Below are 57,671 nucleotides of genomic sequence, written 5' to 3'. Positions count from 1 at the left end.
GCCAGAAAGCAAAAGAAACAAATGAGGCGTGAATCGTCTCATTTGCTTCTTTAATTATGTTCAAAAGTTGATTAAACGGCTAACGTCGCGTCTAATTCGTGTTTTGGAATAGAGATTTCAACAAGCCCGGCCAATTCGATTACTTTGATTTCATCCTCGTGGTAAACAGCATCTTTGATTTTATCCAAGAAATAATTTTTAGCTTCTTCGATTTCTTTCGGCTGGATTTTACGTTTATCATTGATTAACAAAATTTCATTATGTTCAGGGGCTTCAGTGTAGACAATAGTGGTATTTCCGGCTGTGTAGACTTTGACCAGATGGGCATCAGTGTTTTCAAGCTGGTTCAATACAAGACGGGAATGGCTGTTTGTTACATTTACCAATTTCATGGCGCTCACCTCTTTTATGTATTTTTAATTGCTTGTTTCTTTTATTATAATTTCTTTTTTATAAAATGAACAGTATTTTGACTTTTCTGAAAAAAGAGAGCGTGGGACAAAAGTAAAGAACACTTTTGTCCCACGCTCTAAACACGTATAAACAGCGGAAGCAGAAGCAACTCCTTCGGCAATAAGCTGAAATTCACAAAAATTTGTAAAGTAATTTTCGCGAATTCCTTCTTATTTCTTGGAGTTAAACGCTTCTGTCCCAGCCTCTATATACATACTAGGTTTACTCAGCCGTTTCTTCGGTTGATTCTTTTGCTAAACGTTCTGGTTTAGAAGTCACAATGATTTTTCCATCCTTATCCAATTTTGCTTTCAACTCATGAATAGAAGGGTGATCAAGGTAAAATTCAGCGATGCCATCTTCGATTTGTTCTTGGATTGTTCGTCGAAGGGGACGAGCACCCATGGATGGATCATAACCTAAGTCAACTAATTTTTCTTTGACATTCGTAGGAACTTCGATATGAAGTTGCTGTGCTGCCAGCATTTGATTGACATCGTCTAGCATCAGTGTAACGATGGTCATCAAGTTTTCTTTTGACAAAGCACTGAATTCGATGATTCCGTCAAAACGATTTAGAAACTCTGGTGTAAAGTAATTATTCAATTGATTCAATACCGAACGAGTAACACCTTCACGTGCCGCACCAAAGCCAACATTTGCTTCTACTTTACCAGTACCGGCATTACTTGTCATGATGATGATCGTATCTTTAAAGCTGACGGTTCTTCCTTGTGCGTCCGTCAATCGGCCATCATCTAAGATTTGCAAGAACATGTGCAAAACATCTGGATGAGCTTTTTCAACTTCATCTAATAAGACAAGACTGTAAGGATTTCTCCGAACTTTTTCTGTTAATTGACCAGCTTCTTCGTATCCAACATAACCTGGGGGAGAACCAATCAATTTAGAGACACTGTGTTTTTCCATATATTCAGACATATCGAAACGAATCATTGAATCTTGTGAACCGAATAATTCATAGGCAAGCTGTTTGGCAAGTTCTGTTTTACCTACACCGGTTGGTCCGACAAATAAGAAGGAGCCAATTGGACGATTCTGTTTGTTCAATCCAACACGATTTCGGCGAATCGCTTTCGCTACACGGTCTACAGCATTATCTTGACCAATGACATGAGCCTTCAAGTCATCTGCTAAGTTTTTCAATTGTGTCTGTTCTTTTTCTTTTAATTCGCCCACTGGAATACCTGTTCGTTGTTCAACGATTTTTTCCATATCTTTTTCGGTGATGACAGGTGTTTCTTCTTCGGTGAGTTGGCGTTCTTTCATTTTTTGAAGTTTGTTGATCTGGTCACGGTAATAAGCCGCTTTTTCGAAATCTTCTTCTCGAGAAGCTAAAACTTTTTGTTCTTCCGCTTCTTGTAGTTTTTTCTCGATTGTTTTAGGATCAACGATTTGAATTGTTAAGTTTTTCTTAGAACCTGTTTCATCTAGCAAATCGATGGCTTTATCCGGCAAGAAGCGATCTTGGACGTAACGATTGGATAAAGTTGCGGCTGCTTCGATGGCTTCATCAGTATATTTTACATGATGATAGTCTTCGTAACGTTTTTGCAGTCCTTTCAAGATACTGATTGTTTCTTCGACAGTTGGTTCATCTACTCGTACGGGTTGCATGCGACGCTCTAAGGCAGCATCTTTTTCGATGATGCGATACTCGTTTAAGGTAGTAGCACCAACCATCTGCAATTCTCCTCGAGCTAAAGCAGGTTTTAAAATATTACCAGCATCCATGTTTCCATCGCCTGCGGAACCAGCGCCGACGATTTCATGCACTTCATCTATAAATAGAATCACATTTTCTGCTTGACGAATTTCTTCAATCAATTTTTGCATCCGTTCTTCGAATTGACCTCGTATACCAGTACCTTGGACTAAGGATACGACATCTAAACGAATGACTTCTTTGTCCATTAATTTTTGTGGGACATCGCCATCTACGATTTTTTGTGCTAACCCTTCTACAACTGCTGTTTTACCAACACCAGGTTCACCAATCAAGACAGGGTTGTTCTTAGTTCGACGATTTAAAATTTCGATGACACGTTTGATTTCATCATCACGACCGATCACAGGGTCGATATCCCCTTGTCGAGCTTGTTCAGTGATGTTGATTCCGTATTCTCCCAATAAACCTTCTGTATTGCCTTGAGGTGGTTGTCCACCATTGAAGTTGTTGTTTCCACCAAATTGTGTTGGCGGTGTTTGCTCATAGTTTCCTTGCTGTTGCATTTGGCGAGACATGGAACGAAAAAGATCGTCCAAACTGCCAAATCCAAATGGATCATTTTGGGCCATATTAGTTAGACCTCCATTTTGCTGATTTTTGATTTTTTGATAACAGCTCTGACAATAATCAAGTTGTGTCCGCTGACCATTGACAGTGGCATACAAGTGAATCGTTGCCTCATTCTTGCCACAGTTTTGACAAAGCATGAATCATTCACGTCCTTTCACAAAAATGGGTACAACCATATTTTACATCTCGTTTTTCATGAGGTAAAAGAATAACCCCTATTTTTTTAGGGATTTATGAGGTAGAAAAGGTAAAATGCCTATTGACCATTCCTGACCTTTGATTCTTATTATACTAAAAATTGAAAGGGAAGCAAGTAATTCGTTTCATATAAAAACAAACAAGGTCAAAGGAAAGAATGATAAACGTCAGGAGAAAAGATAGCGACAAGAAAAAGAAAATAAACACGTTTGTTATAAAATGTGAAGAAAAGGATGAAAAAGAATCCGGAATAATTTGAATACTTTTATCTGAAATTGAATGAAAACTGTTGTATCTAACGAAAAAAAATGTTAATCTTTACAGATGAAAGGGTGACACTTGTTAGGATTCTCTGAATTACTAAAAAAGAAAACCCTCACATAAAAACAACACTCACTTAAAGGAGACCGATTAATATGGAAAAGAAAGAATTTCACGTAGTAGCAGAAACTGGGATCCACGCACGTCCAGCTACATTATTAGTACAAACAGCAAGCAAATTTAACTCTGATGTAAACTTAGAGTATAAAGGTAAATCAGTAAACTTGAAATCAATCATGGGCGTTATGTCTTTAGGTGTAGGTCAAGGTTCTGATGTTACTATCACTGCAGAAGGTGCTGACGAAGCTGACGCAATGGCAGCAATCGTTGAAACAATGAAGAAAGAAGGCTTATCTGAATAATGGTTGAAATGCTAAAAGGGATTGCCGCTAGTGACGGTGTTGCCGTTGCAAAAGCTTACCTGCTAGTTCAACCGGATTTAACATTCAGTAAGGCAACAGTAGAAGATACTGCGGCTGAAGAAGCTCGTTTGGATGCTGCATTAGCTAAATCTACTGAAGAATTGCAGCAAATTCGTGAAAAAGCAGCGCAAAGCTTAGGTGAAGCAGAAGCGCAAGTATTTGATGCCCATTTGATGGTTCTTTCAGATCCAGAAATGGTAGGTCAAATCAAGCAAAATATTAAAGACAACAGCGTAAATGCTGAATCAGCGCTAAAAGAAGTAACGGATATGTATATCGGTATGTTCGAAGCAATGGAAGATAATGCTTATATGCAAGAGCGTGCTGCAGATATTCGTGACGTTGCTAAACGTATTTTAGCGCACTTATTAGGCGTTACTTTACCAAATCCATCAATGATCAACGAAGAAGTGGTCGTTGTTGCACATGACTTGACTCCAAGTGATACTGCACAATTAGATCGCAATTTTGTAAAAGCGTTTGTAACAGACATTGGTGGACGTACTTCACATTCTGCTATCATGGCACGTTCTTTAGAAATTCCAGCAATCGTTGGGACAAAAGAAATCACTGCTAAAGTCAAAGAAGGCGATATTTTGGCTGTCAACGGGATCGAAGGCGATGTAATCATCGATCCTACAGAGGAACAAAAAGCTGAATTTGAAAAAGCAGGTGCAGATTACGCAGCACAAAAAGCAGAATGGGAAAAACTAAAAAATGCAGAAACTGTCACAGCTGACGGCAAGCATTTTGAATTAGCTGCAAACATCGGAACACCAAAAGATCTAGTTGGTGTTCATAACAATGGTGGAGAAGCAGTTGGTCTGTACCGTACTGAATTCCTATATATGGATTCTCCGGACTTCCCAACAGAAGATGACCAATACGAAGCTTACAAAGCTGTATTAGAAGGTATGGAAGGAAAACCAGTTGTTGTTCGTACAATGGACATCGGCGGGGATAAAGAACTACCATATCTGCAATTACCTCATGAAATGAATCCATTCTTAGGATATCGTGCATTACGTATCAGTCTATCTGAACAAGGCGACGAAATGTTCCGCACACAAATGCGTGCATTACTTCGTGCATCTGTTCATGGTAACTTACGTATCATGTTCCCTATGGTAGCTACGCTCAAAGAATTCCGTGCAGCAAAAGCGATCTTTGAAGAAGAAAAACAAAAATTGATCAGTGAAGGCAAGGAAGTATCAGATACAATCCAAGTCGGCATCATGATTGAGATTCCAGCAGCAGCAGTCTTAGCAGACAAGTTTGCAAAAGAAGTGGATTTCTTCTCAGTAGGTACGAACGATTTAATTCAATACACAATGGCAGCAGACCGTATGAATGAACGTGTTTCTTACTTGTACCAACCATATAACCCATCAATCTTACGTTTAATCAAAAATGTAATTGATGCAGCACACGCTGAAGGAAAATGGGCAGGTATGTGTGGAGAAATGGCTGGAGATCAAACCGCTGTTCCGTTGCTAGTAGGTATGGGTCTAGATGAGTTCTCAATGAGCGCGACATCTATTCTTAAAACACGTAGTTTAATGAAACGCTTGGACACAGGGAAAATGGCTGAACTTGCTGATCGTGCATTGAAAGAATGCGATACGATGGAAGAAGTCGTTGAACTTGTTCATGAATATGTAAAATAAACAACGTATAAAAAACTGGTGTAGCTTGTAAAAGAGCTACGCCAGCTTTTTTGTTTTCTGTTCTTTTTTAAGAAAACGTTTTTGTCAGCAAGATTAGACAAAAATAGGGCTTAAGTTTGAGTGACAGTTTGGAGGCTATGTTATACTATATAAATGAAGGGGGACGTAAGGTGAAGGTATTATTATATTTTGAAAGTGAAAAGATGCTTGCAAAATCTGGAATCGGGCGTGCGCTTGATCATCAAAAACGTGCTCTGACGGAAGTCGGTATCTCTTATACACTAGACGACAAAGATGATTATGACATCCTGCACATCAATACATACGGAATCAATAGTCATAATATGGTCAATAAAGCCAGAAGAGAAGGTAAAAAAGTTGTCTATCATGCGCATTCAACAGAGGAAGACTTCCGAAATTCCTTTATCGGATCGAACAAGCTTTCTCCTATTGTAAAAAAATATCTGGTAGGATTGTACCAAAAAGCGGACTATTTGATCACGCCAACACCTTATTCAAAACAGTTGTTGGAAAGCTATGGTATCCGTGTACCGATTCAAGCTATTTCCAATGGGATCGACCTAGAGAAATATCGCCCTGATCCAATGAAAGAACAAAAGTTCAGAGAGTATTTCAAACTATCTCCGGATCAAAAAGTAATCATTTGTGTCGGTTTGTTTTTCGAACGTAAAGGAATCATTGATTTCGTAGAAATTGCTAAGAAGATGCCCGACTATACATTCATTTGGTTTGGTCATGTTCCGATGTACTCGATTCCTCGAAACATCCGGAAAATTGTAAAAGAAGACCATCCTGAGAATGTTCTGTTTCCTGGATATATACGAGGGGAAATCATCGAAGGAGCATATTCAGGTGCAGATCTATTCTTTTTTCCTTCCTATGAAGAGACGGAAGGAATCGTTGTTTTAGAAGCTTTAGCAAGCAAGCAAAATGTACTTGTTCGAGATATTCCAGTGTATAATGGCTGGTTAGAAGATAGCAAGAACTGCTATATGGGGAAGACAAACGAAGCGTTTATCCAACTGATTCAACAGATTACCAATGAAGAGCTACCGAGTTTGACACAAGCCGGTTATCAAACAGCAAAAGAACGAAGTATCAATAAAATCGGTGAAGAACTTAAAAACGTATATGAAAGTGTGCTGAATGAAAAAGTCTCTAGCAAATTAAAAAAAGTACATCAGACAAAGGACTAGTTTGGAGGCGAAAAACATGAAAATCGGCTTTTTTACCGATACCTACTTTCCGCAAGTCAGCGGAGTGGCTACATCGATCAAAACATTAAAACAAGAATTAGAAAAACATGGGCATGAAGTCTATATCTTTACGACAACCGATCCTAATGCGGACAAGTTGGAAAAAGATGTGATTCGAATGCCAAGTGTACCGTTTATTTCTTTCAAGGATCGAAGAGTTGTTGTTAGAGGCATGTGGTATGCTTATTTGGTTGCCAAAGAACTAGAATTAGATCTGATCCATACCCATACAGAATTCGGAGCAGGAATACTCGGGAAGATGGTAGCTAAGAAGTTGAAAATACCCCTGATCCATACTTACCATACGATGTATGAAGATTACCTTCATTATATCGGTAAAGGAAAAGTGATCAGGCAATCCCATGTAAAATACTTATCCAGATTATTTGCTAATCATACGACAGGTGTAGTCTGTCCAAGTGAACGTGTTATTGATACATTACGTAGCTATGGTGTAGTAGCACCGCTTCGTGTGATTCCTACTGGTATCGACATTGAGAAGTTCAAACGTTCTGATATCACTCAGGAGGATATCAACAAGTTAAGGGAGTCATTAGGACTTCAGGAAAATCATCTGATGATTCTTTCTTTAAGCAGGATTTCTTATGAGAAAAATATCCAAGCATTGGTTAATGGATTTCCTCAGGTTATCTCGGCTTACCCTAATGCCAGATTAGTTATTGTAGGAAAAGGTCCTTATGTAGAAGAGTTAGAGGAATTGATTTCCGAACTGCAGTTAGAAGAATTTGTGCAGTTTACAGGAGAAGTGGATAACAATGATGTAGCCCTTTATTATAAAGCGGCAGATTATTTTGTCAGTGCTTCTACTTCAGAGACACAGGGGCTTACTTATACCGAAGCGATGGCAGCCGGCACGCCTTGTGTCGTAGAAGGAAATGCTTATTTGAACCGATTGTTCGATCATCCTTCATTAGGGAAAACTTTTGAAACCGACGAAGACTTTGCACCCGCACTTATTGATTATATTTCCAGTGAAGTCCCTAGAAATCCAAAGGTTTTAGAAGCCAAACTTTATGACATTTCGTCTACTCATTTCGGCGAAGCAATGATCGAATTTTATCAAGATATGGTTGTTTACCATGAAGAAGAGATGCGAAGAAAAGAAGAAGAAGCTTCGATTGAACGAATCAAAATCAAATTAAATTCATTTAAAAGATAAAATTCAAACATTTTTTATAAAAAAATCCTTGTTTCTAGCGTATACTAGCATAGAAGCAAGGATTTTTGATTTTTAGGAGGTCGAAAGAATGAAACTAGGTTTTATCGGAACAGGCGTTATGGGAAGTGCTGTTGTACGCCATCTACTAGAAGCAGGTCACGAAGTCGCTGTTTATAATCGGACAAAAGCAAAAGCTGATCCTTTAGTAACAGAAGGAGCTGTCTGGGCGGATACACCAAAGGCTGTAGCAGAACAAAGTAATATTCTGTTTACAATGGTAGGTTATCCTAAAGATGTAGAAGAAATCTACTATGGAGAATCGGGGATTTTTTCTGCAGATGTCTCAGGACGCATTTTAGTTGATTTGACTACAAGTACACCAACTCTGGCAGAAAAAATTGCAAAAACAGCAAAAGAAAAAGGTGCAGATGCATTAGATGCACCGGTGTCAGGCGGTGACTTAGGAGCAAAGAATGGCACACTGACGATCATGGTGGGCGGAGAAGAATCGGTCTATGATCAAGTACTTCCTTTATTCAAGGAATTTGGTACGACATTTACATTGCATGGCTCTGCTGGGAAAGGTCAGCATACGAAAATGGCCAATCAAATCATGATTGCAGGCACGATGACAGGAATGACGGAAATGCTTGTCTATGCACAAAAAAACGGTCTCGCTTTAGAGAAAGTGATTGAGACACTTTCAGGCGGAAGTGCAGCTAACTGGTCTTTAAGTAATTATTCCCCACGTATCTTGAAAGAAGATTACACGCCTGGTTTTTTTGTCAAACATTTTATCAAAGATTTAAAGATTGCATTAGAAGAAGCAGAAAAAATGAACCTTGTCTTGCCAGCAACCATCCAAGCGTTGAAACTATACGAAGAGTTGGCAGATAAAGGTTTTGAGAATGACGGAACTCAAGCGTTGATCAAACTTTGGTGGCCTGAAGGGAAAATACCAGAAAAAAAATCATAAAAAACGAGTTTTTTTAGAGAAAATCAATGCAAGTAGGCTATGCTTTTGATACAATATAACAGAAATAAGAAAAGGAGGACCTCCGATGACACATTCACAATTAGTCGCAATCATAAAACGACTGGAGGCTATGGTCGAGTCAGCAGATAATGAACTGCAAGTTCGCCGTTTTGAAAAAGAAGGCGTAGAAAAGTGTACAGTAACTTATGATAAAGCGACCGATACATTTGAATTAACTGAAACAGATACTCATCAGCAATACGAATTCGATAATATCGATATCGTAGCGATGGAAATCTATGATTTAATCCAATAAATTTTAGGATAATTGACATTTGAAGTTGAAGATGCCTAAAAGAAGCCGAGAAGCAGCTAATTTAGTTGCTTTTCAGCTTCTTTTTTATTTAATTGCTCCATTTCAATCTGTTCCTTTTCTAATTTTTTGCGGTAACTAATCAAAATTTGTACAGGATCGATTTCTTCTTTTGATAATTGGCGTTTCAAAGATAAATGAGCTTCTTTTTTTTCATAATAAAAGTCAGGTGGATTGTTCCCAGAAGTAATCATTGTTTCTGCAAGCTGTCCGTAACAAATAAGGTAGTGCTTTTTCTGACTATCGTCCGCTGCCAGTGGCATGCTGAATGTGAGGGATGGTGTTCTTAAAAACTGCTTTTGTTCTTGGATCCGTCTGATGAAATAAGTAACTAATTCGATATCTTTTTGAAGCATGCCAGCTTTTTCGAAATTCAGCTGATAGATGAAATGTTGTTGTCTCTTTTTCAAGTAAGTCAGTAGCTTTTTATTGCGACCCTGAAACAATCCTTGGATCTCCTTCTTTTTCTGTTCAAAAGTCATTTCCTGTAAGTCAGGAAGCTGGACTCGCAAAGCTAATAAGCTGATTTCAGACAACCAAGGCATTTGATACGTTTCTTCCATTATACGCAAAATAGACGGCATTTTTTTATAGAGACGAAAAGGCCCGTATGTTCGAGCCGTAGGAGTATCTGTTAATACAAATCCCTTATTGGAAATATGTACATAATTGTAGTTACTGAAATAATTCATTTGTCGGTTATAAAAAGGACGGTAATGTTGGATCAGTTGACACTCAAGCAACAAAGCATCTAATTCTGTATCTACTACGACAAAATCAAAATCTGTTATATGATGAATCATACGTAATACTTTTTTTGAATGCTGCTTATTCTGATGAAAATAGCTGCTTACTCTATTTTTGAGCCGTTTTGCTTTACCAACATAGATGACCATCCCTTCTTGGTTTTTCATAAGATAGACACCCGGCAGCATGGGGAGATTTTTTATTTTTTCTTTTAACATAGGGTCTCCTTTCACGCTTTGAATAAAAAGACTATAACAAATTTTAAAATAATGGACAAGTTTTAGGTAATTGGAACATTCTATCAACAAGAAATACTTTGATAATCAAAATATGTCAGTGCAATAGTTTTTCTAATAAAATAAATAAAAAATGCTGATTTATCAGTTTTTTCAAATGAGTAAAATCTTAAAATAAACTCATATAACAAAAAAATGAACTTTTACGGTTGCATTTTGAAAAAAGTTAAGATATAGTTTGAACATCAAAAGATTTGATAATCAAACTAATTAGTGGACGGTGGAACATGGAACCAGATTTAAAAACAGTAAATGATTATCTTGTTAGTGTCTTCAATGATATTTTGACAATCGAAGAATCTGAGTTGAAAAAATCTCAATTCAAAGATCTGTCAATCACAGAGATGCACACGATCGAGGCAATCGGGATGTACAAGAAAAAAACAACTTCAGAAGTAGCCAAAGAACTATCAATTACTGTTGGGACCTTGACCACTGCTATTAACAAGTTAGTAAAAAAAGGCTATGTCGAACGTATCCGCAGTGAAGATGACCGTCGTGTTGTAAAGTTGGGACTAACGAAAAAAGGAAAGTTACTGTTTCGGGTCCATCAGCATTTTCATCGTGAAATGGTCAAGAACATCTTAGAAGGAATGGCTACGGAAGAACAGCATGCCTTGCTGGATGCACTGAAAAACTTGCATGACTTCTTGCAAGACTATAAGTGAGGATATTTAATGGAACAATTTGGAATGATTACTGCAACAGCCAGCGTCCTTCCTGAAAAGATCATTACGAATAATGATCTTTCCAAGATGATGGATACCTCGGATGAATGGATTTCATCAAGGACGGGTATTCGTGAACGAAGATGTGTAACAAATCAGGAGACATCTGATTTATGCCTCTTAGTGGCGGAAAAAATGATGCAACAAAAAAATCTGAACCCTAAAGATTTGGATTTTATCTTAGTAGCAACAATGTCGCCCGATTACTCGACACCATCTGTAGCAGCACAAGTGCAAGGAAAATTGGGAGCAGCTAATGCTATTGCTTTCGATATCAGCGCGGCATGCTCAGGATTTGTTTATGCGTTAAGCATGGCTGAAAAAATGATCCGCTGCGGCTCAACTAAAGGATTGGTAATTGGTGGTGAAACACTGTCTAAGCTAATCGATTGGTCTGATCGCACGACTGCTGTATTATTTGGTGATGGAGCAGGCGGGGTTCTCTTAGAAGCAAACCCACAAAAAAAATTGCTGAAAGAAAAATTAGCAACTGATGGTACCAGAAGTACCTCACTGACTGCTGGCTACCAGCAAAATAAAAACCCGTTCTATTCAGAAGATTCAGAAGGTTCGTATTATTTGCGAATGACCGGCAGAGATATTTTTGATTTCGCTGTTCGAGATGTTGCAAACAATATCCAAGAAGTCATGAAAGACACGCCAGTTGATTATCTGCTTTTGCATCAGGCAAATCTCAGGATCATTGAGAAAATCGCCCGAAAAGTAAAGATGCCGCAAGAAAAATTCCTGACCAATATGGATAAGTACGGGAATACCTCTGCTGCAAGTATCCCTATTTTATTGGATGAAGCAGTTTCTAGCGGAAAGATCACCTTGGGAAAACAACAGAAAGTAATATTTACAGGCTATGGCGGAGGTTTAACGTGGGGAAGTATTCTCATGGAGCTGTAAACTGTTAAATTATAAAAATAAAAAAGCAAACAATATCGGAGGAATATATTATTATGGTATTCGAAAAAATTCAAGAAATCATTGCAGAAGAATTAGGAAAAGAAACTGAAGAAATCAAATTGACTACTGACATCCAAGAAGACTTAGAAGCTGACAGCTTGGATTTATTCCAAATAATCAATGAAATTGAAGATGAGTTTGATGTAAAAATCGAAACAGAAGACGGAATCAAAACGGTTCAAGATTTAGTGACTTACGTAGAAAAACAAACTGCATAATCATTAAAATTAGGTTGGGGGCTGGGACATTTCCTGAAATAGGGATGTCTCGGCCTTTTTGAATAAGAAGAATCAAACATATATTCTGGATATATTGGAGAAAAACATGAAAACAGCATTCTTATTTAGTGGCCAAGGTGCACAATATCAAGGTATGGGAAAAGATTTATATGAAGAAGCCGTTGTAAAGCAGACATTTGATGAAGCAAGTGAGATTCTCGGCTACGATATGGCCGAACTCTGCTTTTCAGAAAATGAACGTTTGGATCAGACACAATATACACAGCCAGCTATTCTAACAGTCAACATTGCGTATTATCGCTTATTGAAGGAGCATGGAATCATCCCAGATGCAGCTTTAGGACTGAGTTTAGGAGAATATTCGGCATTAGTAGCCAGTGATGCGTTATCCTTCACTGAAGCCGTTGCACTAGTAGCGAAGAGAGGCGTTTATATGACGGAAGCTGCCCCAGCTGGAAGCGGAAAAATGGTCGCAGTAATGAATGCGCCGATTGAGACGATTGAGGAAAGCTGTCATGAAGCAAGCAAGTACGGCATCGTGTCTCCTGCTAATTACAATACACCTCAGCAGATCGTGATTGGTGGCGAAGAAAAAGCCGTAGATGAAGCTGTTTTGCTCTTAAAAGAAAAAGGAATCAAAAGGATGATTCCACTAAATGTCAGTGGACCTTTCCATACAGCTATTTTAGCACCAGCATCAAAAAAACTGGCGAAGGATCTAAGTCATATTCAATTTTCTGACCCTTCTTTTCCAGTCATCAGCAACACAACAACGGAAATAATGAAGAAAGAGACGATAGCGGGACTACTTGAACAGCAAGTCATGCAACCTGTTCGTTTCTACGAGAGTATCCATAAATTAAAAACAATCGGTATCGAGCAAGTCATTGAAGTCGGTCCCGGAAAAGTATTAAGCGGATTTATGAAAAAAATTGATAAAACGATACCAGTTCTGCGTGTTGAGAATAAGCAGACATTTGATGAAACAATAGCAAAATTATAAGGAGGAAGGTTATGGATGTAAAAGGGAAAAATGTATTTATCACAGGTAGCACAAGAGGAATTGGCAAAGCGATGGCCTTAGCTTTTGCAAAAGCTGGAGCAAATATTATTTTGAATGGGCGCGGAGAGATTCCAAAAGAAAAGATAGAAGAAATTGAAGCATTCGGTGTAAAATGCGTAGGAGTTTCCGGCGATATCTCTGATTATGAGAAAGCAGGACAAATGATCAAAGAAGCAGAAGAAAAGCTTGGATCGATCCATATCTTAGTAAACAATGCCGGAATCACAAATGACAAACTTGTGATGCGGATGGATGCAGAAGATTTCAAAAAATGTCTGGATATCAATTTGATCGGTACCTTCAATATGACACAGCACGTTTTGAAAAAAATGATGAAGCAGCGAGAAGGGGCCATCATCAATCTCTCTAGCGTATCTGGATTGATTGGAAATATCGGACAAGCAAATTATGCAGCTAGCAAAGCTGGTGTCGTAGGATTGACAAAATCGGTTGCACGAGAAGCTGCGACTAGAGGTATCACATGCAACGCCATTGCACCAGGATTCATCACAACTGATATGACGGAAGTTTTAGCAGATAAAGTCAAAGAGCAAGCGGAAAAGCAAATTCCAATGCAACGTTTCGGACAAGTAGAAGATGTTGCACAAACAGCAGTTTTCTTAGCACAAAATCCATATATCACCGGCCAAGTCATCAATGTCGATGGCGGATTGGTCATGCACGGATAAGAAAAGGAGAGCAAATAAATGAATCGAGTGGTAATTACTGGCTATGGAGTCACTTCACCTATTGGAAATGACGCAGACAGCTTTTTGAATAGCTTGAAAGAAGGTACGAATGGCATCGCACCGATCACTAAATTTGATGCTTCAGAAACAGGGATCACCTTAGCGGGTGAAGTCAAAGATTTCCCTTACGATAAATATTTTATTAAAAAAGATAGCAAACGAATGGATATGTTTTCGATCTATGGGATCTACGCTGCTTTAGAAGCAATGGAGATAAGCGGTTTAGATAAAGAAAAAATGAATCAAGACCGGTTTGGTGTCATCATCGGATCAGGAATCGGTGGTCTTCCGACAATCGAAAATCAAGTTATCCGTCTGCATGAAAAAGGCGCAAAACGAGTTTCTCCAATGTTCGTGCCAATGGCGATTGCCAACATGGCAGCTGGAAATATTGCTTTACGAGTAGGCGCAAAAGGCATCTGTACAGCTATCGTAACAGCTTGTGCTAGCGGAACGAATTCAATCGGTGAAGCATTCCGTAACATCAAACATGGCTATTCAGATGTCATTCTTGCTGGAGGAACAGAAGCAACGATTTGTGAGATGGGGATTGCTGGATTTGCAGCTTTAACTGCACTTTCGGAATCAACTGATCCTAATCGTGGTTCGATCCCGTTTGATGAAAATCGAAATGGTTTTGTGATGGGTGAAGGAGCAGGTGTTCTAGTTCTTGAATCTTTAGAGCATGCACAGGCTCGCGGTGCCAAAATCTATGGAGAAATCGTTGGATACGGTGCAAATTGTGATGCTTACCATATGACAGCCCCTACTCCAGATGGTTCTGGTGCGTCTAAAGCAATGAAGCTTGCGATGGAAGAAGCTGGTATACAGCCGGAGCAAGTTGGATATATCAATGCGCACGGAACGAGTACGCCAGCTAATGACCAGGCAGAAGCAAAAGCAATCCAACTCGCACTAGGTGAAAATTTCAGAGATACTTATGTCAGCAGTACGAAATCAATGACTGGACATTTATTGGGAGCAGCCGGCGGGATCGAAGCATTAGCCACTCTGATGGCATTGGAACATCAATTTATCCCACCTACAATCAATGTAGAAAAACAAGATCCTGAGATTGATTTGACAGTTGTCAAAAACGAAAGCAAACCTGCAAGCTTTACTTATGCAATGAGCAATTCATTAGGGTTTGGCGGACATAATGCGGTTCTTTGTATGAAACGCTGGGAGGAATAATTTTGGATATCAATGAAATTAGAGAATTAGTTAGTCAATTTGATCAATCTTCGCTAACGGAATTTGACTTGCGTGAAGGTCAATTTGAATTGTACATGAATAAAAATAAAACAAGTCGAGGCATGAATATGGTTCAAACAAACGAAACGTTGCCAGTTTCGGAGCCAGTTAACGCCATGCCTGAAGAAGCAACAACTGTTCCAAAACCAACGAAGGAAAAAGAATCGGTAGTATTTGATGGAATCGAGGTTGTTTCGCCAATCGTGGGAATCGTTTATCTGCAACCGGCACCAGACAAACCAGTTTTCAAAAAAGTAGGTGATCAAGTTGCCAAAGGAGAAGTTATCTGCATTATTGAAGCGATGAAACTGATGAATGAGATAACTAGTGAGACCGACGGAGTAATCACAGAAATCCTTGTAGAGAACGAGTCAGTTGTTGAATATGGGCAGCCACTCTTTAGGATCCAGCCAAAATAAGCAAAGCAGGAAAGAGGGAAATAAATGAACATACAAGAAATCAAAGAAATTATTCCGCATCGTTATCCAATGCTTTTGATTGATCGAGTGGAAGAGATGGTTGAAGGAGAACGGATCATTGCTAAGAAAAATGTAACGATCAACGAGCCCTTTTTTCAAGGACATTTTCCAGAAGAACCTGTTATGCCAGGGGTACTGATTGTTGAAGCAATGGCGCAAGCAGGAGCAGTCGCATTACTTTCTCTTGAACAGTTCAAGGGTAAAACGGCTTACTTCGGCGGATTGGACAAAGCAAAATTCCGTAAGAAAGTTACACCGGGAGATACCTTATATCTTGAAGTTGAGATATTGAAAGTGAAAGCCTCAGCCGGAATAGGCAAAGGAATCGCTAAGGTTGACGGTAAAAAAGTAGCCGAAGCGGAATTAACCTTTATGATTGGATAGGTGAAATATGTTTTCTAAAGTCTTGATAGCTAACCGTGGCGAAATCGCTGTGCGTATCATTCGTGCATGCCGCGAATTAGGGATCCAAACCGTAGCGATATATTCAGAGGCAGATGCCGAAGCACTTCATACACAGCTAGCAGATGAAGCAATCTGTATTGGTCCGGCAAAAGCGGTTGATTCATATCTGAATGTTCAAGAAGTACTGAGCGCTGCAATCGTAACAAAAGCTGAAGCAATTCATCCAGGCTTTGGATTTTTATCTGAAAATAGCCGGTTTGCCTCCATGTGTGAAGAGTGCAATATCACATTTATTGGTCCTAAAAGCGCAACAATTGATGCAATGGGGAATAAAATCAATGCGCGTCAATTGATGCAAGAAGCAAATGTCCCGGTCATCCCAGGAAGTACTGGTGTATTATCTACTGTAGAAGAAGCATTGGAAATAGCAGACAGAATCGGCTATCCAGTGATGCTGAAAGCAGCTGCAGGTGGTGGCGGGAAAGGCATTCGAAAAGTTCAATCAAAAGAAGAACTTCCACAGCATTTTTCTTCAGCTCAGCAAGAAGCAGCAGCGGCATTTGGAAATGATGATATGTATTTGGAAAAAATCATTTATCCTGCTCGCCATATAGAAGTTCAGATTTTAGGTGATCATTTTGGCAATGTTATTCATTTAGGTGAACGAGATTGTTCTTTGCAACGTAATAATCAAAAAGTACTGGAAGAATCTCCTTCTGTAGTGATTTCACAATCAAAAAGAGAAGCACTAGGAGACGCTGCTGTTCGAGCAGCTAAAGCAGTCAATTATGAAAATGCCGGAACGATCGAGTTTCTGATGGATGAAGAAGGCGAATTTTATTTCATGGAGATGAATACTCGAATCCAAGTGGAACATCCCGTAACAGAAATGGTCACAGGAATCGATTTAGTAAAAAAACAGGTGGAGATAGCAGCCGGTGAGCCTTTGAATGTACGTCAAGAAGAAGTAGTATTCCAAGGACACGCCATCGAGTGCCGAATCAATGCAGAAAATCCCGCTTTTCATTTTGCTCCTTCACCAGGGAAAATCCAAAACTTGCTACTTCCAGCAGGTGGGATGGGGTTGCGGGTAGACAGTGCAGTTTATCCAGGCTATACGATCCCGCCATATTATGATTCAATGATTGCAAAAATTATTGTCCATGGAAATACACGTTTTGAAGCCTTGATGAAGATGCAGCGAGCCTTAAGTGAATTTATCACAGAAGGGATCATTACGAACGCAGAATTTCAGATGGATTTGATTAGTCATCCAGCAGTAATAGCAGGTGATTACAGCACAGCATTTTTACAAGAAGAATTTTTACCGAATTGGACACCAGAAACGGAGATAGGAGGCGCATAGATGGCTCTGTTTAAGAAAAAGAAATATATTCGGATCAATCCTAATAGAGAGAGCAAACCTGCTAACTCGCCATCTGTTCCCGATAACATGTGGGCGAAGTGTCCAAATTGTAAACATATCCTTTATACGAAAGACATCGGTGAAGAAAAAGTATGCCCCCATTGCGGATACGCTTTTCGAATCGGTGCATGGCAGCGTCTAGCTTTGATCATTGATGAAAAAAGTTTTGAAGAATGGGATACGGATCTTGTAACCGAAGATCCGCTAGCATTTCCTGAATATACGGAAAAAATAAAAAAAATGCAAGACAAAACGGGGCTTCATGAAGCAGTCCTCACTGGTAAAGCAACCATTCAGGGAATTCCCTTCATTATTGGAGTGATGGACCCCAATTTTATCATGGGAAGCATGGGCACGATTGTTGGAGAAAAAATCACTAGGTTATTCGAACGAGCAACAAAGGAAAAACTTCCAGTCGTTTTGTTCACGGCTTCTGGAGGCGCTCGGATGCAAGAAGGCATCTTTTCTCTGATGCAGATGGCGAAAATCTCTGCTGCTGTCAAACGACACAGTAATGAAGGTCTTTTTTATCTAACTGTTTTGACAGACCCGACGACCGGAGGAGTAACTGCCAGTTTTGCAATGGAAGGTGATATCATTTTAGCAGAACCCCAAAGCTTGATTGGTTTTGCTGGAAGACGTGTCATTGAACAGACGATCAAGCAGGAACTTCCAGAAGATTTCCAAAAGGCCGAATTCTTATTGTCTCATGGTTTCGTCGATCAGATTGTTCCCCGCATGGAATTGAAGCAGAAAATCCATACGCTTCTTGAATTGCATACACAGAAAGGATGGATAGATCGTGGATAAAACAGCACATGATGTCGTTCAGTTAGCAAGAGCTAAAGAACGATGGACTAGCTTGGACTTTTTTGAAGAGATCTTCGATTCTTTCGAGGAATGCCATGGTGACCGTTTATTTGCAGATGACGAAGCGATTGTTGGTGGCATCGCTCGATTAGATGGCAAACCAGTAACAGTGATAGGTATTCAAAAAGGAAGGGATCTGCAGGAAAATATCCGCAGAAATTTTGGTTCTCCTCATCCTGAAGGCTATCGCAAAGCTTTACGACTGATGAAGCAAGCGGAAAAGTTCAATAGACCGGTGATTACATTGATCAATACAGCAGGTGCCTATTGCGGTATAGGAGCAGAAGAGCGTGGCGAGGGAGAAGCAATTGCCAAAAATCTGCTCGAAATGTCTGATTTAAAAGTACCAATCATCGCCGTCATCATTGGTGAAGGTGGAAGTGGCGGTGCCCTTGCTCTAGGTTTAGCGGATGAAGTCTGGATGTTAGAAGAAACGATCTATGCTGTGCTTTCCCCAGAAGGATTTGCTTCGATTTTGTGGAAAGACGGCAGTCGCGCTGCAGAAGCAGCCGAGTTGATGAAAATTACTGCACCAGAACTACGTGAGCTAGGGATCGTGGATCGAGTGATTCCTGAAACGTTCAACGGCGAGCAGTTGCCACGGCAAAAAGTCGCTCACATCATGAAAAAAGCGTTGATTGAAAAATTAACGGAACTTGTTCGATTCGACCACCATGAACTATTGGAAAAACGATACAAGAGGTTCCGACAATATTAGATGTTTAACAACTAAGCAAAGAGTAAAGAATGATTCTTGCTCGCTTAGTTGTTTTTTGTTTCTAAATTTTTCTGTGATCAATCTTTATTTTGGGTCATTTTGTAAAGAAATGCTTTTTCTGAAAGAGGGACGAGTATAGAGGTAGTTTTTTTTGCTGATATGCAGTATAATACGGGGTTGAGGAGTACTTTATGTGCTCCTTCATTTTTTGCAGATGAGGAGACAACATGTTTTCAAATTACAAACCAACATGGATGGTAGAAGCCATCTATCAGATTACACCTGCCCAATTAAAGAATCTAGGCATCAAAGCAGTATTGACAGATTTAGACAATACGTTGATTGCATGGAATAATCCAGATGGAACAGAAGAGTTGCTTACTTGGATTTTAGAAATGAAAAATGCAGGAATTCCTGTTGTTGTTGTTTCAAACAATAATTCAAAACGTGTCGCGCGAGCGATTGAAAAATTTGATCTTTTGTATGTTGCACGAGCAATGAAACCTTTAGCAAGAGGGATCAACATAGCAAAGAAACAATTGGATTTAGCAGATGATGAGATAGTAATGGTAGGCGATCAGATCATGACTGATATACGTGGAGCCAATCGTGCAGGGATACGTAGCATCCTTGTAAAACCCATTATCGCAACAGATAGTTGGAAGACACAATTTAATCGTTTTTGGGAAAAAAGAATTATGGCCTATCTATTAGCAAAATACCCTGATATGGGCTGGCGAGGTGGAATCGAATGACAGAAGAATTACAATGTATCGGCTGTGGTGCCGTTATACAAACAAGCAAACCCGGTGAATTAGGATACACGCCGCAAACGGCTTTGGAAAAAGGGTTAGCTTCCGGCGAAGTCTATTGTCAGCGTTGTTTCAGATTACGCCATTATAATGAGATCCAAGATGTCTCATTGACGGATGACGACTTTTTACGCTTACTGAATGAATTAGGGCAAAAAGATGCATTGATTGTCAATGTGGTGGATATTTTTGACTTCAATGGTTCGCTGATTCCAGGACTACACCGCTTTGTCGGCGATAATCCAGTACTTTTAGTGGGAAACAAAGTGGATATATTACCGAAATCATTGAAAAAACCTAAATTAACACAATGGATGAAGGAACGTGCTCACGAAGCAGGGATTCGTCCAGTAGATGTATTACTAACTAGTGCTAAGAAATCACATGAGATGACGGAACTATTAGAAAAAATTGAAGAATACCGCGATGGACGGGATGTTTATATCGTCGGAGTAACAAATGTAGGGAAATCAACGCTTATCAATCAAATCATCAAAAATACAGCGGGAGTACAAGATGTGATCACAACCTCACAGTTTCCCGGAACGACCTTGGATAAAATCGAGATTCCTTTAGATGATGGACATTTTTTGATTGATACACCGGGGATCATCCATCGTCATCAAATGGCGCATTACTTAGGTAAAAAAGATTTGCGGATCATTGCCCCGTTAAAAGAAATCAAACCTAAAGTTTATCAGCTGAATGAAGGGCAAACACTTTTTTTGGGTGGACTTGCAAGATTTGATTTTATCAGCGGCAATCGTGCTTCATTTATTGCTTATGTGTCAAATGATGTAAATATTCATCGAACGAAACTGGAAAAAGCAGACGAATTTTATCAAAAACATGTAGGTGGATTATTACAGCCTCCTCGTCCTGATGAAGTCGAGGCATTTCCGGAGCTTGTTCGTTTTGAGTTTTCTGTGAAAGAAAAAACAGACATCGTTTTTGCCGGTCTAGGCTGGATCACTGTAACAGCGCCAGCAGTAATTGCGGGCTGGGCGCCAAAGGGTGTAGATGTATTGAAACGCAAAGCATTGATTTAAGGAAGAAGGAAAATTATGAGTTTAAGAGGAAAACAAAAGCGTTTTTTACGTAGCAAAGCGCATCATCTTCAGCCGATTTTTCAAATCGGTAAAGGTGGAATTAATTCAGCAATGATCGTCCAAATTGAAGAAGCTTTAGAAAAAAGAGAACTGATCAAAGTATCTCTACTTCAAAATACAGATGAGGTTGCAGAAGAAGCAGCTCAAGTATTAGAAAAAGAAATCGACTGTGAAATCGTCCAAATCATTGGACGAGTCATTGTATTATACAAACCTTCTACAAAAGAAAAGTATCAAAGGTTATCAAATGAAGTAAAAGCAATATAAGGAGTGACCATGATGAATACGCAAGCTAAGACATTTGTTCATTCACAACTATTTCCTAAAGAAATGCCTCAATTCTTAGAGAAGAAAAAGCAAGTAGGGATCCTAGGCGGAACGTTCAATCCCGTTCACCTTGCTCATTTAGTGATGGCTGAACAAGCTGGCCGGAATTTAGGTCTTGACCGCGTATTTTTAATGCCTTCTTATCAGCCGCCTCATGTTGATGAGAAACAGACGATTGATGCAAAACATCGACTCAACATGTTGGAATTAGCGGTGGAAGACAACCCTTTTTTGCAGATTGAAACGATCGAATTAGCTCGTGGCGGGAAAAGCTACACCTATGATACGATGAAGGAATTGACACAAAACAATCCGGATACAGATTATTACTTTATTATTGGTGGGGATATGGTAGAATATTTGCCAAAATGGTATAAAATCGATGAGTTGACTTCGATGGTCAATTTTGTGGGCATACGTCGACCAGGTTACACAACAGATACGCCATATCCTGTGATTTGGGTAGATGTACCTGAAATCGACATCAGTTCCACAAAAATACGTCAAAAGATCAAAGAAGGCTGTTCTATCCGCTATCTTGTTCCAGATAAAGTAATTGATTATATCCAAAATGAAGGGTTGTATGAAGATGGACTATAGTAATGAATATACTGCTTATTCTAGAGAAAACCTGATGCAAAAAATACAGATGAGAATGAGCGAACAACGCTTCAAGCATGTGCTTGGAGTAGAAGAAACAGCTGTTGCTCTTGCCAAAAAATACGGTGCTTCTCCTGAAAAAGCTAGTATCGCTGCATTGACACATGATTATGCGAAAGAGCGACCAGATGAGGAGTTCAAAATGGTGATCGTAAGAGACGGTTTTGATCCAGAATTATTGAATTATAATAATGCTATCTGGCATGGGCTTGTTGGAGCTTCGTTTGTAGAGCGGGAATTAGGAATCACTGATTCAGAGATTCTTCACGCGATTCGAGTGCATACGACTGGCGCTGCTAAAATGAGTCTCCTGGACAAAATCATTTATGTAGCAGACTATATTGAGCCAGGTCGGGATTTTCCTGGGGTGCAAGATGCACGGACAATTGCATGGGTTGATCTAGATGAAGCAGTAGCATTTGAAACAAAACATACGCTGTCCCATTTACTTGCACAAGAACAACAGATTTATCCAAAAACAATCGAAACATATAATTACTGGGTAGCAAAAAAATAAGCCACTCAATATTAGGAGGAAATCATCATAGATAGTAAAGAACAATTAAAAATTGCGGTTAAAGCAGCAGATTCAAAACGGGCAGAAGACATTATCGCTTTAGACGTTCGAAATGTTTCCTTGTTAGCAGATTATTTCATGATCTGTTCAGCAAATAGTGAACGTCAAATCAACGCAATTACAGAAGAAATCATTGATAAAGAAGAAGAAAACAAATATGAAGTAAAACGTATTGAAGGAAAAGAAGGCGGAAAATGGGTATTGATCGACCTTGGAGATTTGATCGTACATGTTTTCCATGCGCCAGAACGAAGCTTCTATAATTTGGAAAAACTATGGTCAGATGCGCCGTTAGTTGATCTTAATGAATGGTTGGATTAACATGGCTTATGAAACATTTGCTTTCATTTACGATGAAGTGATGGATGAAACGCTTTACCAGCGGTGGTTAGCTTTTTCGAAACGTCATTTGCAAGAAGACACAAAAAATATTTTGGAACTGGCGTGCGGTACTGGAGCATTAGCGGTTGCCTTTGCAAAAGATGGATATGAAGTGACAGGGTTAGACCTTTCAGAAGAGATGTTGATGATCGCAAGCCAGAGAGCATATGAAGAAGACGTATCGATCCAATTTGTAGAAGGCAATATGCTCGATTTATCAGAAATCGGTCAATATCAAGCAATTACTTGTTTTTCTGATTCGTTGTGCTACATGAAAAATAGACAAGAGGTACAGCAAGTTTTTGATGAAGTCTATCAAGCGTTAGAAGAAAATGGCCGTTTTTTATTTGACGTGCACTCCACCTATCAAGTAGACGAGGTTTTTCCAGAATATAGCTATCATTATCAAGGGGATAATTTTGCTTTTTTGTGGGATAGTTATCCAGGAAGTGAGAAACACAGCATTGAACATTTTCTGACTTTTTTCGTTGAGGAACCAGAAGGATCTGGGCGATTTATCCGTGAAGATGAACTACATGAAGAGCGTACCTATCCATTGGAAAGCTATTTAAGAATGCTGGAAAACAGTGGGTTTTCGAAAGTCGAAGCATTTTCTGATTTTACAGACGAAGCAGCATCAGAGAAATCAAAGCGCTGGTTCTTCGTAGCATACAAAGACTAGCAATTTTGCCTGCTTGAGTTAACAAGAAAAGAATAAATCGTCAACATAAATTATATATCCGAACGATATAGGCATTGCTCTTGCGGTGCAGCTTTTCGTCGCAGAAGTATTGTGTTTGCGAGAATAGTTTATATAGTTCGGGTATTTTTTCTGATTTTTGACTTTTCCTTACTTGTCTCTAGTGTTTTTTTATCGATAAACTATGAAGGAGGGCGGACATGAAAAGCTGCGGGATTATCGTAGAGTACAATCCATTTCACAATGGACATCGCTATCATGCTGAAATGGCACGAAAAACAACAGGAGCAGAGGTCGTCATTGCTGTAATGAGCGGGAATTTTTTGCAACGAGGCGAACCAGCTATCATCGATAAATGGCATCGTGCGAATGAAGCTTTGCAAAATGGTGTGGATTTAGTAGTAGAGCTTCCTGTCGAATGGGCGGTTCAGTCAGCTGATTATTTTGCCAAAGGTGCAGTGAAAATCTTGCAAGCATTGGACTGTGACAGTTTGTGTTTTGGAACAGAAGAAGAGACCTCGTTTGACTATGGTAGTTTCGGCCGATTTGTTCAACAGAATCAAGATAAGATAGAAGAGTCTTTTCACGAACTGTCTGATCAAACGTATAGTTATCCGCAAAAAATGACTGCAGTTTTTCGCAGTCTGTATCCCGATATTGCGCTTGATTTTTCTTCACCCAATCATATTTTAGGATTAAGTTATGCAAAAGAAAATGCTAAGTATATCCACCCTATGGAGTTACATCCGATCCAGCGTAAAAGTGCAGGCTATCATGAAAAAACAATCAAAGATCAAACAATAGCCAGTGCAACAGCCATTCGCCATGCGTTAGAAAAAGGAAAAAGGATCGCTGGACTTGTGCCATTTCAGACAGAAGAAGATCTTTCCACTTGTTCGTTACAGACTTGGGAATCCTATTGGCCGTATTTGCGTTATCGGTTGTTATCTTCTACTTTGATGGAATTGACAGATATCTATCAGATGACCGAAGGAATAGAAACTCGCATGAAGACAGCAGCTGCAACAGCTAACGGTTTTGCGGATTTTGTGTCAAAAGTAAAAACAAAGAGATATACATGGACGCGGATCCAAAGATTATCTTGTTATGTCTTGCTGAATATCAAAAAGCAAGAGATTCCTATCCAACAAAATAAAAACTATCTTCGACTACTTGGATTTACCGATGCTGGAAGAAGATTCTTAAAAGAAAAAAAAGAGATTTCTATTTATTCCCGAATCGGAAAAAAAGAGGCACAAGAAGCGGAACTGTTAGTTAGAAGTGATCAAATCTATCAATTGGGAGGCAATATTCCAGAACAGAATTTCGGACAAATCCCAATCCAAGTATAGACCTTTGACTGAAAATGAGAAGAATGAAGGAAGAAAGAAAAAAAGCTTCACAGAATCGTGATTCACAAGTATAATGGAACAGGACGTTTTTGCGTTATGAAACTATCAAATCAGAAAGCGAAGTGAAAATATGGGACGTAAATGGGCAAATATCGTAGCAAAGAAAACTGCTAAAGATGCTAATAATAGCCGGATTTATGCAAAATTTGGGATTGAAATCTACGCGGCAGCAAAATCAGGTGATCCTGATCCGCATGCAAACCAAAAACTACGTTTCGTCATTGATCGCGCTAAAACTTATAATGTACCAAAACATATTATTGACCGAGCAATCGAAAAAGCAAAAGGTGCAGGAGATGAAACATACTCTGAATTACGTTATGAAGGATTTGGACCAAGTGGCTCAATGGTGATCGTTGATACATTGACAAACAATGTGAATCGAACAGCAGCAGACGTACGAGCAGCATTTGGGAAAAATGGCGGGAACATGGGTGTTTCTGGAGCGGTTTCTTATATGTTTGACAATACAGCGATCTTTGCATTTGCAGGAGAAGACGCTGATGAGATCCTTGAATATCTAATGGAAAAAGACATCGACGTTCGTGATGTGATGGAAGAAGATGGACAAATCATCGTTTACGGTGAAGTAGCGGATTTCCATAGTATCCAAGAAGCATTAAAAGAAAAAGGAATCACTGATTTTTCAATTGCTGAGATCCAAATGATTCCTCAAACCGAAGTTACATTATCTTCAGAAGACCAAGAAACATTTGAAAAAATGATTGATGCGCTAGAAGATCTAGAAGATGTACAGCATGTGTTCCATAATGTGGCATTAGAAGACTAAGCAATCAGTTTTAACGAAAAGCATTCAGTCTTTTTCAAAAAGCAGGACAATCTCACTAACAGATTGTCTTGTTTTTTTGTGTGATTTATTTTCTATTCTAATTCAACCTGTGGTATGATGAGAGCATAAGTATCATATGAAATGATATGAAGTATGTGGAAGATGGACGGGGAAGAATATGGAAGCAAAAATCACTTTAGAACCTTTTGAACGTATCTTAAGCGGTTACCGCAAAGTAGAAGAGTTAGCAGTGAACGTAACTGATTGTTCAAAATTAGCGCAAAAATACGCAAGATTCGGCGTTGAAGGCTATCGATTAGGAAACTATGTCGGTACAGGGTATCTGAACCGTTATTTAGAGTGTATGGTGGACCGCGCACCAATGCTGATTTATAGACAAAAATATTTGATTCCGCTGCTTTTTCGTCGTTCTGATTCAGCCTTTCGGTTATTTGAAGAAGAGTATCGGATGGAGGCTTTCTTTCTACTATTGGAGTGGAGCTTAAAGCATCATCCTGAAAAAATTCTCATCGAAAGAAATGAGAAGATAGATACGAAAAAAAATAAAGTGGTCGATAGTGCATACCTAGCATTTCGTGTATCAGAAATTTTGGATTGTGGGGGTTATCCAATCAGCAATTTCCAATCAATCGATCAGTTCATTGAATGGAACCGAATTTACCGATTGATCGATAATGGCGGTATTGGACGTCATAGCAAGGTATTTGACCCAGAATATCCAGAAAACATGGAAGAACTGAAAATGATTATTTCGCTTGTCAAATTAAAATATCCTGAAACAGATTTGGATTTATATATAGAATAAATGACCTTAAATGATGAAATTACTTTTTCTGCAATTATTGCTGTAACTAAAAAGACAACTGCTAACATTGACGATAGCAGTTGTCTTTTTAGTTACAATACTTTTTTCTCATAAGATGAAATATCTATATTGTTTAACAAAGGACTTTCATTATTGGAGGTAAAAAGTGTCAATTCATGCATCGCACGTGTACACATGGTGTAAAGGATCAATTTGTCTTGTTGAGAAGAAAAATGATCTGCATCTACATCCCACAAGAAAACTCGGTCAAACTCCAGACCTTTTGCTAAAAAGGCTGGAAGTAAAATAATGGAACGCTTCATAAAATCACTCTCATTTAAAATCAGCTGGACTTGTTGTTTCAACTCGTCTGGCAGTTGAGCATAAAGAGTCTCGCATTCTTCTTGGGTTTTAGCAATGATTGCTGTACGCCAATACCGGGCTTTTCCCTGAGTCGTTCGAATGGTATCTGCTAACCAATTCAGTTTGACATCATCAGTTGTTCCTTGGATGAGTAAAGGCAAATCGCCTTTTCTTGCTGTAGTCTCTACTTGATGTTCTTTTGCAATAAAATGATTAGCAAAATCAGTGATTTCTTTTGTGGAACGATAGCTTGTCGTTAATTGGAAACGGGTGACTTCACGGTCCACGAAAAGTTCTTCCAATGATCCCACGATCGTTTCATTTCCAAAGACATTTTGATTTAGATCTCCACAGAAAGTCAAATTTGCTTTTGGGAACAAGGCTTGCAACAATGCGACTTGTGATGGTGCGAAATCCTGCATTTCATCAATAAAGATATAGCGAGCTTTGTGTGTGACCGTCACCGGATACGTTCGGCGCATCAGTAAAAAGAATAGGACAGCATCCTCTTGGGGCAACTCTCTTTGACGCAAATGTGTACGAATAGTTGCTAAATGTTCTTGCCATCTGGTCTCGCTGATTTTATGCCGTGTCAGAAGAGAAAGTGGCACAGTTTGTAAAAAGTGGAGATATTGTTTCGTTATATTGACAAATTGATAATTCATGATTCCTCGATGAATTCGACGGAATCGTTTACGTACGATTTGGTTAGCCAGTTTTTTACGTAAGGAACGCTCCTTTTGTTCTGTATATTCAAGATTAGGATCTGTTGCGTATAGTTCTTGGAGCTGCTCTTCCGCGAGATCTTTGACCCATTGCTGACGTGTTTCATCTTTTTGCAGACCGCCTAATTTTTTCAGTAGTTTTGTTTGTAATAGAGAGAGTCTGTGATGCAAGGGAAGTTGTTCATTTGTTTCTTTATACCATTGGCGAATCGATTCCTTTGATAGGATCGTACGGCCATTTATTTTCATATCACGGAACAAGGGACCGTAGTTTGTGATGCTTTGGATATAGCGATCAATCTGATTCACTAAGGTCAATCCGCTTTTCATCACTTGTATCGGATCTTTTTCGCCTAGCAAAAAACCACTTTCCTGTTGCTGTTCGTCTAATAAAGAAAACTCTTGCAACAGCTGTGAAATATAATTTTTGAATGTTTGTGTAGGCACACCGCTTTCACCTAATGAAGGCAACACAGTCGAGATATAATCAGAAAACAAATGGTTTGGTGAAAATAGAAGCACGTTTTCTGCCTCTAGCCATTTGCGATTATGATACAACAGAAAAGCAATACGTTGAAGCAGAGCAGACGTTTTTCCGCTTCCGGCGATTCCTTCAATCAGCATCACTTTACTTGTTGTGTCCCGAATGATTGCATTTTGTGCTTTTTGTATCGTAGAGACGATATTTTTCATATGGTTGCTTGATGCTTCGTCCAATATCTCTAGCAAAAAGTCATCGTTGATTACTTCCGACGTATCTACCATAGATAAAATACGTCCTTCTTGGATTTTAAATTGTCGTTTCAACTGCAGATCGACATCTATTCTATCTGTTTCAGTTTCATAAAATGCGGGACCAATCTCACCTTCATAATAAAGGTTGGCAATTGGTGCGCGCCAGTCAATAACAATTGTTTCTTCTGCTAGATCTCTTAAAGAAGCGATACCTAGATACAATGTTTCTGTTTCACGGTCTTCTTTAAAATCGATACGGGCAAAGTAAGGACTGTCTTTCATAACAGACAACGTTTGTAGGCGTTTTTGCTGCGCCTCAAGAGTATGATATTTTAAAAGCAATTCTTGCTCATGTTGACGATATTCAACAGCAGATTCATAAAAAGCTTCATTGGAACCAGCTCGAATCTTGTGATTAGCTGTGTCTTTTGTCGAATGATTCATTTCTTGAGTCAATTCTCGTTGTTTTGTATCCAGCATATTTTGTTCGATCTGGATTAGTTCGATCGTTTCATCCACGTGCGTTTGTTCTAGTTGTTTCTCATTCATCACATGTTTGCTCCTTCCGCCGTAAATAACGAATTAAAAGTATAGCACAGTTTTTCGAAAAAAGGTACTTTTTAACGGATGAATCGAAAAAAGTCCTCTTTGCTCGATAGATTCGTTTGTCGGACTGGCGACTATTGGAAACGCTGATAGTGATAGTTGTTTTCAATTAAGGCCTATTGTTTTAAAAAGTGTTAAGCAAGTACTATGCTTAAGAGAAAGAGAGGCAATTGAAGATGACTAACCTCTAAGTCACAAAAAAGAGGAGAAGAAACTATGACACATTTAAAAAAATTTTTACTTACTTTATTTATTGGCGGAGTAGCTTTGTTAAGTGAATTTGTTTTCCATCAGCCGGGACTTGCTTTTATGATTGTTGCATTTACTGGAGGGATTCTCGCCTTCGTGATGTTTTTGGAAATGATCAAAACATTGCGCTCAGGAAGATATGGTGTAGATATATTAGCGATTACCGCAATCCTTGCAACATTAGCCGTCAAAGAATATTGGGCTAGTTTGATGATATTGATCATGCTTACAGGCGGAGATAGTCTAGAAGATTACGCGAATAAACGAGCAGGTAAAGAATTGCAATCTTTATTAGACAACACCCCAAGAATCGCCCATCGATTCAAAGAGGGAAGATGGCAGGATATAGTAATTGATGAAATAAATGTGGATGATCAGCTGCTAGTCAAGCCTGGCGAGCTTGTACCTGCTGATGGTCGAGTGTTCAAAGGAGAATCATCAGTCGATGAATCTTCTTTGACAGGAGAGTCTCGTCCAGAAATAAAGAAACCTGGAGATCAGATCATGTCTGGGTCTTTAAATGGAGACGGATCAATCCAAATGATTGCTGAAAAACGTGCCGCAGACAGCCAATATCAAATGATCATTAAATTAGTCGAAGAATCAAAAGAAAAACCTGCCCGATTCGTCCGTTTAGCCGATCGTTATGCGGTTCCCTTTACATTGATCGCATATTTGATTGGCGGTATTTCTTGGTGGTTCTCAAAAGATCCTTTGCGTTTTGCAGAAGTATTGGTCGTAGCATCGCCTTGTCCATTGATTTTAGCTGCGCCAATCGCTTTAGTTGCCGGGATGAGCCGTTCAAGTAAAAACGGGATTGTTGTTAAAACTGGAACAACAATTGAAAAGCTCGCACGTACAAAAACGATTGCTTTTGATAAAACAGGAACGCTTACCAAAGGAATATTAGAAGTAGAGGCAATTCAACCAGTCAATGGAATGAAAAAAGAAGAGCTACTTATGTATGCAGCAAGTGCAGAACAGGAATCTAGCCATATCTTAGCTCGTTCGTTAGTGAACAACGTGAAAAACAGCCAACTGTATCCTGTTAGTCAACTGAAAGAAGTGACAGGTCAAGGAATCCAAGCAGTAGTCAATAATCATGACGTAAAGATTGGGCGTGCTTCTTTTGTTTCAGTGGAAGAAATCGAGACTTCTGAAACAGCAATCTATGTAGCCATTGATCAATCCTTTGCAGGAACCATCCTATTTTCGGATCAGATTCGCTCAGAAGCAGCAAAGACAATCAAAGAGCTAAGAAATCTTGGTGTGAAAAATTTGATGATGATTACCGGGGATGGATCAGCCATTGCTCAATCGATTGCAGAGGAAGTCAAATTAGATTCTGTACATGCTCATTGCTTGCCTCAAGACAAATTGACCATTTTAGAACATATCCCTAAAGATCAACGACCTGTGGCGATGATAGGAGACGGTGTGAATGACGCACCAGCACTTGCTGCTGCAGATATTGGCATTGCAATGGGCGCTCATGGTTCTACAGCTGCTAGTGAAAGTGCAGATGCGGTCATCTTGAAAGATGATCTTTTGCGTGTAGCAAAAGCAGTAGTAATCTCAAAAGATACGATGAGAATAGCGAAACAATCTGTACTGATTGGCATCTTTATTTGTATTTTTTTGATGTTAATAGCAAGTACGGGTCTGATTCCTGCGTTATTCGGAGCTGTTTTGCAAGAAGTCGTGGATACAGTCTCTATCCTGAGTGCGTTGAGAGCAAAAAAAGACCCAGCCATTTTTCCGGATTCAGTACCCAAGACAAACATAGTATGATAGAATCGAGATGAAAAAAGAACGATCAGAAAGAGGAGAGAATATTATGCCATTCGTACATGTCGAATTAGTAGAAGGTCGCAGTCCGGAACAATTAGAAAATATGATGAAAGATATCACGGAAGCTGTTCATAAAAACACGCAAGCACCAAAAGAACACATCCATGTTATCATCAACGAGATGAAAAAAGGAACATACGGTGTAAATGGGGAATGGAAAAAATAAGTTTGGTTTCACACTTGATTTTTCTATTTATTAGTGGTTAAATAAACACATAATTGATTGATGAGAAAGCCAACTGAATTTGAGAGTCTTCGATAAGAGAGGAAAAGCTAGGCTGAAACTTTTCCAGGAGAAAACCAAAGGATGACCACTTTCGAAACCCTTGTTGAAGCAAGGGCGGTCGGACCGTTACAACGTTTGAGGAACGCATGTGCGTTTGAACATTAGGTGGAACCACGAACTTTTCGTCCTAGTATCTCTTTTCAAGAGATGCTAGGATTTTTTGTTTTTCAGCTTGATGATCTGATCAATCAAAACATTTCAAGGAGGAAACTATTATGATAAAAATTACTTTTCCAGATGGTGCAGTCAAAGAATTTGAGGCTGGTACAACAACATTGGCAATCGCTGAAAGTATTTCAAAAAGCTTAGCAAAAAAAGCTTTAGCTGGTAAAGTGAACGGCAAACTTATTGATTTGACTCGTCCAATCGAGGAAGATGCAAGTATTGAGATCGTCACACCAGACCATGAAGATGCACTTGGATTAGTCCGACATTCAGCAGCTCATTTGATGGCTCAAGCAATGCGCCGCCTCTATCCAAATATCCACTTTGGTGTTGGGCCAGCTATTGATTCAGGGTTTTACTATGATACAGACAATGGACAAAATCAAGTAACTGCAGAAGATCTTCCCGCAATCGAAGCAGAGATGATGAAAATCGTCAAAGAAAATCTGCCAATCGAACGCCGTGTTCTTTCGAAACAAGAAGCATTAGAAATTTTTGCAAGTGACCCATACAAAGTAGAACTGATTAGTGAATTGCCAGAAGAAGAAGTGATTACTGCCTATCAACAAGGTGAATTCATCGATTTGTGCCGTGGCCCACATGTTCCGTCTACTGGTCGTATACAAGTATTCAAATTATTATCAGTGGCAGGTGCTTACTGGCGTGGAAACTCAAACAATCAAATGATGCAACGAGTTTACGGAACAGCCTTTTTTGATAAAAAAGCTTTGAAAGAATATATCCGTCTGCGTGAAGAAGCAAAAGAAAGAGATCATCGTAAACTAGGGAAAGAACTTGACTTGTTTATGGTTTCTCCAGAAGTTGGTTCTGGTTTGCCATTCTGGCTTCCAAAAGGGGCAACAATCCGACGCACGATCGAACGTTATATCGTAGACAAAGAAGTTAGTCTAGGTTACCAACATGTGTATACACCGATCATGGGAGATGTTGAGTTGTACAAAACATCTGGACACTGGGATCATTATCAAGAAGACATGTTCCCGCCAATGGATATGGGAGATGGCGAAATGCTTGTTCTTCGTCCAATGAACTGCCCTCATCACATGATGGTCTACAAAAACGCCATCCATTCTTACCGTGAATTACCAATTCGTATCGCTGAATTAGGAATGATGCACCGTTATGAAAAATCAGGTGCTTTGTCAGGTTTACAACGTGTACGAGAAATGACGTTGAACGATGGTCATACATTTGTTCGTCCTGACCAAATCAAAGATGAATTTAAGCGTACGCTTGAATTGATGGTCGCGGTATATGCTGACTTCAATATTACAGATTATCGTTTCCGCTTAAGCTACCGCGATCCAAACAATACAGATAAATATTTTGATGATGATGCAATGTGGGAAAAAGCCCAAGCAATGCTGAAAGCTGCTATGGATGAATTAGAGCTAGATTACTTTGAAGCAGAAGGGGAAGCAGCCTTTTACGGACCAAAATTAGATGTCCAAGTCAAAACAGCACTTGGGACAGAAGAAACATTGTCAACTATACAATTAGACTTCTTATTGCCGGAACGCTTTGATTTGACATATGTTGGAGAAGATGGAGAAAATACGCATCGTCCAGTGGTTATCCACCGCGGAATCGTTTCTACGATGGAACGTTTTGTCGCCTATTTGACAGAAGTATACAAAGGCGCTTTTCCAACATGGCTAGCACCAATACAAGCGACAATCATCCCTGTTTCTGTTGATGCACATGGCGATTATGCTTATGAAATCAAAGAACGCTTGCAAATGAAAGGTTTACGTGTAGAAGTCGATGACCGCAATGAAAAAATGGGCTATAAGATTCGTGCCTCTCAAACACAAAAAATTCCTTACCAATTAGTTGTCGGTGATAAAGAATTGGAAGATGCAACAGTGAATGTACGTCGTTACGGAAGCAAAGAAACAGCTGTAGAAGATTTGAATATCTTTATTGATGCTATGGAAGCAGAAGTCAAAAATTACAGCAGAGAAAACAAATAGATAAATCATCTATAAAAAAGCACTAAATAAAAAAACAATCCAAATAATAGAGAACAGATATTCCACAATCCCACAGATGGACAATAGAATTTGCGGGATTGATGGAATGAGCTATCCTATTGTGCGGATTGTTTTTTTGTTTTTTTATCCAGTACACGACCGTTAACAAGGAACTGATATGGTATACTTACATAGACGATTATTAAAAGGATGGAGGAACTTATGAGCGTAATTAGTCGTATTGAAAGTATGATGGAAGATTATTCTTCAGCAGAAAAAAAGTTGGCCAACTACATTATTGGAAATATTGAGAAGGTCCCCACAATGACAGCTAATGAATTAGCGGAGGCTTCAGGTTTGAGTGCGCCGACAGTTGTACGTTTTTCAAAAAAAATCGGGTTTCAAAGTTTGACGGACTTCAAAATCACGATTTCAACAGAATTACAGACTGGAATCGATGAAGGATTTAGCGATATCGAAGCAAATGAGTCCTTTTACTCTATCAAAAACAAACTTGGGAACAATGCGCAAGTAGCGATAAAAGAAACAGTAGATATTCTGGAAGAAGAAACGATCCAAAAAGTCGTAGAATGTTTGGAAACGGCTGAGTCTGTTTTTTTATATGGTGTGGGTGCCTCTTCTTTAGTGGTAGAAGACATTCTGCAAAAATGGTCTCGTGTCGGTAAGCCCATCATTTTTGAAAAAGATATCCATGTCTTGCTCCCACAACTTGTCAGCAATGAGAAGAAGAAAGTACTTTGGCTTGTTTCGAACTCAGGGAGAAGCGCAGATGTAGTTGCATTAGCTGAGCTAGCAAAAAATATGAATATCGAGATCATTGCGTTGACGCAATTTGGAAATAACCCACTTAGCAAGATAGCCGATGTACTCGTACAAACATCAAGACCAAAAGAAATCACCAATCGAAGTGCGGCAACCAATTCACTTTTGGCCCAATTCGCTACGATTGATATCATTTTTTATTTTTATATGGCTAAAAACGAATCACTTAGTGAAAAAGTGAAAAAAACAAGAGAAGCAATTCAAGACTATTTTATGGATTCAAAATAAAAAAACTAAATTTACCTTACTATTTTTGATATAAGTTTTTTTAGAATAACAACTTATAGTTTTCCACAAAGAAATGTTCTATTAAAGTGTTTCACGACTTTAGAAAGCATAATTTTCAAAAATAAGTTTAGTTTTTAATGAAAAAAATAGTTGGATATGCAACTTCAGAGGTTTGCTGTGAAACAAAAAGTTGATTTTATCTTGAAATTAGGTAAAGAATTTCTTGCTCCGCTCATTTTTTCTTTTTTATTAAGAAGTTTTTGGGTACAATGAAGCATGAATGTAAATAGGCGGAAGGATAGGAAATGATGAAAGATTTTATGAAAAAAATAGTAAATACTTCTTGGATAGAAAAAATAAGAAAAGGGGCACAAGAGCCTAAAAACAAAACGTTTCGCCGGTCGCATGTTCCTTTTCGCTTAAATTTTCTTTTTTTCATTATATTTACGTTATTTGTTGCGTTGATTGCTCGATTGGGCTATTTGCAGATCGTGAATGGTGAAGAGATGGAAGCGCGAGTGAAATCTACTTCTACGATTACAGTCCAAGAAAGTACCCCTCGTGGAATGATCTACGATTCCACAGGAAAAGCGTTAGTCACAAATAAAGCGAATCAGGCAATCACCTATACGAGGGGCACACAAGTGACGGCTAAAGACCTACTTGAAATCGCAACGAAGCTGAACTCGCTGATTGATGTGCCGGCAGATGAAAATCTGACAGATAGAGATAAAAAAGATTTTTGGCTGGCTGATCCGGAACATTTGAAGGAAGTCACAAAAAGACTTTCGGCAAAAGAAAAGCAATTAGGAAACAGCGAACAATACAGCGCGATGGTCAATAAAGTAACAGATGATGAGATCAACTTAAACGAGGAACAATTAAAGATCGCTACCATCTTTAAACGGATGAACAGTGCATATGAATTAAACACGGTCTATATCAAGAACTCTGGTGTTACTGACCAAGAATTAGCTGTTGTGGCGGAACGTGCTTCTGAGCTTCCAGGAGTTTCGACAGGCACAGACTGGACACGCGAATATAACGCAGCAGATTCACTGAAAAGTATTTTAGGTAGTGTGACGACTGAAAAACAAGGACTTCCGGCAGATGAAGCAGAGAAGTATTTAGCAAAAGGTTATTCTCGAAATGATCGTGTGGGACAAAGTTATTTGGAAAAACAATATGAAGATGTCCTACAAGGAACTAAAACCCAATATGAAGTTTCTCTTGATAATGAAGGCAATGTTTCGAATCAAAAAGAAATCTTCTCTGGGGAAAAAGGTTCTAATTTAATGTTATCGATGAATGCAGAATTCCAATCAAAAGTAGAAGAAATCTTAAAAAGAAATTATCAAACATTGATCAATAATGGTAAAGCACAGTACTCGCCTGGTGCTTATGCAGTAGCCATGAATCCTCAGACAGGAGAAGTGTTAGCCATGACTGGTTTCAGTCATGAGCAAGGTTCCAAGGAAATCACCGAGAATGCTTTGGGTACGATCACTAGCGCCTTTGCTCCAGGGTCTGTAGTCAAGGCTGGTACTTTGACAGCAGGTTGGGCAAGTAACGCGATCAGCGGGAATCAAGTGTTGATTGATGAACCGATTCGTCTACAAGGTGCTTCAGAAAAAAGCTCTGTCTTTAACCGAAACGGACAAGTTGCTCTTGATGCAGTCAAAGCATTGGAATTGTCTTCCAATACGTATATGATCAAAGTGGCATTAAAGATGCTAGGACTAGACTATACTCCTGGAATGGGACTACCTAGTTTAGACGAAGAAGCTAAAGCTTATCAACAATTGAGAGACTCTTTCAAAGAATTTGGTCTTGGTACAACGACTGGGATTGATTTGCCGAATGAATCTCCTGGGATTTCACGCTCTGTTGAGTATATGAAGAAGTTCAATGCGGATAATGGCAAAGAATGGTATACTCCTGGTAACTTTACCGATTTGGCATTTGGACAGTTTGACACATATACACCGATCCAATTAGCTCAATATGCTTCAACAGTCGCTAATGGCGGGAAACGAGTACAGCCTCACCTAGTCAAAGCAATCTATGGCAATGACGAAAATGGGAATTTAGGTGAAGTGAAAAAAGAAATTGGCACGACAGTAGAAAATACGGTCAATATATCTGCAGAAAATATGGCAATCCTCCGTGAAGGATTCCATCAGGTTGTTCATGGTACCGACCCTTACACAACAGCTAAACCATTAGCCAGTGCGAAAATGGACCTTTCTGCAAAAACAGGGACTGCAGAAACGGTTGCGGAAGGTCACCCAGATATTACGACAGTCAATAGTAATATCGTGGCATACGGACCAACAGACAATCCGGAAATCGCAATCAGTGTGGTCTTGCCGAACTTATTAGATGAACAAGACCACATGAACTTGACGATTGCTAAAGAAATAATGGACGCGTATTATGATATGTTCATGGCAAAATAAAAAAGAGGTCGTGAAAAAGCCACTTAGTTTCGAGTATGAAGAAAAATTTTGTGAAAATAGCTTCTCATATTTTTGCTTAAATTTGACTTCATACCGAGAAACTGGCTTTTGAACACTATTTATCAAGAGGGTGTGAAATCAGCACCCTGATCTGAGTATTAGAGAAACAAAATGGGAAAATAGATTTTCATATTTTGCTGTTTTTGAGCTAATACCGAAGGACAGCTGATTGAGCACCGTTTACTCGGCAAAAAAGGTTGTGACAAAAATTGTCACAACCTTTTTTAGTGGAATCTAATTCTCTATTGTAGTTTAAGTAATTTTTCCAGATAAACAGCTAAACCGTCTTCTTGATTGCTCAAAGGAGTGACATCATTTGCGATGCCTTTGAGCTGATCAGTACCATTAGCCATAGCCACTCCCCAGCCTGCATAATCCAGCAGCTCCAAATCGTTATGCTCATCACCAAAAGCAATCACGTCTTGTTGATCAATAGATAGGTAGTTAGCAATCTCTTGCACACCTTTTGCTTTTTGTATTCCTTTTGAAACAATCTCTAAGATCGCCGTAGGACCGCCCCACGTACGAACATCCACATAACTGCCAAATTGACGTGTTAATTCAGCAGATACAGCTTCTGCAAAACGCTTGTCTGTTCGGACAAGCAAAGATGTAGGATTTGTCGTCAGATTTTTAGGAGAAAGCAAGTTTTTTTCTCCAGGACGTGAAGAAGCAAAAATTTTTTCATCAAAGAAGTCAAAGCTGTCGATAAAAAAAGTATCCCGATTTTCAGCAGCGATAAAGTCTAAATTCAATTGTTTTTTTTGCGATAAGATTTCAAAAGCAATTTCACGATTAATCAATGTTTCTCTTTCGCCATCCCAATGTTGATTAGGGATATGCACCAGTGCGCCGTTAAAATTAACCATCGGTGTTGTTAACTCTAATTGTTGGTAAAATTGATGGCTCATTCGAAATGGGCGTCCAGTAGCGATACTGACATGATGACCAGCATTGATTGCTTTTTTCAGGGTTTCTTTTGTTTTAGAGGTAATCATCGAATCTTGATTGAGGGTGGTTCCGTCCAGATCGATGGCAATTAATTTTTTATTCAATAAAGGTCCTTCCTTCCTCAACTAGCATTTGTTTTAGTCTAGCATATTTTAGTTAATTAACAAGAGGAATCAGTTATTCCTAACAAAAAATACAGTTATGGCTATGTAAATAAATGAATACGAGTTAAACACGAACATTAAGTATTGTTTTCGGTTTTTTTGTTAAAAAAACGTTGAAAAACGAATGAAACGTCTATATAATTTGAAATTGTTCGATGGATTTGCCATATTTTGCATATTTTTTATTATTATAGTTTTCCATCAGAAAAAAATTCAGGGAGTGGAACTTTTTATGGAAAAGTTTTTCGGTTTAAAGAAAAACAATACAAATGTATCAACTGAAATAATGGCGGGAGTAACGACATTCTTTGCCATGAGCTATATCTTATTCGTAAATCCGACGATTTTATCAGCATCAGGTATGCCGTTCCAAGCAGTATTTCTAGCCACAATCATTGCATCAATCATTGGTACGCTAGTCATGGGATTGTTCGCGAATGTACCATATGCTCAGGCACCTGGTATGGGATTGAACGCATTTTTCACTTTTACGGTCGTTTTCGGGCTTGGCTATTCTTGGCAACAAGCCTTGGCAATGGTTTTTATTTGCGGATTAATCAATATTTTTATTACTGTTACAAATATCCGAAAGATGATCATTCGGGCGATTCCTGAAAGTCTTCAACATGCGATTGGTGGCGGGATCGGTATTTTCGTTGCGTATGTCGGGATCAAAAATGCAGGATTTTTATCTTTTTCAGCAGACCAATCTGCTATTTCGAGTTCTGTCGTTGAAGGTGGAAAAGCAACAAATGTTACGATAAATGGCGGAATCGTTCCCGCGTTAGCCAACTTTGACAACGCACCTATCTTGTTAGCTGTGATTGGTTTGGTACTGACAGCCATTTTAGTTGTAAAAAACGTCCGTGGTGCTATTCTTATCGGTATCGTAGCGACCACAGTCCTTGGGATTTTTATGGGTGTTGTTGATTTAAGTTCCATTGATTGGCAAACGAATTCGTTAGGCAATTCATTTAAAGAATTAGGAACAACGTTCGGTGCAGCATTTGGTTCTGAAGGAATGCAATCTTTATTCAGTGATTCTTCCAAGATCCCTCAAGTATTGATGACGATCATCGCATTCAGTTTATCTGATACATTTGATACGATCGGAACATTTATCGGTACAGGACGCCGCACAGGTATTTTCTCAAAAGAGGACGAGATCGCATTGGAAGATGGCCGCGGGTTCAAAACAAAAATGGATAAAGCGCTATTTGCCGATGCAATCGCTACTTCCGTAGGTGCTATCTTTGGTACATCAAATACAACAACTTATGTCGAATCTGCAGCTGGAATCGGGGCCGGCGGACGTACTGGTTTGACTTCAGTAGTAGTGGCAGTGCTATTCGCATTAAGTAGTCTGTTCTCCCCGCTGATCGCCATTGTACCAAATCAAGCAACTGCGCCAGCACTGATTTTGGTCGGAGTAATGATGATGGCTTCTTTCGCAGACATCAAATGGCTAGATATGGAAGAAGCTTTACCAGCCTTCTTTGCATCGATCTTTATGGGATTGTGCTATAGCATTTCTTATGGGATTGCAGCAGGATTTATTTTCTATACAATTGTCAAAGTAATCAAAGGAAAATTCAATGAAGTTTCTGTTGCTTTGTGGATTGTTGATATTTTATTCATCATCAACTTCATCATTCTAGCAACGATTTAAATAAAGAGAAGGGATTGGAACAGCATTTTTTCCGGTCTCTTTTTTTTTACATAAAAAGAACGTTACATATAAAATAATCTTTGCGGGATTTTTCTCTTTTTACTGGCGAGATCGTTGCTTGTTTATTCGAAAATAGGTATGATAAAAGAGACGAAAGAGGGATGATAGATGAAGATTAATTGGAGAAAAAATTTAGTGATTGCATGGATTGGCTGTTTTTTCACTGGTGCAAGTATTAGTTTAGTTATGCCATTCATACCAGTTTATGTTGAGCAACTAGGAACACCAAAAGATCAAATCGAATTGTTTTCGGGACTAGCAATCTCTGTTACTGCTTTTGCATCTGCCGTGGTTGCACCAATCTGGGGAAATCTAGCTGATCGAAAAGGTCGAAAACTCATGATGATCCGTGCAGCAGCTGGGATGACGTTGACGATGGGTTCTTTAGCTTTTGTGCCGAACGCGTATTGGCTTTTGATCATGCGTTTTTGGAACGGGATTTTGTCTGGGTATATTCCAAATGCAACAGCAATGATTGCTTCACAAGCGCCTAGAGAAAAGAGCGGATGGGCATTAGGAACATTATCCACCGGAGCGATTGCGGGAAATCTGATCGGACCTTCTATGGGCGGTGCATTGGCTCAGTGGTTTGGTATGGAAAATGTATTCTTGATCACAGGGGCTTTGTTGATGATCACAACGGTGTTGACCATCTTCTTCGTCAAAGAAGATTTCCATCCAATCGAGAAAAAAGATCTGATAAGCACCAAAGAAATTTTTTCAAAAATGGATCATCTCTCTATTTTGATTGGTCTCTTCATCACGACCTTGATTTTACAGATAGGGATCACTACGATCAGCCCTATTTTGACCTTATATATTCGTGAATTGAGCGGAAATACAGAAAATATCCTGTTTGTCAGCGGCTTGATTGTTTCGATAGCTGGTGTTTCCGCAGTCTTTTCTTCACCAAAACTAGGAAAACTAGGGGATAAGATTGGGAATCAAAAAGTTTTAATTGGCGGACTCATCTTATCATTTTGCTGTTATTTGCCCATGGCGTTTGTCACGACACCACTCCAATTAGGTATACTTCGTTTTATTTTAGGTTTTTCAACTGGTGCTTTGATGCCTTCTGTCAATACACTGATCAGTAAAATCACGCCACAAGAAGGGGTTAGCCGAATCTATAGCTATAATCAGATGTTCAGTAACTTTGGACAGGTTCTAGGACCCATGTTGGGGTCGACAGTTGCGCATGCTTATAATTACAGTGCTGTTTTTATTGTGACAAGTTTATTCGTCCTGTCAAATATTCTTCTTTCTCTATTCAATTTTCGTAAAGTTCTTCGCAGTAGATTATAATAGTGGTGAAAATTGGAAATAAAAAAGAGCTTGAGATATCTCAAGCTCTTGGCTGGTTTTTTACGAATGGGCAGAGGTTTCTTTTCTTGGCGCAACTGCACCAATCAAAAGGATAATGACACCCGCAATTAATGAAATGATTGTTGTCAAAGTAAAATCATAAGTTCCGCTTGTTAATGCAGCACCAATATAACCGACTACTTGACCTAGAACGACAGCCCAGAATAATGTAACGATATATCGCATAAAGAACACCTCTTTTCTATCTTAATTTTACCAGATTTTCTTTGAATGTAAAGAAACGAGACTAAATCTCAATAAAATTCGAGTTCTTGTGAAAGAACTCATTTCTACAGACTAGAAGCAAGCAAATGAAGCAGAACAATTAACTTCAGCACTTGTTATTTAATGAAAGTAAAAGGATCATACCTTTTAACGCTAGTGAATTTTAACGAAAAAAAAGGCGGAATGCAAGATGTTTTTCCCACAACTTTATACAATTACTTCTTATTCTCTTTTACAAAGTACGATCCGTATTCGAGAATATGTACAAGAAGCAAAAAAACAAGGCTACACTTCATTAGCCATAACGGATAAAGATGTCTTATACGGTGCACCTGAATTCTATCGTATTTGTGTAGAAGAAGAAATACAGCCAATCATTGGATTACATCTTAGTTATACTTATGAAGAAAAAAATTATGGTTTGCTTGCGTACGCAAAAGATGAGACAGGTTATCAGCAACTGATGAAACTTTCCAGTCGAAAAATGATCCAAGAAAAAATGGCACTTGATGATATGATAGAAACCGACCATCTAGTGTTTGTCGTTCCGGCAACTCATTCTGTTTCTGAGGCTTTCAATAAAGAGGAACATTTTTTCAGTCATTGGCAGTTTTTGCTTGAAAATGTTTTTACTAAAGATTTTTATATCGGCTTGTCAGAAAACACGCCTAATCAATTGCCTGAATGGTATCAGTATGTGACAAAAGAAAATTATCCACTTTGTGCATTGCATCCAATCGCTAGTTTACAGCAAGAAGACCTTTTTGCGCTTGAAGTGATGAAGCATATCAAAGAGGGAAGTCAGATGCCTTTAGAAAGTTTATCTGCACCTTTACCATCAGCAAATGGTTACCTGATTTCAGAACAAGAAATGATCAAACGATTCGAAGAAGCAGGTCTTTCACAAGCTGTAATAGGTGCTCAGCGCTTAGCTGAATCGATTTCATTTGAATTTCAGTTTCATCAGAAATTACTCCCGCATTATCCCGTCCCTCAGGGAAAACAAGCTGGAGAATATTTAAGAGAGCTATGCTACTCGCAAGTAGAACATCGGATCGTTGATTATACAAAGGAGTACCGAGAACGTTTGGACTATGAGTTATCTGTCATCCATCAAATGGGATTCGATGATTATTTCCTGATCGTATGGGATGTAATGGCTTTTGCTCATAGAAATAAAATCGTTACCGGTGCAGGCCGTGGTTCTGCTGCTGGTTCATTAGTAGCCTATGTGTTAGAAATCACAGATGTGGATCCATTAGAGTATGACTTGCTATTCGAACGATTTTTAAATCCTGAACGTTTTACGATGCCGGATATTGATTTGGATATTCCTGACAACCGACGTGAGGAAGTATTGAATTATGTTCGAGAAAAGTATGGACAATATCACATGGCGCAAATCGCGACATTTGGTACAATGGCTGCAAAAATGGTTCTTAGAGATGCAGCTAGAGTGTTTGGTCTGTCACAAAGTGAAGCAAACCGCTGGTCAAAAGCAATACCAAACCAACTGAAAATCACATTGACCCAAGCTTACAAAACATCGCGTCAACTAGTAGAATTAGTTCAGGCAAGCGAAAAAAACCAACTTTTATTCAAAACCGCAGTGATTTTAGAAGGATTGCCAAGACACGTTTCGACTCACGCAGCAGGGGTAGTTATCAGCGATAGGAATCTACTTGAATTAGTACCGCTCCAACGCGGTTCTGATGAAGCTTTTCTGACTCAGTATACGATGAATGAGGTAGAAGCCATCGGTCTTTTGAAAATGGACTTTCTAGGACTACGTAACTTATCGATTATTGATTTTACTTTAAAGGCTGTTAAGCGAGTAGAAGGGCAGGAAATCCGATTAAAAGAGATCCCATTAAATGATGCAAAAACGCTACTCTTGTTTCAACGAGGCGAAACTTCAGGAGTATTTCAATTTGAATCCGCTGGTATTCGAAACGTTTTACGAAGATTAGGACCAGAAAACATCGAAGATATTGCCGCAGTCAATGCGTTGTATCGTCCAGGTCCTATGCAAAATATCGATACTTTCATTGCCAGAAAAAAAGGAAAAGAAGCCATTCGCTACCCCGATGATTCACTGATCCCGATTTTGAAAAACACATACGGGGTGATTGTCTATCAGGAACAAATCATGCAGATTGCCTCGACTATGGCTGGATTTACATTAGGACAGTCAGATATTTTGAGGCGGGCAGTTAGTAAAAAGAAAAAAGACGTATTAGATGAAGAAAAGTCGCATTTTGTATCAGGAGCATTACAACAAGGATATTCGGAAAAAACAGCAGTGACTGTATATGAATATATTGAAAAATTTGCAAACTATGGATTCAATCGGTCGCATGCATTTGCTTATTCCTTCGTGGGATTCCAAATGGCATATCTAAAGGCTCATCATCCAGGAGCTTTCTTTACCAGTCTAATGAATTCTGTTCGGCATAACACAACGAAATTGAAAGAATATATTGCAGAAGCACGTAAAAATAAACTCAAACTTTCTTCACCATCCATCAATCAAAGCAATTATAGTTTTGAGTTGGTCAATAAGGAAGAAATCAGATTCGGGCTGACAGCGATAAAAGGCATCCGACGTGATTTTGTAGAAGATGTATTGAATGAAAGAAAACAAAATGGCCCGTTCAAGTCAGTAGATCAATTCCTCATACGGATCGATAAGCGGTGGCTGAAATTAGAGTTACTGCAATCACTGACAGCAGTAGGTGTTTTTGATGAATTATCTCCTAACAGGAAACAGTTGATGTTTGATCTCGAAGGAAAAATCCAAAATATCGTTTACAGCGGTGGCAGTCTAGATTTGCTAGGAATCATGGCATTAAAAGAAGAAGAAGTTGCTGACTATACACTAGAAGAACGACTGAAGCTGGAAGAGGAATACTTAGGTGTTTATTTGTCAGGACATCCTGCAGAAGGGTTTGACCGGCTTCGTTTAGCTAAACAGGTTCAGCTGATTACAGATATCGTTCCTAATCAACTAGTCAATTTACTATTGATGATAAAGGAAGTTAGAGAGATTCGGACAAAAAAAGGCGAACTGATGGCCTTCGTGGAAGGAACCGATAGTAGCGGAGAAATTTCTGTCACGGTTTTTCCAACTCTTTATCGAAAATATCGTAACCTGTTTGCAGTTGATCAAGTGATTTTTGTTCAAGGGCGTAGCGAAATCAGCAAATATAACCAGGAACTACAATTGATTGGAGAAAGCTTTGCTGATCCTCGTCAGTTAGAAACACAGTATCCTTCACAAACGTGCTATTTGCGTATAACAGAAGAACGGGAAGACCCTGAGATAATGAAACAATTACAAGGGATTTTTCAGAAACACCCAGGATATATTCCAGTAATTATGTACCACGAAAAAACACAACGAAAAGTTGTTCTGTCAGATGCTTATTGGGTGGATGACAGCAAGAGTATAAAGGGACAACTTGTTTCTCTACTTGGCGAAGATAATGTGGTTTTCAAATAACTTACGGTAAAAAATACTACTTGCTTTCATTTTTTTTCATTTTTTTATCCGTAAATCAAGACAAGCGAGAAAAATAATGTTAGAATGTTAGTCGTGGTTAACGCAAAAATGGTTGTAAACCTAAGTTATACTTAGGATAAAGTATTTTAATGAGGTGAATGTTTATTATGAAACGCATCGGAATTTTGACCAGTGGCGGAGACGCACCTGGAATGAATGCAGCTGTTCGTGCCGTTGTTCGTAAAGGTATTTACGAAGGACTGGAAGTATACGGGATCAATTATGGGTTTGCCGGTTTAGTTGCTGGAGATATTCGTCGTCTTGATGTGGCAGATGTAGGTGACAAGATCCAACGTGGTGGTACATTCTTGTATTCTGCACGTTATCCAGAATTTGCAACTGAAGAAGGTCAATTAAAAGGAATCGAACAATTGAAAAAATTCGGGATCGAAGGTCTAGTGGTTATCGGAGGAGACGGTTCTTATCATGGCGCAATGGCTTTGACAAAACGTGGATTCCCAGCAGTAGGTATTCCTGGAACAATCGATAATGATATTCCTGGTACTGACTTCACAATCGGTTTTGATACAGCAATCAATACAGTGCTAGAATCAATTGACCGTATTCGTGACACAGCGACTTCTCATGTTCGTACATTCGTTATCGAAGTAATGGGACGCAATGCAGGTGACATCGCTTTATGGTCAGGTGTAGCTGGCGGAGCAGATGAAATCATCATCCCAGAACATGATTTTGATATGGCTTCAGTTGCTAAAAAAATCCAAGAAGGCCGTGATCGTGGGAAGAAACATTGCTTGATCATCTTGGCTGAAGGTGTAATGGGCGGAAATGAATTCGCTGAAAAACTTTCAGAATTTGGCGACTATCATACACGTGTATCTATCTTGGGACACGTTGTCCGTGGTGGAGCACCAAGCGCACGCGACCGCGTCTTAGCAAGTAAATTCGGTGCTTACGCTGTCGAATTGCTTCAAGAAGGAAAAGGTGGATTATGTGTCGGTATCCATGACAACGAAATCGTTGCAGCTGACATCATTGATACACTAGAAAACAACAAGCATAAACCAGACTTATCATTATATGATCTAAATAATTCACTTTCATTTTAAGAGTGAAAGAAACCAAGCTATTTAAGCTGTGTACAGCTTTAAATAAACAAAATTGAATGGGAGAGTTTTTTAAATGAAAAAAACCAAAATCGTTAGTACATTAGGACCAGCAAGTAACTCAGTAGAAATTATTTCTCAATTGATTGAATCTGGGGCAAATGTCTTCCGCTTTAACTTTTCTCATGGTGACCATGAAGAACAATTATCACGTATGACTATGGTCCGTGAAGCAGTTAAAAAGACAGGAAAAGATGTCGGTATTCTTTTAGATACAAAAGGAGCTGAAATCCGTACAACTGTTCAAGGCACAACAGAAGCTGATTTTGGTCGTGCAGGATACATCAAATTTGAAGTAGGAGATCAAACACGCATCTCTATGGATCCTGAACATGTAGGTTCAAAAGAAAAAATCGCGGTTACTTACCCAGGATTATTTGACGATGTTCACGTAGGCGGACACGTTTTATTCGATGATGGCTTGATCGACATGGAAATCATTGAAAAAGACGAAGCAAACCGTGAATTAGTCGTAGAAGTTAAAAATGCAGGTATGCTAGGATCACGTAAAGGGGTAAATGCACCAGGCGTTTCTATCAGTTTGCCAGGTATTACTCCAAAAGATGCTGACGATATTCGTTTTGGTTTAGACAACGATATCGACTTTATCGCTGCAAGTTTTGTACGTAAAGCACAAGACGTTCTAGATATTCGCGAAATTTTAGAAGAAAAAGACATGACTCATGTTCAAATCTTCCCTAAAATCGAATCTCAAGAAGGTATCGACAACATTGACGAAATCATCAAAGTTTCTGACGGTGTTATGATTGCCCGTGGAGATATGGGTGTGGAAATCCCAGCTGAACTAGTACCAATGGTTCAAAAACGTATCATCAAAAAATGTAACGCTGCTGGTATCCCAGTTATCACTGCTACACAAATGTTAGAATCAATGCAAGAAAACCCACGTCCAACACGTGCGGAAGCTTCTGACGTTGCCAATGCTGTATTTGACGGAACAGATGCAACAATGTTATCTGGTGAATCTGCAAACGGAGACTACCCAGTTGAAGCTGTTTCAACAATGGCACGTATCGACCAAGAAGCTGAAAATGCATTATCAGAATTAGGTACATTCCAATTGAACGAATTCGATAAAACAGATGTAACTGAAACAATCGGTTTATCTGTAGCTCGTGCTGCAAAAAATCTAGGGGTCAAAACAATCGTTGCTGCAACTGAATCAGGCTACACTGCAAAAATGATTTCAAAATATCGCCCAGATGCAGATATCTTGGCTGTTACTTTTGACGAACGCACAAAACGTGGTTTGATGTTAAACTGGGGTGTTTACCCAACAGTTGCTGAAAAACCATCAACAACTGATGAAATGTTTGAACTAGCAGCTAAAAAAGCTGTTGAATTAGGTTTCGCATCAGAAGGCGATTTAATCTTGATCACTGCTGGTGTACCAGTTGGCGAACGCGGAACAACTAACGTGATGAAAATTCAAATGATTGGTTCTAAATTATTAGAAGCTCAAGGCGTTGGACAAAAATCTGTCGTTGCAAATGCAGTTATTGCTTCATCTGCTGAAGAAGCTGTAAAAAAAGCAAAAGACGGAATGGTTCTAGTTGTACCATCAACTGACAAAGAATACATGCCTGCAATCGAAAAAGCAGCTGCTGTTATCGTTGAAGAAGGCGGATTGACTTCTCACGCTGCAGTTGTAGGAATTGCACAAGATATTCCTGTAATCGTTGGTGCTAAAGGCGCAACAACAACAATTACTGATGGCGAATTGATTACTGTTGATTCACGTCGCGGCATCGTTTACCGTGGCGAAACAACAGCTATCTAATTTAGCTTAATACAAAATAAAAACAGCTCTTCATTTACGAAGAGCTGTTTTTTTGTGCTGTAACGAATTCATGGATGACTTGGACTACTTGTTCTTGAAGCGGTGTGACAAGCTGTTGTGTTCGTTTTGCCAATGAAATCAAGAAGCGAGGCTGAACTTCGTCTGAAAGTGGGAGGCAAACTAAATGATCTTCAGGATGTACAGCAATCTCTGTCAAAAAACCGATACCAACATTTTCACGGATCATACTCTTTAAAATCGTCAAATCATTGCTTTGATAAACAACTTTTGGTTGAGTGTGTGTTTGTTTAGAAAGTTTAGTGAATGCTGCTGGGTGGACATAATGTTCGTTCAATAACACAAACTGTTCATCTGATATATCTTTGAAAGAGACCGCCTTCTGCTGGGCCAGAGGGTGAGTAGGCGGAACGACGATCATGAAACGTTTATCCAAAAGCAATTCTGTTTCTAAATATTGATCTACGATTGGCTGTGTTGAGCCTAATACGGCTAAATCGATCCTCCCTTGACGGATCATTCCATATAAGTCCCGAGAGCCTCCATCGGTGATTTCAATCTGATTCATCAACTCATGCTTAATAAAGTAACCTGACAGTTTTGGAAAGTACTCATTGCCGATAATAGGCGGCAAGCCAAAACGCAGCTTTTTCTTTTGTAACTGAGTGATTTCAGCCCTTGCAGTAGAAATCTCTTGGAGAATAGTTTGTGCATGGAGAAACAGCTGCTTTCCAGAAGGTGTGACGATTAATTCGTGATGCGAACGATCTCTTGTGATAAGTACGGCGTCAAACTCTTTTTCAAGACGTTGTAATGCATATGTAATAGTAGGTTGGCTCACACGGAAATAATTAGCCACTTTCGTAAAGTTTTTTTGTTTGACGATTTGGACGTAGTATTCAATATCTTTCGTGTTCATAAAGATCATCCGCTCCTTTGATAGAATAATGATTATTGTAAATGATTCTGAAGATGATAGCAAACAGAGGCTTTCTGTTAAAGATATTTCTGTTTTTTTATGAACTGCAAGGTGTCAAGAAAATTTCATTGACAACATGGTTTTTGCCCTGTATAATTGCTTTTGTTGCTTAGGAGTGATGAAAAATGAAATGGTCTTTATTGGAATTGAGAAAATACCAGGAGACACCGTTAACTTTTCATGAGACGCTCGACTTGAAAGCCGCTCTCATGAAGCGAGACAATTTAATACTTGATGTTGCGCCAGTGGAAGTCGAAGGTTTGGTCTCAGTTGATAAGAAAGGCTATATCGTTCATTACACTGTGCAGACGACTTTGACAGTTCCTTCAACACGTTCGCTAGAACCTGTTGAACTGCCGATGGATTTTTCTGTAGACGAAGTATTCATGACAGAAGAACAATTCCAAAGCAGAGATGAGCAAATGTCTGCAGATGAGATTTTGCTGATTGAAGGTCCGTTATTGAATTTAGCAGAGTCAATTGAAGACAACATCTTATTGGCGATTCCGATGCGGGTATTGACGAAAGAAGAGGAAGCAGCAACAGAACTTCCAAAAGGCAATGATTGGGAAGTTGTTTCCGAAGAAGAATACCAACGCAGAAAAATGGAAGAAGCCGAGAATAAAATTGATCCTCGTCTTGCAAAACTATCTGAACTTTTTGATTCTGAATCAAAAAACGACGATAACAAGTAAGATTGGAATATATTGTATCTATTATAGGTGCAAGACTTTACAAGGAGGTGTAGCAAAATGGCAGTACCAGCTAGAAGAACATCAAAAGCTAAAAAAGCAAAACGTCGTACACACTACAAGTTGACAATCAAAGGATTAAACGAATGTCCAAACTGTGGTGAAATGAAAAAAAGCCATCACGTATGTGCAAATTGTGGTTACTATGATGGTAAGGACGTAATGTCAAAAGAAGCTTAATACATTTTAATTAGAAAATGTAAAACCTCAAGGCTAACCATGGAGCCTTGAGGTTTATTTTTTATAAGCGGTAAATAAAAAATATGTTGTTCTTTAGTTTGCAATGTAGCCGTGTTAAGCTATAATGTAAGAGATTAGGGAGAAATCCCGTATGTAGGAGGAGTTCATATGTCAAAACAACAAATCGGCGTTGTCGGTATGGCCGTTATGGGTAAAAATCTAGCCTTGAATATAGAAAGCCGCGGCTATTCAGTGGCCTTATTCAACCGTACAGGGGCTAAAACAACCGCTGTAGTAGAAGAACACCCAGATAAAAATTTCAAAGCAACGTACACAATCGAAGAATTTGTAGAATCAATCGAAAAACCACGTCGGATTCTTCTGATGGTCAAAGCAGGACCAGCAACAGATGCAACAATCCAAGAGTTGCTTCCTCACCTTGATAAAGGCGATATTCTGATTGACGGAGGAAATACATTCTTTAAAGATACGATGCGTCGTAATGAAGAATTAGCCAACTCTGGTATTAACTTTATCGGTACAGGCGTTTCCGGCGGTGAAGAAGGAGCTTTAAAAGGACCTTCAATCATGCCTGGTGGACAAAAAGAAGCGTATGAGCTAGTTGCACCAATCTTAGAGCAAATTTCTGCAAAAGCAGAAGACGGAGCACCATGTGTTACCTATATTGGCCCAAACGGAGCCGGACACTATGTGAAAATGGTACACAACGGTATTGAGTATGGAGATATGCAACTGATTGCTGAATCTTATGACTTGATGAAGAATATTTTAGACCTTTCAGTAGAAGAAATGGCTGATATCTTTAAAGAATGGAATCAAGGTGAATTAGACAGCTACCTGATCGAAATCACAGCTGACATCCTGACTCGAAAAGACGATGAAGGCACAGGTAAACCAGTCGTAGATGTGATCCTTGATGCAGCTGGAAATAAAGGAACAGGTAAATGGACAAGCCAAAGTGCGCTTGACTTAGGCGTGCCACTTCCATTGATTACTGAATCTGTATTTGCTCGTTACATTTCTGCTTATAAAGAAGAACGCGTACAAGCAAGTAAAATTTTGTCTCGCACGAACGATTTTGAGTTCACAGGAGACAAAAAAGAATTGGTCGAAAAAATCCGAGAAGCGTTGTATTTCAGTAAAATCATGAGTTATGCTCAAGGATTTGCTCAATTACGTGTCGCTTCAAAAGAATTTGATTGGGATTTGCCATTTGGCGAAATCGCAAAAATCTGGCGCGCTGGATGTATCATCCGAGCTCGATTCTTGCAAAAAATCACGGATGCTTATGACAAAAATCCTGAGATCGAAAATTTATTGCTAGATGATTATTTCGTTGAAATCACGAAAAAATATCAGCAATCAGTCCGAGACGTCGTTGCCTTGGCTGTCCAAGCTGGCGTACCTGTACCAACTTTCTCATCAGCCATCGCTTACTTCGATTCATACAGAGCAGAACGTCTGCCTGCAAATATAATCCAAGCCCAACGCGATTACTTTGGCGCACACACATATGAACGTGTCGACAAAGAAGGAATCTTCCATTACTCATGGTACCATGAAGAATAATAGTCTTTCGGCTGTTAGGAAATGAGAAAATAAAAAGAGGACGAAAGAGCTGAAGTCAATTGTTATGAGTAGACTTCAGCTCTTTTTTAAAACTGCTATTCATGATAAAATGACTATAGATTTTTAAGCAGATTATCGGTATAATGATAGAGTTTTTAAAAAGCCAGTAGATAGAAAGGATAAAATAATAAATGAGTAATATTCTAATCATTGAAGATGAAAAGAACTTAGCTCGATTTGTCGAGCTAGAGTTGAAGCATGAAGGGTATAACGCAGAAGTCCATTACAACGGTCGTACTGGTTTAGATGCGGCATTAAATAATGAGTGGGATGCCATATTGTTGGACCTGATGCTTCCAGAATTGAACGGTTTAGAAGTCTGCAGACGCGTACGCCAAGTCAAAAATACACCAATCATTATGATGACTGCAAGAGATTCTGTAATTGATCGTGTATCGGGACTTGACCATGGAGCAGATGACTACATCGTCAAACCATTTGCTATCGAAGAACTATTAGCGCGTCTTCGAGCATTGTTGCGTCGAATCGATATTGAAGGTGACAAAAATGTGGCAAAACAAACCACTATTACTTATCGTGATTTGACTATCGAAAAAGAAAACCGTGTCGTACGTCGCGGAAACGAAGTAATTGAACTAACAAAAAGAGAATACGAATTGCTACTTACTTTAATGGAAAACGTGAACGTGGTATTAGCACGTGATGTTTTACTAAATAAAGTGTGGGGATACGAAACGGAAGTTGAAACAAACGTAGTGGATGTATATATTCGTTATCTTCGCAATAAAATTGACGTTCCAGGGGAGGAAAGCTATATCCAAACTGTCCGCGGAACAGGTTATGTGATGCGCTCGTGATAAAGCCGAAAAAATCGGAAAAAAGAGAACTGAAAGGGCCCTCCTTGACAATCAAGTGGGCCTTTGCGAGTTCTTTCTTCATATTCGTCGTATTTACAATTTTTGCGGTCATTACCTATAAATCATCTATCAATCTGATTGTTGCAAAAGAAAGAAACAATGTAGAACGTACGATTTCAGAAGTAGCCTCTCGTTTGGCTAACTCGGATGAAGAACTGACATTAGTGAATACGTATCGTAATCTGACAAAAGCGACAAATGACGGAGATGAGGTCATAGATCATACTTCACTGGTCGAAGGAAACTTAATGAAGATTGATTCCTTTATAGCTGAGCTAGGGCAGCCTTCGATGGATCTTTATGTGTATGATTTAGATGAGAACTTGATTTTCAAAACTCACGAAAACAGTCGAAACTTGATCCAAACAACACGTAAAGTGCCAACGATTGTTACACTAGAAGGGAAAACTGGCTTTTTATCTATACAGCCTATATATTCTAAAGGAACAAGAGAAAAGATTGGTTATGCGCAAAGCTTCTATGAATTATCTTCTTTCTATGATATCCGAAATAAGCTATTATTGACTCTTATTGTTTTAGAAGTCGTTTCTTTGATTTTAAGTAGTATTTTAGGTTTCTTTTTATCTTCTTACTTCTTGAAACCACTCAAGGTAATCAGAGATACAATGGATACTATACGTAAAGATCCGCAATCAGATATCCACATGCCTGAAATCGACACGAATGATGAATTGGCAGATTTAGCTGAAATATTCAATGAGATGCTTGACCGCATGCGTTTGTATATCGAACAACAAGAGCAGTTCGTGGAAGACGTCTCTCATGAGTTAAGAACTCCTGTAGCAATCATTGAAGGGCATCTTAGTCTGCTAAATCGTTGGGGGAAAGATGATCCTGAAATATTGGAAGAATCATTAAGCGCCAGCATGCAAGAAATCAGCCGCATGAAAAGCTTAGTTCAAGAGATGCTAGACTTATCTAGAGCAGAACAAGTAGATGTCCATTATGCAAATGAAACAACTAAAGGAAAAGAAGTCACCTATCAAGTTTATAATAATTTCAAGATATTATACCCAGACTATGTGATTACTTTAGATGATGATTTGACAAAAGAAGTGACCCTGCAAATTTATCGTAATCACTTTGAGCAATTAATTATTATCATATTGGATAACGCAGTAAAATATTCAACTACACGAAAAGAAGTCCATATCTCTATTTCTTCTACTCTGAATGAATTTGAGATTGCTATACAGGACTTTGGTGAAGGAATACCCAAAGAAGACCTTAATAAGATCTTCAATCGTTTTTATCGTGTGGATAAAGCGAGGGCTAGAACGAAGGGCGGAAATGGTCTGGGATTGTCTATCGCAAAACAATTGGTTGAAAACTACAAAGGTCGTATCTTAGCAGAAAGCGTAGTTGGGCAAGGGACTATCTTTAGAATTTTTATTCCTATCGCAAAAACAGAAGACAAGTAAAGCATGTGCTTTGCTTGTTTTTTTATATTATCCATTAAGAAAGAAGAAGCCAAATACAAGCAGATAAGAAATTTGGGATGGTCATTATAAAGAAATTTAGCGAACAATAAAATAGAATAACATTCGTTGGTAAATTGTAAATAGCTTTTAGGTGAACAAAAAACAATAAAAATACTTTAATATTCGTCTTTAAAAATAATAAAGAAAAATAGGAAATTTTCTATTGCAATTTTATAAAGAGATTGCTATATTATTATTTGTTCTAAATGATTCCTTTAAGGTGTCGCTAAAAATTATAAAAAATAGTGTTGACGCATTTTTGATATCATGTTATAATAACGAAGTCGCTTAGATGAGGAAGTTTATAAAGCTTGATTTTATCGAAACAAACTTCAAAAAAGTTATTGACAAATAACAAATGAAATGGTATGATAATCAAGTCGCTGCTAATGAGCGATAAAGGTATTTAGAAAAAATAAACAAAAAAAGTTGTTGACATTCTCTTCTGGATCTGATAAGATTAAAGAGTTGTTGAAACAAAAAGATTAGACCTTTGAAAACTGAACAAAGTAAGACAAACCAAATGTGTAGGGCGTCTTGATTCAATTCAAGACAACAAACATTTTTAACAAGCAAGCAATATGCTAGCAAACAAATTGAGCTTAACAATCGTAAGATTGTTCGAACTTTTTATGAGAGTTTGATCCTGGCTCAGGACGAACGCTGGCGGCGTGCCTAATACATGCAAGTCGTACGCTTCTTTTTCCACCGGAGCTTGCTCCACCGGAAAAAGAAGAGTGGCGAACGGGTGAGTAACACGTGGGTAACCTGCCCATCAGAAGGGGATAACACTTGGAAACAGGTGCTAATACCGTATAACAATCGAAACCGCATGGTTTTGATTTGAAAGGCGCTTTCGGGTGTCGCTGATGGATGGACCCGCGGTGCATTAGCTAGTTGGTGAGGTAACGGCTCACCAAGGCCACGATGCATAGCCGACCTGAGAGGGTGATCGGCCACATTGGGACTGAGACACGGCCCAAACTCCTACGGGAGGCAGCAGTAGGGAATCTTCGGCAATGGACGAAAGTCTGACCGAGCAACGCCGCGTGAGTGAAGAAGGTTTTCGGATCGTAAAACTCTGTTGTTAGAGAAGAACAAGGATGAGAGTAACTGTTCATCCCTTGACGGTATCTAACCAGAAAGCCACGGCTAACTACGTGCCAGCAGCCGCGGTAATACGTAGGTGGCAAGCGTTGTCCGGATTTATTGGGCGTAAAGCGAGCGCAGGCGGTTTCTTAAGTCTGATGTGAAAGCCCCCGGCTCAACCGGGGAGGGTCATTGGAAACTGGGAGACTTGAGTGCAGAAGAGGAGAGTGGAATTCCATGTGTAGCGGTGAAATGCGTAGATATATGGAGGAACACCAGTGGCGAAGGCGGCTCTCTGGTCTGTAACTGACGCTGAGGCTCGAAAGCGTGGGGAGCAAACAGGATTAGATACCCTGGTAGTCCACGCCGTAAACGATGAGTGCTAAGTGTTGGAGGGTTTCCGCCCTTCAGTGCTGCAGCTAACGCATTAAGCACTCCGCCTGGGGAGTACGACCGCAAGGTTGAAACTCAAAGGAATTGACGGGGGCCCGCACAAGCGGTGGAGCATGTGGTTTAATTCGAAGCAACGCGAAGAACCTTACCAGGTCTTGACATCCTTTGACCACTCTAGAGATAGAGCTTCCCCTTCGGGGGCAAAGTGACAGGTGGTGCATGGTTGTCGTCAGCTCGTGTCGTGAGATGTTGGGTTAAGTCCCGCAACGAGCGCAACCCTTATTGTTAGTTGCCATCATTCAGTTGGGCACTCTAGCAAGACTGCCGGTGACAAACCGGAGGAAGGTGGGGATGACGTCAAATCATCATGCCCCTTATGACCTGGGCTACACACGTGCTACAATGGGAAGTACAACGAGTTGCGAAGTCGCGAGGCTAAGCTAATCTCTTAAAGCTTCTCTCAGTTCGGATTGCAGGCTGCAACTCGCCTGCATGAAGCCGGAATCGCTAGTAATCGCGGATCAGCACGCCGCGGTGAATACGTTCCCGGGCCTTGTACACACCGCCCGTCACACCACGAGAGTTTGTAACACCCGAAGTCGGTGAGGTAACCTTTTGGAGCCAGCCGCCTAAGGTGGGATAGATGATTGGGGTGAAGTCGTAACAAGGTAGCCGTATCGGAAGGTGCGGCTGGATCACCTCCTTTCTAAGGAATATTACGGAGACTACACAATTTGTTTTTACTTTGTTCAGTTTTGAGAGGTTTACTCTCAATTTAAAACGGGGCCTTAGCTCAGCTGGGAGAGCGCCTGCTTTGCACGCAGGAGGTCAGCGGTTCGATCCCGCTAGGCTCCATTAACAACATTAGTTGTTAAATTTGTTCATTGAAAACTGGATATTTGAAGTAAATGTAAGTAATACAAACCGAGAACACCGCGTTGAATTTGAAAGCTAAGCAAATTGTTTAGCCTGAAGCAAAATAGGCGGACGACCATGAAATCTTTGATTTTATGAGACGATCGATCTTTTTGCCGCACAGGCTGATTTGTGAGCTGGATAGAGTTTTTTAATAAGTTCAATTGCTTATTTTCTTGATCTAACTTCTATCGCTAGAAGAAGGATCAAAACCCAACCGAAAGGTTGATAAGGTTAAGTGAATAAGGGCGCACGGTGGATGCCTTGGCACTAGGAGCCGATGAAGGACGGGACTAACACCGATATGCTTTGGGGAGCTGTACGTAAGCTATGATCCAGAGATTTCCGAATGGGGGAACCCAGCATCTTTAATAGGATGTTACGATTGTGTGAATACATAGCACATTCGAGGTAGACGCAGAGAACTGAAACATCTAAGTACCTGCAGGAAGAGAAAGAAAATTCGATTCCCTGAGTAGCGGCGAGCGAAACGGGAAAAGCCCAAACCAACAAGCTTGCTTGTTGGGGTTGTAGGACTCCAATATGGTCGTTCTTTCAGATAGTCGAATGACTTGGAAAAGTCAGTCAAAGAGGGTAAAAACCCCGTAGACGAAATGTGGAAGACACCTAGGAGGATCCTGAGTACGGCGGAACACGAGAAATTCCGTCGGAATCCGGGAGGACCATCTCCCAAGGCTAAATACTCCCTAGTGACCGATAGTGAACCAGTACCGTGAGGGAAAGGTGAAAAGCACCCCGGAAGGGGAGTGAAATAGAACCTGAAACCGTGTGCCTACAACAAGTCAAAGCCCGTTAATGGGTGATGGCGTGCCTTTTGTAGAATGAACCGGCGAGTTACGATTGCATGCGAGGTTAAGTTGAAGAGACGGAGCCGCAGCGAAAGCGAGTCTGAATAGGGCGTTTGAGTATGTAGTCGTAGACCCGAAACCATGTGATCTACCCATGTCCAGGTTGAAGGTGCGGTAAAACGCACTGGAGGACCGAACCCACGTACGTTGAAAAGTGCGGGGATGAGGTGTGGGTAGCGGAGAAATTCCAAACGAACTTGGAGATAGCTGGTTCTCTCCGAAATAGCTTTA

The 57,671-nt window shown here is 39.4% G+C and carries 49 protein-coding genes, 1 tRNA gene and 2 rRNA genes (1 of these 52 only partly in view); 45 read left to right on the top strand and 7 right to left on the bottom strand.

Going from position 1 to position 57,671, the window contains the following annotated elements:
- Positions 1 to 71: 71 nt before the first annotated feature.
- Positions 72 to 392: a DUF1827 family protein gene (locus FTX43_RS13280; protein WP_002310352.1), complete on the bottom strand. Its 321-nt coding sequence runs from the start codon at positions 390 to 392 to the stop codon at positions 72 to 74.
- Positions 393 to 675: 283 nt separating this feature from the next.
- Entirely contained in the window at positions 676 to 2,910 is a 2,235-nt protein-coding gene (locus tag FTX43_RS13275; protein ID WP_002310354.1) for an ATP-dependent Clp protease ATP-binding subunit, read from the bottom strand.
- A gap of 477 nt (positions 2,911 to 3,387) precedes the next feature.
- Between FTX43_RS13275 and FTX43_RS13270 the strand changes: the two genes are divergently transcribed.
- The 6 genes from FTX43_RS13270 (at position 3,388) to FTX43_RS13245 (ending at position 9,130) form a co-directional block, all read left to right on the top strand.
- Positions 3,388 to 3,654, top strand: a complete 267-nt coding sequence (locus FTX43_RS13270; RefSeq protein WP_002287602.1) for a phosphocarrier protein HPr — start codon at positions 3,388 to 3,390, stop codon at positions 3,652 to 3,654.
- The gene (gene ptsP, locus FTX43_RS13265) at positions 3,654 to 5,381 is read left to right on the top strand and encodes a phosphoenolpyruvate--protein phosphotransferase (protein WP_002310355.1); all 1,728 of its coding nucleotides are present in this window, start codon (positions 3,654 to 3,656) and stop codon (positions 5,379 to 5,381) included. The genes FTX43_RS13270 and ptsP overlap by 1 nt, the downstream gene beginning before the upstream one ends.
- Before the next feature lie 170 nt (positions 5,382 to 5,551).
- Positions 5,552 to 6,598 (top strand): glycosyltransferase family 4 protein, encoded by a 1,047-nt coding sequence (locus FTX43_RS13260; RefSeq protein WP_002310358.1) that lies wholly within the window; start codon positions 5,552 to 5,554, stop codon positions 6,596 to 6,598.
- A 16-nt stretch (positions 6,599 to 6,614) separates the two neighbouring features.
- The gene (locus FTX43_RS13255) at positions 6,615 to 7,838 is read left to right on the top strand and encodes a glycosyltransferase family 4 protein (RefSeq protein WP_002290830.1); all 1,224 of its coding nucleotides are present in this window, start codon (positions 6,615 to 6,617) and stop codon (positions 7,836 to 7,838) included.
- A gap of 88 nt (positions 7,839 to 7,926) precedes the next feature.
- The gene (locus FTX43_RS13250) at positions 7,927 to 8,814 is read left to right on the top strand and encodes an NAD(P)-dependent oxidoreductase (RefSeq protein WP_002334659.1); all 888 of its coding nucleotides are present in this window, start codon (positions 7,927 to 7,929) and stop codon (positions 8,812 to 8,814) included.
- Positions 8,815 to 8,899: 85 nt separating this feature from the next.
- Positions 8,900 to 9,130, top strand: coding sequence for a YkuJ family protein (locus FTX43_RS13245; protein WP_002287607.1), 231 nt, complete (start codon positions 8,900 to 8,902; stop codon positions 9,128 to 9,130).
- Between the two features lie 56 nt (positions 9,131 to 9,186).
- Here the strand turns inward: FTX43_RS13245 and FTX43_RS13240 are convergent, their stop codons facing one another.
- On the bottom strand, positions 9,187 to 10,152 hold the full coding sequence (locus tag FTX43_RS13240; protein WP_002290834.1) for a GIY-YIG nuclease family protein: 966 nt from the start codon (positions 10,150 to 10,152) through the stop codon (positions 9,187 to 9,189).
- Between the two features lie 305 nt (positions 10,153 to 10,457).
- Here FTX43_RS13240 and FTX43_RS13235 point away from each other — a divergent pair, with 305 nt between their 5' ends.
- The 21 genes from FTX43_RS13235 (at position 10,458) to FTX43_RS13135 (ending at position 26,727) form a co-directional block, all read left to right on the top strand.
- Complete coding sequence (locus tag FTX43_RS13235) at positions 10,458 to 10,898, top strand: MarR family winged helix-turn-helix transcriptional regulator (RefSeq protein ID WP_002310362.1); 441 nt, start codon at positions 10,458 to 10,460, stop codon at positions 10,896 to 10,898.
- A gap of 9 nt (positions 10,899 to 10,907) precedes the next feature.
- Positions 10,908 to 11,870, top strand: coding sequence for a beta-ketoacyl-ACP synthase III (locus tag FTX43_RS13230; protein WP_002310363.1), 963 nt, complete (start codon positions 10,908 to 10,910; stop codon positions 11,868 to 11,870).
- A gap of 53 nt (positions 11,871 to 11,923) precedes the next feature.
- On the top strand, positions 11,924 to 12,148 hold the full coding sequence (locus FTX43_RS13225; RefSeq protein ID WP_002287614.1) for an acyl carrier protein: 225 nt from the start codon (positions 11,924 to 11,926) through the stop codon (positions 12,146 to 12,148).
- A gap of 106 nt (positions 12,149 to 12,254) precedes the next feature.
- Complete coding sequence (fabD, locus tag FTX43_RS13220; RefSeq protein WP_147607109.1) at positions 12,255 to 13,172, top strand: ACP S-malonyltransferase; 918 nt, start codon at positions 12,255 to 12,257, stop codon at positions 13,170 to 13,172.
- An 11-nt stretch (positions 13,173 to 13,183) separates the two neighbouring features.
- Positions 13,184 to 13,921 carry a 3-oxoacyl-[acyl-carrier-protein] reductase gene (fabG, locus tag FTX43_RS13215; RefSeq protein ID WP_002341276.1) on the top strand — a complete coding sequence of 246 codons (738 nt, stop codon included), beginning with the start codon at positions 13,184 to 13,186 and terminating at the stop codon, positions 13,919 to 13,921.
- 18 nt (positions 13,922 to 13,939) lie between these two features.
- Entirely contained in the window at positions 13,940 to 15,175 is a 1,236-nt protein-coding gene (gene fabF, locus FTX43_RS13210) for a beta-ketoacyl-ACP synthase II (protein WP_002290843.1), read from the top strand.
- 2 nt (positions 15,176 to 15,177) lie between these two features.
- Positions 15,178 to 15,654 (top strand): acetyl-CoA carboxylase biotin carboxyl carrier protein, encoded by a 477-nt coding sequence (gene accB, locus FTX43_RS13205; RefSeq protein WP_002314180.1) that lies wholly within the window; start codon positions 15,178 to 15,180, stop codon positions 15,652 to 15,654.
- Positions 15,655 to 15,678: 24 nt separating this feature from the next.
- Positions 15,679 to 16,098 carry a 3-hydroxyacyl-ACP dehydratase FabZ gene (gene fabZ / locus FTX43_RS13200; RefSeq protein ID WP_002310367.1) on the top strand — a complete coding sequence of 140 codons (420 nt, stop codon included), beginning with the start codon at positions 15,679 to 15,681 and terminating at the stop codon, positions 16,096 to 16,098.
- A 7-nt stretch (positions 16,099 to 16,105) separates the two neighbouring features.
- Entirely contained in the window at positions 16,106 to 17,485 is a 1,380-nt protein-coding gene (locus FTX43_RS13195; protein ID WP_002314179.1) for an acetyl-CoA carboxylase biotin carboxylase subunit, read from the top strand.
- On the top strand, positions 17,486 to 18,355 hold the full coding sequence (accD, locus tag FTX43_RS13190; protein ID WP_002310370.1) for an acetyl-CoA carboxylase, carboxyltransferase subunit beta: 870 nt from the start codon (positions 17,486 to 17,488) through the stop codon (positions 18,353 to 18,355).
- The gene (locus FTX43_RS13185; RefSeq protein WP_002314178.1) at positions 18,348 to 19,133 is read left to right on the top strand and encodes an acetyl-CoA carboxylase carboxyl transferase subunit alpha; all 786 of its coding nucleotides are present in this window, start codon (positions 18,348 to 18,350) and stop codon (positions 19,131 to 19,133) included. The genes accD and FTX43_RS13185 overlap by 8 nt, the downstream gene beginning before the upstream one ends.
- 227 nt (positions 19,134 to 19,360) lie before the next feature.
- On the top strand, positions 19,361 to 19,888 hold the full coding sequence (locus tag FTX43_RS13180) for a YqeG family HAD IIIA-type phosphatase (RefSeq protein WP_002310373.1): 528 nt from the start codon (positions 19,361 to 19,363) through the stop codon (positions 19,886 to 19,888).
- The gene (gene yqeH, locus FTX43_RS13175) at positions 19,885 to 20,994 is read left to right on the top strand and encodes a ribosome biogenesis GTPase YqeH (RefSeq protein ID WP_002310374.1); all 1,110 of its coding nucleotides are present in this window, start codon (positions 19,885 to 19,887) and stop codon (positions 20,992 to 20,994) included. Before FTX43_RS13180 ends, yqeH begins: the two co-directional genes overlap by 4 nt.
- A gap of 15 nt (positions 20,995 to 21,009) precedes the next feature.
- Positions 21,010 to 21,321, top strand: a complete 312-nt coding sequence (yhbY, locus tag FTX43_RS13170) for a ribosome assembly RNA-binding protein YhbY (protein ID WP_002315279.1) — start codon at positions 21,010 to 21,012, stop codon at positions 21,319 to 21,321.
- Between the two features lie 9 nt (positions 21,322 to 21,330).
- Positions 21,331 to 21,981: a nicotinate-nucleotide adenylyltransferase gene (locus FTX43_RS13165; protein WP_002344094.1), complete on the top strand. Its 651-nt coding sequence runs from the start codon at positions 21,331 to 21,333 to the stop codon at positions 21,979 to 21,981.
- Complete coding sequence (gene yqeK / locus FTX43_RS13160; protein ID WP_002314176.1) at positions 21,965 to 22,558, top strand: bis(5'-nucleosyl)-tetraphosphatase (symmetrical) YqeK; 594 nt, start codon at positions 21,965 to 21,967, stop codon at positions 22,556 to 22,558. The genes FTX43_RS13165 and yqeK overlap by 17 nt, the downstream gene beginning before the upstream one ends.
- Positions 22,559 to 22,579: 21 nt before the next feature.
- Positions 22,580 to 22,939 (top strand): ribosome silencing factor, encoded by a 360-nt coding sequence (rsfS, locus tag FTX43_RS13155; protein WP_079997869.1) that lies wholly within the window; start codon positions 22,580 to 22,582, stop codon positions 22,937 to 22,939.
- Between the two features lies 1 nt (position 22,940).
- Positions 22,941 to 23,681, top strand: a complete 741-nt coding sequence (locus FTX43_RS13150; protein WP_002310381.1) for a class I SAM-dependent methyltransferase — start codon at positions 22,941 to 22,943, stop codon at positions 23,679 to 23,681.
- A gap of 218 nt (positions 23,682 to 23,899) precedes the next feature.
- On the top strand, positions 23,900 to 25,051 hold the full coding sequence (locus FTX43_RS13145) for a nucleotidyltransferase (RefSeq protein ID WP_002314174.1): 1,152 nt from the start codon (positions 23,900 to 23,902) through the stop codon (positions 25,049 to 25,051).
- A gap of 130 nt (positions 25,052 to 25,181) precedes the next feature.
- Positions 25,182 to 25,901: a YebC/PmpR family DNA-binding transcriptional regulator gene (locus tag FTX43_RS13140; protein ID WP_002290860.1), complete on the top strand. Its 720-nt coding sequence runs from the start codon at positions 25,182 to 25,184 to the stop codon at positions 25,899 to 25,901.
- Between the two features lie 178 nt (positions 25,902 to 26,079).
- Complete coding sequence (locus FTX43_RS13135; protein ID WP_002290861.1) at positions 26,080 to 26,727, top strand: hypothetical protein; 648 nt, start codon at positions 26,080 to 26,082, stop codon at positions 26,725 to 26,727.
- Between the two features lie 92 nt (positions 26,728 to 26,819).
- Here FTX43_RS13135 and helD read toward each other — a convergent pair whose 3' ends face one another.
- On the bottom strand, positions 26,820 to 29,099 hold the full coding sequence (helD, locus tag FTX43_RS13130; RefSeq protein WP_086307370.1) for an RNA polymerase recycling motor HelD: 2,280 nt from the start codon (positions 29,097 to 29,099) through the stop codon (positions 26,820 to 26,822).
- 273 nt (positions 29,100 to 29,372) lie between these two features.
- Between helD and FTX43_RS13125 the strand changes: the two genes are divergently transcribed.
- The 5 genes from FTX43_RS13125 to FTX43_RS13105 all read left to right on the top strand — a co-directional run bounded on the left by FTX43_RS13125 (position 29,373) and on the right by FTX43_RS13105 (position 37,231).
- Entirely contained in the window at positions 29,373 to 31,196 is a 1,824-nt protein-coding gene (locus FTX43_RS13125) for a heavy metal translocating P-type ATPase (protein WP_086307368.1), read from the top strand.
- A 46-nt stretch (positions 31,197 to 31,242) separates the two neighbouring features.
- Positions 31,243 to 31,422 (top strand): 2-hydroxymuconate tautomerase, encoded by a 180-nt coding sequence (locus FTX43_RS13120; RefSeq protein WP_002287649.1) that lies wholly within the window; start codon positions 31,243 to 31,245, stop codon positions 31,420 to 31,422.
- Between the two features lie 335 nt (positions 31,423 to 31,757).
- A complete protein-coding gene (gene thrS / locus FTX43_RS13115; protein ID WP_002290867.1) occupies positions 31,758 to 33,701 on the top strand; it encodes a threonine--tRNA ligase in 1,944 nt (647 codons plus the stop codon).
- Positions 33,702 to 33,923: 222 nt separating this feature from the next.
- Positions 33,924 to 34,772, top strand: a complete 849-nt coding sequence (locus FTX43_RS13110) for a MurR/RpiR family transcriptional regulator (protein WP_002310387.1) — start codon at positions 33,924 to 33,926, stop codon at positions 34,770 to 34,772.
- Positions 34,773 to 35,077: 305 nt separating this feature from the next.
- Positions 35,078 to 37,231, top strand: a complete 2,154-nt coding sequence (locus tag FTX43_RS13105; RefSeq protein ID WP_002334653.1) for a penicillin-binding protein 2 — start codon at positions 35,078 to 35,080, stop codon at positions 37,229 to 37,231.
- A gap of 302 nt (positions 37,232 to 37,533) precedes the next feature.
- Here FTX43_RS13105 and FTX43_RS13100 read toward each other — a convergent pair whose 3' ends face one another.
- Complete coding sequence (locus FTX43_RS13100; protein ID WP_002314169.1) at positions 37,534 to 38,346, bottom strand: Cof-type HAD-IIB family hydrolase; 813 nt, start codon at positions 38,344 to 38,346, stop codon at positions 37,534 to 37,536.
- Between the two features lie 292 nt (positions 38,347 to 38,638).
- Between FTX43_RS13100 and FTX43_RS13095 the strand changes: the two genes are divergently transcribed.
- Together FTX43_RS13095 and FTX43_RS13090 are read left to right on the top strand one after the other, a co-directional pair.
- A complete protein-coding gene (locus FTX43_RS13095; RefSeq protein WP_002310391.1) occupies positions 38,639 to 40,075 on the top strand; it encodes an NCS2 family permease in 1,437 nt (478 codons plus the stop codon).
- 168 nt (positions 40,076 to 40,243) lie between these two features.
- Entirely contained in the window at positions 40,244 to 41,440 is a 1,197-nt protein-coding gene (locus tag FTX43_RS13090) for a multidrug efflux MFS transporter (protein ID WP_002344099.1), read from the top strand.
- A 60-nt stretch (positions 41,441 to 41,500) separates the two neighbouring features.
- On the opposite strand, the gene FTX43_RS13085 is transcribed toward FTX43_RS13090, so the two are convergent.
- The gene (locus tag FTX43_RS13085) at positions 41,501 to 41,686 is read right to left on the bottom strand and encodes a YjzD family protein (protein WP_002290959.1); all 186 of its coding nucleotides are present in this window, start codon (positions 41,684 to 41,686) and stop codon (positions 41,501 to 41,503) included.
- 229 nt (positions 41,687 to 41,915) lie between these two features.
- On the opposite strand from FTX43_RS13085, the gene dnaE reads away from it, so the two are divergent.
- The 3 genes from dnaE (at position 41,916) to pyk (ending at position 48,215) form a co-directional block, all read left to right on the top strand.
- Positions 41,916 to 45,227 carry a DNA polymerase III subunit alpha gene (dnaE, locus tag FTX43_RS13080; protein WP_147607108.1) on the top strand — a complete coding sequence of 1,104 codons (3,312 nt, stop codon included), beginning with the start codon at positions 41,916 to 41,918 and terminating at the stop codon, positions 45,225 to 45,227.
- 167 nt (positions 45,228 to 45,394) lie between these two features.
- Complete coding sequence (gene pfkA, locus FTX43_RS13075) at positions 45,395 to 46,357, top strand: 6-phosphofructokinase (RefSeq protein ID WP_002310395.1); 963 nt, start codon at positions 45,395 to 45,397, stop codon at positions 46,355 to 46,357.
- 73 nt (positions 46,358 to 46,430) lie between these two features.
- On the top strand, positions 46,431 to 48,215 hold the full coding sequence (pyk, locus tag FTX43_RS13070) for a pyruvate kinase (RefSeq protein ID WP_002290965.1): 1,785 nt from the start codon (positions 46,431 to 46,433) through the stop codon (positions 48,213 to 48,215).
- A gap of 34 nt (positions 48,216 to 48,249) precedes the next feature.
- On the opposite strand, the gene FTX43_RS13065 is transcribed toward pyk, so the two are convergent.
- Entirely contained in the window at positions 48,250 to 49,152 is a 903-nt protein-coding gene (locus FTX43_RS13065; RefSeq protein WP_002310396.1) for a LysR substrate-binding domain-containing protein, read from the bottom strand.
- Between the two features lie 185 nt (positions 49,153 to 49,337).
- Between FTX43_RS13065 and FTX43_RS13060 the strand changes: the two genes are divergently transcribed.
- The 8 genes from FTX43_RS13060 to FTX43_RS13025 all read left to right on the top strand — a co-directional run.
- Complete coding sequence (locus FTX43_RS13060) at positions 49,338 to 49,907, top strand: DUF177 domain-containing protein (RefSeq protein ID WP_002290967.1); 570 nt, start codon at positions 49,338 to 49,340, stop codon at positions 49,905 to 49,907.
- A 57-nt stretch (positions 49,908 to 49,964) separates the two neighbouring features.
- Complete coding sequence (gene rpmF, locus FTX43_RS13055) at positions 49,965 to 50,144, top strand: 50S ribosomal protein L32 (RefSeq protein ID WP_002290970.1); 180 nt, start codon at positions 49,965 to 49,967, stop codon at positions 50,142 to 50,144.
- A 168-nt stretch (positions 50,145 to 50,312) separates the two neighbouring features.
- Positions 50,313 to 51,734: an NADP-dependent phosphogluconate dehydrogenase gene (gndA, locus tag FTX43_RS13050; protein ID WP_002290971.1), complete on the top strand. Its 1,422-nt coding sequence runs from the start codon at positions 50,313 to 50,315 to the stop codon at positions 51,732 to 51,734.
- A gap of 191 nt (positions 51,735 to 51,925) precedes the next feature.
- Positions 51,926 to 52,612 carry a response regulator transcription factor gene (locus FTX43_RS13045; protein WP_002290973.1) on the top strand — a complete coding sequence of 229 codons (687 nt, stop codon included), beginning with the start codon at positions 51,926 to 51,928 and terminating at the stop codon, positions 52,610 to 52,612.
- Positions 52,609 to 54,114 carry a HAMP domain-containing histidine kinase gene (locus FTX43_RS13040; protein WP_073490240.1) on the top strand — a complete coding sequence of 502 codons (1,506 nt, stop codon included), beginning with the start codon at positions 52,609 to 52,611 and terminating at the stop codon, positions 54,112 to 54,114. Before FTX43_RS13045 ends, FTX43_RS13040 begins: the two co-directional genes overlap by 4 nt.
- Positions 54,115 to 54,802: 688 nt before the next feature.
- Positions 54,803 to 56,362, top strand: a 16S ribosomal RNA gene (locus FTX43_RS13035).
- A 76-nt stretch (positions 56,363 to 56,438) separates the two neighbouring features.
- Positions 56,439 to 56,511: transfer RNA gene (locus FTX43_RS13030), tRNA-Ala, on the top strand.
- A 292-nt stretch (positions 56,512 to 56,803) separates the two neighbouring features.
- A 23S ribosomal RNA gene (locus FTX43_RS13025) occupies positions 56,804 to 57,671 on the top strand (it continues 2,047 nt past the right edge of the window).
- The 16S and 23S rRNA genes sit together here with 1 tRNA gene alongside, the layout of an rRNA operon.

The sequence above is a fragment of the Enterococcus sp. DA9 genome (assembly GCF_008000875.1).
In the GTDB taxonomy this organism is placed as follows: Bacteria; Bacillota; Bacilli; order Lactobacillales; family Enterococcaceae; genus Enterococcus_B; species Enterococcus_B lactis.
The sequence above is the reverse complement of the archived record's forward strand: the minus strand, read 5'-3'. Positions and strand labels throughout refer to the sequence as shown.

Coding starts and splice junctions, on each gene's coding strand:
- dnaE (WP_147607108.1), top strand. CDS start 41,916: ATGTTTTTCCCACAACTTTATACAATTACTTCTTATTCTCTTTTACAA.
- FTX43_RS13280 (WP_002310352.1), bottom strand. CDS start 392: ATGAAATTGGTAAATGTAACAAACAGCCATTCCCGTCTTGTATTGAAC.
- FTX43_RS13225 (WP_002287614.1), top strand. CDS start 11,924: ATGGTATTCGAAAAAATTCAAGAAATCATTGCAGAAGAATTAGGAAAA.
- FTX43_RS13245 (WP_002287607.1), top strand. CDS start 8,900: ATGACACATTCACAATTAGTCGCAATCATAAAACGACTGGAGGCTATG.
- FTX43_RS13120 (WP_002287649.1), top strand. CDS start 31,243: ATGCCATTCGTACATGTCGAATTAGTAGAAGGTCGCAGTCCGGAACAA.
- yqeH (WP_002310374.1), top strand. CDS start 19,885: ATGACAGAAGAATTACAATGTATCGGCTGTGGTGCCGTTATACAAACA.
- FTX43_RS13145 (WP_002314174.1), top strand. CDS start 23,900: ATGAAAAGCTGCGGGATTATCGTAGAGTACAATCCATTTCACAATGGA.
- FTX43_RS13045 (WP_002290973.1), top strand. CDS start 51,926: ATGAGTAATATTCTAATCATTGAAGATGAAAAGAACTTAGCTCGATTT.
- FTX43_RS13140 (WP_002290860.1), top strand. CDS start 25,182: ATGGGACGTAAATGGGCAAATATCGTAGCAAAGAAAACTGCTAAAGAT.
- FTX43_RS13150 (WP_002310381.1), top strand. CDS start 22,941: ATGGCTTATGAAACATTTGCTTTCATTTACGATGAAGTGATGGATGAA.
- gndA (WP_002290971.1), top strand. CDS start 50,313: ATGTCAAAACAACAAATCGGCGTTGTCGGTATGGCCGTTATGGGTAAA.
- FTX43_RS13180 (WP_002310373.1), top strand. CDS start 19,361: ATGTTTTCAAATTACAAACCAACATGGATGGTAGAAGCCATCTATCAG.
- fabD (WP_147607109.1), top strand. CDS start 12,255: ATGAAAACAGCATTCTTATTTAGTGGCCAAGGTGCACAATATCAAGGT.
- FTX43_RS13275 (WP_002310354.1), bottom strand. CDS start 2,910: ATGCTTTGTCAAAACTGTGGCAAGAATGAGGCAACGATTCACTTGTAT.
- FTX43_RS13165 (WP_002344094.1), top strand. CDS start 21,331: ATGATGAATACGCAAGCTAAGACATTTGTTCATTCACAACTATTTCCT.
- thrS (WP_002290867.1), top strand. CDS start 31,758: ATGATAAAAATTACTTTTCCAGATGGTGCAGTCAAAGAATTTGAGGCT.
- FTX43_RS13195 (WP_002314179.1), top strand. CDS start 16,106: ATGTTTTCTAAAGTCTTGATAGCTAACCGTGGCGAAATCGCTGTGCGT.
- fabG (WP_002341276.1), top strand. CDS start 13,184: ATGGATGTAAAAGGGAAAAATGTATTTATCACAGGTAGCACAAGAGGA.
- yhbY (WP_002315279.1), top strand. CDS start 21,010: ATGAGTTTAAGAGGAAAACAAAAGCGTTTTTTACGTAGCAAAGCGCAT.
- FTX43_RS13250 (WP_002334659.1), top strand. CDS start 7,927: ATGAAACTAGGTTTTATCGGAACAGGCGTTATGGGAAGTGCTGTTGTA.
- FTX43_RS13090 (WP_002344099.1), top strand. CDS start 40,244: ATGAAGATTAATTGGAGAAAAAATTTAGTGATTGCATGGATTGGCTGT.
- FTX43_RS13240 (WP_002290834.1), bottom strand. CDS start 10,152: ATGTTAAAAGAAAAAATAAAAAATCTCCCCATGCTGCCGGGTGTCTAT.
- fabF (WP_002290843.1), top strand. CDS start 13,940: ATGAATCGAGTGGTAATTACTGGCTATGGAGTCACTTCACCTATTGGA.
- FTX43_RS13235 (WP_002310362.1), top strand. CDS start 10,458: ATGGAACCAGATTTAAAAACAGTAAATGATTATCTTGTTAGTGTCTTC.
- FTX43_RS13060 (WP_002290967.1), top strand. CDS start 49,338: ATGAAATGGTCTTTATTGGAATTGAGAAAATACCAGGAGACACCGTTA.
- FTX43_RS13125 (WP_086307368.1), top strand. CDS start 29,373: ATGACACATTTAAAAAAATTTTTACTTACTTTATTTATTGGCGGAGTA.
- rpmF (WP_002290970.1), top strand. CDS start 49,965: ATGGCAGTACCAGCTAGAAGAACATCAAAAGCTAAAAAAGCAAAACGT.
- FTX43_RS13105 (WP_002334653.1), top strand. CDS start 35,078: ATGATGAAAGATTTTATGAAAAAAATAGTAAATACTTCTTGGATAGAA.
- FTX43_RS13085 (WP_002290959.1), bottom strand. CDS start 41,686: ATGCGATATATCGTTACATTATTCTGGGCTGTCGTTCTAGGTCAAGTA.
- helD (WP_086307370.1), bottom strand. CDS start 29,099: ATGAATGAGAAACAACTAGAACAAACGCACGTGGATGAAACGATCGAA.
- FTX43_RS13110 (WP_002310387.1), top strand. CDS start 33,924: ATGAGCGTAATTAGTCGTATTGAAAGTATGATGGAAGATTATTCTTCA.
- FTX43_RS13095 (WP_002310391.1), top strand. CDS start 38,639: ATGGAAAAGTTTTTCGGTTTAAAGAAAAACAATACAAATGTATCAACT.
- fabZ (WP_002310367.1), top strand. CDS start 15,679: ATGAACATACAAGAAATCAAAGAAATTATTCCGCATCGTTATCCAATG.
- FTX43_RS13230 (WP_002310363.1), top strand. CDS start 10,908: ATGGAACAATTTGGAATGATTACTGCAACAGCCAGCGTCCTTCCTGAA.
- FTX43_RS13270 (WP_002287602.1), top strand. CDS start 3,388: ATGGAAAAGAAAGAATTTCACGTAGTAGCAGAAACTGGGATCCACGCA.
- pyk (WP_002290965.1), top strand. CDS start 46,431: ATGAAAAAAACCAAAATCGTTAGTACATTAGGACCAGCAAGTAACTCA.
- pfkA (WP_002310395.1), top strand. CDS start 45,395: ATGAAACGCATCGGAATTTTGACCAGTGGCGGAGACGCACCTGGAATG.
- ptsP (WP_002310355.1), top strand. CDS start 3,654: ATGGTTGAAATGCTAAAAGGGATTGCCGCTAGTGACGGTGTTGCCGTT.
- FTX43_RS13065 (WP_002310396.1), bottom strand. CDS start 49,152: ATGAACACGAAAGATATTGAATACTACGTCCAAATCGTCAAACAAAAA.
- accD (WP_002310370.1), top strand. CDS start 17,486: ATGGCTCTGTTTAAGAAAAAGAAATATATTCGGATCAATCCTAATAGA.
- yqeK (WP_002314176.1), top strand. CDS start 21,965: ATGAAGATGGACTATAGTAATGAATATACTGCTTATTCTAGAGAAAAC.
- FTX43_RS13135 (WP_002290861.1), top strand. CDS start 26,080: ATGGAAGCAAAAATCACTTTAGAACCTTTTGAACGTATCTTAAGCGGT.
- FTX43_RS13255 (WP_002290830.1), top strand. CDS start 6,615: ATGAAAATCGGCTTTTTTACCGATACCTACTTTCCGCAAGTCAGCGGA.